Source organism: Rhodobacter maris, assembly GCF_900217815.1.
GTDB lineage: Bacteria > Pseudomonadota > Alphaproteobacteria > Rhodobacterales > Rhodobacteraceae > Rhodobacter > Rhodobacter maris.
Genome location: NZ_OBMT01000007.1, coordinates 56,332 through 112,515, shown reverse-complemented (window position 1 = coordinate 112,515; position 56,184 = coordinate 56,332). Strand labels below are relative to the sequence as shown.

52 protein-coding genes (1 of these 52 only partly in view) are annotated in these 56,184 nt (G+C 66.0%); 14 read left to right on the top strand and 38 right to left on the bottom strand.

The window, feature by feature from the left end; genetic code table 11:
- From CRO22_RS11205 to CRO22_RS11175, 7 genes are all read right to left on the bottom strand, one after another.
- Positions 1-718, bottom strand: the 5' portion of a protein-coding gene (locus CRO22_RS11205) for a dipeptidase (protein WP_097070242.1). 341 nt of this gene lie to the left of the window's left edge; the window shows 718 of its 1,059 coding nt (coding positions 1-718); its start codon is at positions 716-718; the stop codon falls past the left edge of the window.
- A 2-nt stretch (positions 719-720) separates the two neighbouring features.
- Entirely contained in the window at positions 721-1,509 is a 789-nt protein-coding gene (locus tag CRO22_RS11200) for an ABC transporter ATP-binding protein (protein ID WP_097070241.1), read from the bottom strand.
- Positions 1,502-2,335: an ABC transporter ATP-binding protein gene (locus CRO22_RS11195; protein WP_097070240.1), complete on the bottom strand. Its 834-nt coding sequence runs from the start codon at positions 2,333-2,335 to the stop codon at positions 1,502-1,504. The genes CRO22_RS11200 and CRO22_RS11195 overlap by 8 nt, the downstream gene beginning before the upstream one ends.
- Positions 2,332-3,240 carry a nickel transporter permease gene (gene nikC, locus CRO22_RS11190; RefSeq protein WP_097070239.1) on the bottom strand — a complete coding sequence of 303 codons (909 nt, stop codon included), beginning with the start codon at positions 3,238-3,240 and terminating at the stop codon, positions 2,332-2,334. Before nikC ends, CRO22_RS11195 begins: the two co-directional genes overlap by 4 nt.
- Positions 3,237-4,298: an ABC transporter permease gene (locus CRO22_RS11185; protein WP_097070238.1), complete on the bottom strand. Its 1,062-nt coding sequence runs from the start codon at positions 4,296-4,298 to the stop codon at positions 3,237-3,239. Before CRO22_RS11185 ends, nikC begins: the two co-directional genes overlap by 4 nt.
- Before the next feature lie 49 nt (positions 4,299-4,347).
- The gene (locus CRO22_RS11180) at positions 4,348-5,946 is read right to left on the bottom strand and encodes an ABC transporter substrate-binding protein (RefSeq protein WP_097070237.1); all 1,599 of its coding nucleotides are present in this window, start codon (positions 5,944-5,946) and stop codon (positions 4,348-4,350) included.
- Between the two features lie 161 nt (positions 5,947-6,107).
- On the bottom strand, positions 6,108-6,722 hold the full coding sequence (locus tag CRO22_RS11175) for a LysE/ArgO family amino acid transporter (RefSeq protein WP_097070236.1): 615 nt from the start codon (positions 6,720-6,722) through the stop codon (positions 6,108-6,110).
- A gap of 71 nt (positions 6,723-6,793) precedes the next feature.
- Between CRO22_RS11175 and CRO22_RS11170 the strand changes: the two genes are divergently transcribed.
- Complete coding sequence (locus CRO22_RS11170) at positions 6,794-7,693, top strand: LysR family transcriptional regulator ArgP (RefSeq protein ID WP_097070235.1); 900 nt, start codon at positions 6,794-6,796, stop codon at positions 7,691-7,693.
- A 355-nt stretch (positions 7,694-8,048) separates the two neighbouring features.
- Complete coding sequence (locus CRO22_RS11165) at positions 8,049-9,119, top strand: ABC transporter substrate-binding protein (protein WP_097070234.1); 1,071 nt, start codon at positions 8,049-8,051, stop codon at positions 9,117-9,119.
- Between the two features lie 111 nt (positions 9,120-9,230).
- Here CRO22_RS11165 and CRO22_RS11160 read toward each other — a convergent pair whose 3' ends face one another.
- Complete coding sequence (locus CRO22_RS11160; RefSeq protein WP_097070233.1) at positions 9,231-9,839, bottom strand: peptidoglycan-binding domain-containing protein; 609 nt, start codon at positions 9,837-9,839, stop codon at positions 9,231-9,233.
- 186 nt (positions 9,840-10,025) lie between these two features.
- On the opposite strand from CRO22_RS11160, the gene fdxE reads away from it, so the two are divergent.
- Positions 10,026-10,349 (top strand): ferredoxin FdxE, encoded by a 324-nt coding sequence (fdxE, locus tag CRO22_RS11155; protein WP_097070232.1) that lies wholly within the window; start codon positions 10,026-10,028, stop codon positions 10,347-10,349.
- 121 nt (positions 10,350-10,470) lie between these two features.
- On the opposite strand, the gene rpsI is transcribed toward fdxE, so the two are convergent.
- Together rpsI and rplM are read right to left on the bottom strand one after the other, a co-directional pair.
- Entirely contained in the window at positions 10,471-10,965 is a 495-nt protein-coding gene (gene rpsI / locus CRO22_RS11150; RefSeq protein WP_097070231.1) for a 30S ribosomal protein S9, read from the bottom strand.
- Between the two features lie 2 nt (positions 10,966-10,967).
- Positions 10,968-11,432 carry a 50S ribosomal protein L13 gene (gene rplM, locus CRO22_RS11145; RefSeq protein WP_097070230.1) on the bottom strand — a complete coding sequence of 155 codons (465 nt, stop codon included), beginning with the start codon at positions 11,430-11,432 and terminating at the stop codon, positions 10,968-10,970.
- A gap of 260 nt (positions 11,433-11,692) precedes the next feature.
- Between rplM and CRO22_RS11140 the strand changes: the two genes are divergently transcribed.
- Positions 11,693-13,156, top strand: a complete 1,464-nt coding sequence (locus CRO22_RS11140; protein ID WP_097070229.1) for an SLC13 family permease — start codon at positions 11,693-11,695, stop codon at positions 13,154-13,156.
- 99 nt (positions 13,157-13,255) lie between these two features.
- Here CRO22_RS11140 and CRO22_RS11135 read toward each other — a convergent pair whose 3' ends face one another.
- On the bottom strand, positions 13,256-14,200 hold the full coding sequence (locus tag CRO22_RS11135) for a collagen-binding domain-containing protein (protein ID WP_097070228.1): 945 nt from the start codon (positions 14,198-14,200) through the stop codon (positions 13,256-13,258).
- A 126-nt stretch (positions 14,201-14,326) separates the two neighbouring features.
- Complete coding sequence (locus CRO22_RS11130; protein ID WP_097070227.1) at positions 14,327-14,749, bottom strand: PaaI family thioesterase; 423 nt, start codon at positions 14,747-14,749, stop codon at positions 14,327-14,329.
- A 53-nt stretch (positions 14,750-14,802) separates the two neighbouring features.
- Between CRO22_RS11130 and CRO22_RS11125 the strand changes: the two genes are divergently transcribed.
- Positions 14,803-15,588 (top strand): enoyl-CoA hydratase, encoded by a 786-nt coding sequence (locus tag CRO22_RS11125; protein WP_097070226.1) that lies wholly within the window; start codon positions 14,803-14,805, stop codon positions 15,586-15,588.
- Between the two features lie 342 nt (positions 15,589-15,930).
- Here CRO22_RS11125 and CRO22_RS11120 read toward each other — a convergent pair whose 3' ends face one another.
- Genes CRO22_RS11120 through argS form a run of 6 tightly spaced genes read right to left on the bottom strand, consistent with a single transcriptional unit; the run spans position 15,931 to position 21,430 of the window.
- A complete protein-coding gene (locus CRO22_RS11120) occupies positions 15,931-16,158 on the bottom strand; it encodes a hypothetical protein (protein WP_245860953.1) in 228 nt (75 codons plus the stop codon).
- Entirely contained in the window at positions 16,155-16,796 is a 642-nt protein-coding gene (scpB, locus tag CRO22_RS11115; RefSeq protein WP_097070224.1) for an SMC-Scp complex subunit ScpB, read from the bottom strand. Before scpB ends, CRO22_RS11120 begins: the two co-directional genes overlap by 4 nt.
- Before the next feature lies 1 nt (position 16,797).
- A complete protein-coding gene (locus CRO22_RS11110) occupies positions 16,798-17,610 on the bottom strand; it encodes a segregation and condensation protein A (protein ID WP_097070223.1) in 813 nt (270 codons plus the stop codon).
- Positions 17,603-18,601 (bottom strand): glycoside hydrolase family 3 N-terminal domain-containing protein, encoded by a 999-nt coding sequence (locus CRO22_RS11105; protein ID WP_097070222.1) that lies wholly within the window; start codon positions 18,599-18,601, stop codon positions 17,603-17,605. The genes CRO22_RS11110 and CRO22_RS11105 overlap by 8 nt, the downstream gene beginning before the upstream one ends.
- Positions 18,598-19,638 carry an SPOR domain-containing protein gene (locus CRO22_RS11100; RefSeq protein WP_245860952.1) on the bottom strand — a complete coding sequence of 347 codons (1,041 nt, stop codon included), beginning with the start codon at positions 19,636-19,638 and terminating at the stop codon, positions 18,598-18,600. The genes CRO22_RS11105 and CRO22_RS11100 overlap by 4 nt, the downstream gene beginning before the upstream one ends.
- Positions 19,639-19,684: 46 nt before the next feature.
- Positions 19,685-21,430 carry an arginine--tRNA ligase gene (argS, locus tag CRO22_RS11095; RefSeq protein WP_097070220.1) on the bottom strand — a complete coding sequence of 582 codons (1,746 nt, stop codon included), beginning with the start codon at positions 21,428-21,430 and terminating at the stop codon, positions 19,685-19,687.
- 250 nt (positions 21,431-21,680) lie between these two features.
- Between argS and CRO22_RS11090 the strand changes: the two genes are divergently transcribed.
- Positions 21,681-23,255 carry a DEAD/DEAH box helicase gene (locus tag CRO22_RS11090; protein WP_097070219.1) on the top strand — a complete coding sequence of 525 codons (1,575 nt, stop codon included), beginning with the start codon at positions 21,681-21,683 and terminating at the stop codon, positions 23,253-23,255.
- A 117-nt stretch (positions 23,256-23,372) separates the two neighbouring features.
- Here the strand turns inward: CRO22_RS11090 and CRO22_RS11085 are convergent, their stop codons facing one another.
- The 5 genes from CRO22_RS11085 to mgtE all read right to left on the bottom strand — a co-directional run bounded on the left by CRO22_RS11085 (position 23,373) and on the right by mgtE (position 28,905).
- The gene (locus CRO22_RS11085; RefSeq protein ID WP_097070218.1) at positions 23,373-24,113 is read right to left on the bottom strand and encodes a YebC/PmpR family DNA-binding transcriptional regulator; all 741 of its coding nucleotides are present in this window, start codon (positions 24,111-24,113) and stop codon (positions 23,373-23,375) included.
- Between the two features lie 101 nt (positions 24,114-24,214).
- Positions 24,215-25,999, bottom strand: coding sequence for an SLC13 family permease (locus CRO22_RS11080; RefSeq protein WP_097070217.1), 1,785 nt, complete (start codon positions 25,997-25,999; stop codon positions 24,215-24,217).
- 82 nt (positions 26,000-26,081) lie between these two features.
- Positions 26,082-26,897 (bottom strand): TIGR00282 family metallophosphoesterase, encoded by an 816-nt coding sequence (locus tag CRO22_RS11075; RefSeq protein WP_097070216.1) that lies wholly within the window; start codon positions 26,895-26,897, stop codon positions 26,082-26,084.
- Positions 26,898-26,974: 77 nt separating this feature from the next.
- The gene (locus CRO22_RS11070; protein WP_097070215.1) at positions 26,975-27,529 is read right to left on the bottom strand and encodes a 5-formyltetrahydrofolate cyclo-ligase; all 555 of its coding nucleotides are present in this window, start codon (positions 27,527-27,529) and stop codon (positions 26,975-26,977) included.
- Complete coding sequence (gene mgtE / locus CRO22_RS11065) at positions 27,526-28,905, bottom strand: magnesium transporter (protein WP_097070214.1); 1,380 nt, start codon at positions 28,903-28,905, stop codon at positions 27,526-27,528. Before mgtE ends, CRO22_RS11070 begins: the two co-directional genes overlap by 4 nt.
- 126 nt (positions 28,906-29,031) lie before the next feature.
- Here mgtE and guaD point away from each other — a divergent pair, with 126 nt between their 5' ends.
- Positions 29,032-30,318 (top strand): guanine deaminase, encoded by a 1,287-nt coding sequence (guaD, locus tag CRO22_RS11060; RefSeq protein WP_097070213.1) that lies wholly within the window; start codon positions 29,032-29,034, stop codon positions 30,316-30,318.
- A gap of 68 nt (positions 30,319-30,386) precedes the next feature.
- Here guaD and CRO22_RS11055 read toward each other — a convergent pair whose 3' ends face one another.
- From CRO22_RS11055 to CRO22_RS11045, 3 genes are all read right to left on the bottom strand, one after another.
- Entirely contained in the window at positions 30,387-31,724 is a 1,338-nt protein-coding gene (locus CRO22_RS11055) for an 8-oxoguanine deaminase (RefSeq protein ID WP_097070212.1), read from the bottom strand.
- A 120-nt stretch (positions 31,725-31,844) separates the two neighbouring features.
- Positions 31,845-32,666 carry an inositol monophosphatase family protein gene (locus CRO22_RS11050; RefSeq protein WP_097070211.1) on the bottom strand — a complete coding sequence of 274 codons (822 nt, stop codon included), beginning with the start codon at positions 32,664-32,666 and terminating at the stop codon, positions 31,845-31,847.
- A gap of 77 nt (positions 32,667-32,743) precedes the next feature.
- Positions 32,744-33,106: a helix-turn-helix domain-containing protein gene (locus CRO22_RS11045; RefSeq protein WP_097070210.1), complete on the bottom strand. Its 363-nt coding sequence runs from the start codon at positions 33,104-33,106 to the stop codon at positions 32,744-32,746.
- A 408-nt stretch (positions 33,107-33,514) separates the two neighbouring features.
- On the opposite strand from CRO22_RS11045, the gene CRO22_RS11040 reads away from it, so the two are divergent.
- From CRO22_RS11040 to CRO22_RS11030, 3 genes are all read left to right on the top strand, one after another.
- On the top strand, positions 33,515-34,474 hold the full coding sequence (locus tag CRO22_RS11040) for an NADPH:quinone oxidoreductase family protein (protein ID WP_097070209.1): 960 nt from the start codon (positions 33,515-33,517) through the stop codon (positions 34,472-34,474).
- Positions 34,475-34,604: 130 nt separating this feature from the next.
- Positions 34,605-35,324, top strand: coding sequence for a Bax inhibitor-1/YccA family protein (locus CRO22_RS11035; protein ID WP_097070208.1), 720 nt, complete (start codon positions 34,605-34,607; stop codon positions 35,322-35,324).
- Between the two features lie 209 nt (positions 35,325-35,533).
- Complete coding sequence (locus CRO22_RS11030; RefSeq protein WP_097070207.1) at positions 35,534-37,630, top strand: sensor histidine kinase; 2,097 nt, start codon at positions 35,534-35,536, stop codon at positions 37,628-37,630.
- Here CRO22_RS11030 and CRO22_RS11025 read toward each other — a convergent pair.
- The 10 genes from CRO22_RS11025 to torC all read right to left on the bottom strand — a co-directional run bounded on the left by CRO22_RS11025 (position 37,624) and on the right by torC (position 47,461).
- Positions 37,624-38,793 carry an amidohydrolase gene (locus CRO22_RS11025; protein WP_097070206.1) on the bottom strand — a complete coding sequence of 390 codons (1,170 nt, stop codon included), beginning with the start codon at positions 38,791-38,793 and terminating at the stop codon, positions 37,624-37,626. The genes CRO22_RS11030 and CRO22_RS11025 overlap by 7 nt on opposite strands.
- A gap of 60 nt (positions 38,794-38,853) precedes the next feature.
- Positions 38,854-39,330, bottom strand: coding sequence for a cyclic pyranopterin monophosphate synthase MoaC (gene moaC, locus CRO22_RS11020; protein ID WP_097070205.1), 477 nt, complete (start codon positions 39,328-39,330; stop codon positions 38,854-38,856).
- Positions 39,324-40,100: a HesA/MoeB/ThiF family protein gene (locus CRO22_RS11015; protein ID WP_245860951.1), complete on the bottom strand. Its 777-nt coding sequence runs from the start codon at positions 40,098-40,100 to the stop codon at positions 39,324-39,326. Before CRO22_RS11015 ends, moaC begins: the two co-directional genes overlap by 7 nt.
- 1 nt (position 40,101) lies before the next feature.
- Positions 40,102-40,347 (bottom strand): molybdopterin converting factor subunit 1, encoded by a 246-nt coding sequence (moaD, locus tag CRO22_RS11010; protein ID WP_097070204.1) that lies wholly within the window; start codon positions 40,345-40,347, stop codon positions 40,102-40,104.
- Between the two features lie 3 nt (positions 40,348-40,350).
- Positions 40,351-41,367: a GTP 3',8-cyclase MoaA gene (gene moaA / locus CRO22_RS11005; RefSeq protein WP_097070203.1), complete on the bottom strand. Its 1,017-nt coding sequence runs from the start codon at positions 41,365-41,367 to the stop codon at positions 40,351-40,353.
- Positions 41,357-41,881 (bottom strand): DUF2478 domain-containing protein, encoded by a 525-nt coding sequence (locus CRO22_RS11000; RefSeq protein ID WP_097070202.1) that lies wholly within the window; start codon positions 41,879-41,881, stop codon positions 41,357-41,359. The genes moaA and CRO22_RS11000 overlap by 11 nt, the downstream gene beginning before the upstream one ends.
- Before the next feature lies 1 nt (position 41,882).
- Positions 41,883-43,109, bottom strand: a complete 1,227-nt coding sequence (locus tag CRO22_RS10995; RefSeq protein WP_097070201.1) for a molybdopterin molybdotransferase MoeA — start codon at positions 43,107-43,109, stop codon at positions 41,883-41,885.
- Positions 43,110-43,197: 88 nt separating this feature from the next.
- Positions 43,198-45,666 carry a trimethylamine-N-oxide reductase TorA gene (torA, locus tag CRO22_RS10990; RefSeq protein WP_097070200.1) on the bottom strand — a complete coding sequence of 823 codons (2,469 nt, stop codon included), beginning with the start codon at positions 45,664-45,666 and terminating at the stop codon, positions 43,198-43,200.
- The gene (locus tag CRO22_RS10985) at positions 45,666-46,289 is read right to left on the bottom strand and encodes a TorD/DmsD family molecular chaperone (RefSeq protein WP_097070199.1); all 624 of its coding nucleotides are present in this window, start codon (positions 46,287-46,289) and stop codon (positions 45,666-45,668) included. Before CRO22_RS10985 ends, torA begins: the two co-directional genes overlap by 1 nt.
- Positions 46,286-47,461: a pentaheme c-type cytochrome TorC gene (gene torC / locus CRO22_RS10980; RefSeq protein WP_097070198.1), complete on the bottom strand. Its 1,176-nt coding sequence runs from the start codon at positions 47,459-47,461 to the stop codon at positions 46,286-46,288. The genes CRO22_RS10985 and torC overlap by 4 nt, the downstream gene beginning before the upstream one ends.
- A gap of 261 nt (positions 47,462-47,722) precedes the next feature.
- On the opposite strand from torC, the gene dorR reads away from it, so the two are divergent.
- Entirely contained in the window at positions 47,723-48,421 is a 699-nt protein-coding gene (dorR, locus tag CRO22_RS10975; protein ID WP_097070197.1) for a two-component system response regulator DorR, read from the top strand.
- A gap of 1 nt (position 48,422) precedes the next feature.
- Here the strand turns inward: dorR and CRO22_RS10970 are convergent, their stop codons facing one another.
- Positions 48,423-50,867, bottom strand: coding sequence for a hybrid sensor histidine kinase/response regulator (locus tag CRO22_RS10970; RefSeq protein ID WP_097070301.1), 2,445 nt, complete (start codon positions 50,865-50,867; stop codon positions 48,423-48,425).
- Positions 50,868-51,143: 276 nt separating this feature from the next.
- On the opposite strand from CRO22_RS10970, the gene CRO22_RS10965 reads away from it, so the two are divergent.
- Positions 51,144-52,376, top strand: coding sequence for a PAS domain-containing protein (locus tag CRO22_RS10965; RefSeq protein WP_097070196.1), 1,233 nt, complete (start codon positions 51,144-51,146; stop codon positions 52,374-52,376).
- On the opposite strand, the gene CRO22_RS10960 is transcribed toward CRO22_RS10965, so the two are convergent.
- Positions 52,377-53,105: a type 1 glutamine amidotransferase gene (locus CRO22_RS10960; protein WP_097070195.1), complete on the bottom strand. Its 729-nt coding sequence runs from the start codon at positions 53,103-53,105 to the stop codon at positions 52,377-52,379.
- 325 nt (positions 53,106-53,430) lie between these two features.
- On the opposite strand from CRO22_RS10960, the gene CRO22_RS10955 reads away from it, so the two are divergent.
- Together CRO22_RS10955 and nifH are read left to right on the top strand one after the other, a co-directional pair.
- A complete protein-coding gene (locus CRO22_RS10955; protein ID WP_097070194.1) occupies positions 53,431-55,050 on the top strand; it encodes a sigma-54 interaction domain-containing protein in 1,620 nt (539 codons plus the stop codon).
- A gap of 303 nt (positions 55,051-55,353) precedes the next feature.
- Positions 55,354-56,181: a nitrogenase iron protein gene (gene nifH, locus CRO22_RS10950; RefSeq protein ID WP_097070193.1), complete on the top strand. Its 828-nt coding sequence runs from the start codon at positions 55,354-55,356 to the stop codon at positions 56,179-56,181.
- Positions 56,182-56,184 lie beyond the last annotated feature (3 nt).

Genomic DNA, 56,184 nt, shown 5'->3' with positions numbered 1-56,184 from the left:
TGCGCGACGATGCGCAAAGCGCATGCACGTTCGAATGCGTGGCCACGAGCGGCGCATCGGAGAGCGCGGCCACATCGTCAAAGCCCTTCTCGTTGAGATGGCTCAGGTCGATCATCACCTTGAGCGCGTTGCATTCCTTCACAAGCCGCTTGCCCGCATCGGTGAGCCCCGGCCCGGTATCGGGCGAGGACGGGTAGGCAAAGGGCACGCCATGGCCAAAGAGCGTCGGGCGCGACCAGACCGGCCCGAGCGAGCGCAGCCCCATCGCATGGAACACATGAAGCGTATCAAGGCTTTCATCGATCGCCTCGGCGCCCTCCATATGCATGATGCCCGCGATCACCCCCTCCTTGAGTGCCGCGCGCACCTCCGCCCCGGTGCGGCAAATGCGGAAAGCGCCCTTGGCTGCGCGCTCCATCCAGAGCATGTGACCCGCCGCGGCGATGGCGGGCGCGAGCGCATCAGAGAAGGGAATCGCGTCGGGCAGCGGCAGCGCATAGGGCGGGTTTTCCATCTGCGCCATCAGATCGGCATCGTCATGCGACGCCGGCGAGGGCAGATAGATCGCGAAGAAGCCCCCCGCAAAGCCGCCCGCCTGCATCCGCGGCAGATCAAGCTGGCCTTTCCCCTCACCGGTGAGCCAGATCGTTTCGCGCCGCTCGGGCGCCTCCAGAAGCCGCAACAGAAGGTCGTTGTGGCCGTCGAACACGGGGATCATTTTCAGTCCTTTGAAGTGGCGCCCAACATCCGGTCGGCGGAAGCCGCGAACAGGTTGCGGGCATACTCGGTCTTCATGCGCGCGGAGGCGAGGTCTTCGCGGGCCAGCTCTTCGACGGCGCGGCCGTGCTGCATGACAAGGATGCGGTCGCACATATGGTCGATAACCGCAAGATCATGGCTGACCATCAAAAATGTCAAACCATGCTCGGCGCGCAGCCGGTTGAGCAGGTTGAGCACCTCTGCCTGCACCGAGGCATCAAGCGCCGAGGTGGGCTCGTCCAGAAGCAGGATCTCGGGCTCAAGCATCAGCGCGCGGGCAATCGCCACGCGCTGGCGCTGCCCGCCCGAAAGCTGGTGCGGATAGCGGAAGCGGAAGGAGGCGGGCAGGCCCACATCCTCAAGCGCGCGCACAACGCGGGCATCGGTGCCCTTGATGCCATGGATCGCGAGCGGCTCGGAGAGCGTGCGGTCAATGGTGTGGCGCGGATGCAGGCTCGCATAGGGGTCCTGGAACACCATCTGCACCCGGCTCGCAAAGGCCTTGGCGTTGCGCGTATTCACGGGCTCTCCAGCGATGCGGATCGCGCCGCCGGACACAGGCGCCAGCCCGCAGATCGCACGCAGAATGGTGGATTTGCCCGAGCCGCTTTCGCCCACAAGGCCAAAGCTCTGCTTGGCGCCGACCGAAAGGCTGACATTCTGCACCGCATGCACGCGCCGCCCCTTCGCCTCGAAGGTGACGGAAAGGTTGTCGATCTCGATGAAATCAGATTCGATCACATCACGCATTGGCCCAGTCCCCCGTGCGGTCGAGCCCCGGCAGGGGTTTGCGCGGCCCCCCGATGCGCGGCAAGCAATTCAAAAGCCCCTGCGTATAGGGGTGTTTGGCCTCCATCAGATCGCCCGCGGCCAGTTCCTCGACGATCTTGCCGCGATACATCACCAGCACCCGGTCGCAAAACCGCGCCACAAGGCGCAGATCGTGACTGATGAAGATGAGCCCCATGCCGCGCTCGCGCACGAGCCCGTCGAGGATCGCCATCACCTCCGCCTGCACCGTCACATCGAGCGCCGAGGTGGGCTCGTCGGCAATCAGCAGATCGGGCTCAGGGATCAGCATCATCGCGATCATCACGCGCTGCCCCATCCCGCCGGAAAGCTCATGCGGCCAGGCCTCCATCACCCGCTCGGGGTCGCGGATCTGCACCGCTTCCAGCGCGGCAATCGCCTTTTTGCGCGCCTCCGCCCGGCCAAGCCGGTCGCGCCGCAAAAGGCCCTCCATGAGCTGCGCGCCCACCCGCATCACCGGGTTGAGCGAGTATTTCGGGTCTTGCATCACCATGGCAAGGCGCGGCCCGCGCAACGCGCGCATCTGCTTTTCCGAGGCCTTCGTGAGGTCGATGCCGTCAAAGCGCATCCGGTCCGCCTCGATCCGCCCCGGCGGGCGGATGAGGCGCAGAACCGAGCGCCCGGTGATGGTCTTGCCGGAGCCGCTTTCCCCCACAATTCCAAGACGTTCACGCCCGAGGCTGAAGCTTACGCCACGCACAGCATGAACCGGGCCCGTCTCCGTATCAAAGGTGACACGGAGGTTTTCGATTTCCAGCAAACTCATCGCGAGGCACTCCGCGGGTCAAGCACGTCGCGCAGACCATCGCCCAGAAGGTTGAAGCCGAGCGACACAAGGAAGATCGCGAGGCCCGGCATGGTGGCCACCCACCATTGCTCGAACAGGAACTTGCGCCCCGAAGAGATCATCAGACCCCATTCGGGAAGCGGCGGCTGCACGCCAAGGCCGAGAAAGCCAAGGCCCGCGGCGATCAGGATCACCCCCGCCATGTCGAGCGTGACGCGGATGATCACCGAGGGCAGGCACATCGGCATGACATGGCCCCAGATGATCCGCCCGGCTCCGGCGCCCTGCAGCCGCACCGCGGCGATATAGTCCGAATTGCGCACGGTGAGCGTTTCGGCGCGTGCCACACGGGCATAGGGCGGCCATGCGGTCAGCGCGATCGCAAGCACGGCATTGACGATCCCCGGCCCCAGCACGGCGACAAGCGCGAGCGCCAGAATGAGCCGCGGGAAGGCAAGGAAGATATCGGTGATGCGCATCAGCACGGTATCGACGATGCCGCCGAAATAGCCCGCCACGGTACCGATGGCGAGGCCGATCACCGGCGCGGTCACGGCCACAAGGGCGATGATATAAAGCGTGATGCGCGCGCCATAGACGATGCGAGACCAGATATCGCGGCCAAAATCATCGGTGCCGAGCCAATGCCCCGGCGTGCCCGGCGGCAAGAGCCGCTGGCCGAGGTTCTGGGTGAACGGGTCATGCGTGGCAAAAAGCGGCGCGAAGGCGGCCATCGCGCACAAAAGCACAATGATGGCGAGCCCGAGCATTGCAAGATGGTTGCGCCTGAGCCGGAGCCAGGCCAGCCAGGCCTGCCCGATGCGCGCCTGCGCCCGCGACGAGGGCGAGGGATCGGTGAGCCATTGCGAAAGGGTCTGGGTCATGTGCGCGCCCTCGGATCAACGAGGCGGTAGAGCAGGTCCGACGCCATGTTGAGCGTCACGAAGGCGACGCCCACCACCACCGTGCCGCCCAGCACCGCGGGCATATCTGCGGCAAAGAGCGCATCGGTGATATAGCTGCCGAGCCCCGGCCAGGCGAAAATCGTTTCGGTCAGCACCGAACCTTCGAGCAGATAGGCATAGGAAAGCGCCACAACGGTGATCAGCGGCACCGAGACGTTGCGCATCGCATGCACCCAGATCACCCGCCATTCCGGCATACCCTTGACGCGGGCGGTGGTGATATATTCCTGGCTCAACTCGCCCAGCATGAAACTGCGCGTCATCCGGCTGATGTAGGCCATTGAAACGTAACCCAGAAGCCCTGCCGGGAGCACGATATGGGTGAGCGCATTGGCAAATACGTCCCAGGCGCCGTTGAGCGCGGAATCGATCAAGATCGCGCCGGTGTAGCGCGTCATCGTGAATTCGAGCATCATGTCATAGGAGGGGTCGAGACGGCCCGGGCCGCCGACCCAGCCAAGCTCGCCGTAGAAGATAAGAAGGCCAATGAGACCGAGCCAGAATACCGGCATCGAATAGCCGACAAGGCCGACGAGGCGGACGATCTGGTCCGAGATCGAGCCCGGCCGGGTGGCGGCAAGCACGCCCGCGGGCACGCCCAGAATGACCCCGATGATCGTGCCGAGCGTGGCGAGTTCGAGCGTGGCGGGGAAGCGGCGGGTGATCTCGGTCAGGACCGGCTGTTGCGTGCGGATCGACCGGCCCAGATCGCCCTGCACCGCATCGCGGACATAGATCCAGAATTGTTGCCAAAGTGGCGTATCGAGGCCAAGCGCCTCGCGCGCGGCGTCATATTGCGCCTGGGTCGCGCGTTCGCCCACGATCGACAGAACCGGGTCGATCGGCACGACGCGGCCGATGATGAAGGTGACGAGCAACAGGCCCAGAAGGGTGATGGCAAGAGTGACGAGCCCGCCGGCGATGCGGCGGAAAAGCTCGGTCAGGCGAGCGGGGAGGGAGAGTTCGGAAACTGCCATGAGGGGATGGCCCCGCCGCGCAGCCCAAAGACCGCGCGGCGGGAGGATCTTACTTCGTCACGGTCCAGTAGGTGGCGGAATCGGTCGCGCCACCGGCATAGAAGCCCTTGACGTTCGCCCGCATCGCATCCTGCCGCGCCTGCTGGAACATCAGCACGAAAGCGGAAGTGTCGCGGTGGGTGCGCTGCATGTCCTCATACATCGCGGCACGCTTGGCGGTATCGACTTCGCGCACCGCGGCCTCCGCCATCGCGCCCATTGCACCCGGATCCCAGGCGGTACGCCAGGCGAGATAGCCCGTGGCCTTCGCCTCGTCCGAGTTGTCGGGGTTTTCCGCGAAGGTCGAGGCGTTGGTCTGCGGGTCGGGATAATCCGGGCCCCAGGTCTGCAGCGTGATCTGATGCTGACGCGCGCGATACTTTTCAAGCACTTGCTTGCCGTCGCCCACATCGAGCGTCACGTTGATGCCGATCTGGCCGAAGGTGTTCTGCACCGATTGCGCAATATCCATGCGTTCTTGGTTGTTGCGCACGGTGAGCGAGAGGTTGAGCGGCAGCGTCACGCCCGACTCGGCCAGAAGCGCCTTCGCCTTGTCGAGATCGAGGTGATAGGGCGTCTCGTCCAGCGCGCCCAAAAAGCCTTGCGGCAGGAAGGCCTGATGCACCACCCACTGACCCTTCAGGATCGTGTCGGTCATGCCCTTGTAATCCACCGCCCAGCGCATCGCCTCAAGCACTTTCGGGTTGGTCAGCTCCGGCACTTTCTGGTTCATCGCGAGGTAGTAGATCTGCCCGCCGACGTCCCCCTGCACGGTGACATCGGGGTTGCCCTCGACACCGGCGATGTCGATCGGCGTCATCTCACGGCCGATGTCGATATCGCCCTTCTCGATCAGCAGCCGCTCGGTCGCGCCCTCGGGAATATGGCGCATCATGACGTATTTCATCGGCGCATCGCCGCGCCAGTGGCCCTCGCGCCGCTCAAGCACATAGCCTTCGCTCGGCTTGAAGCTCTTCAGCACATAGGCGCCGGTGCCCGCCGAGTTCGACTGCAGCCAGGCATTGCCCATGTCGCCATCAACTTCATGCTCCATCACCGTCTTCACATCGACGATTTCGGCCACGCCCGCGGTGAGGCAGTTGTAAACGAAGCTCGGCGCATAGGGTTTGTCGGTCTTGAGGATGACCGTGTCGCCCTCGGCGCGGATCGTTTCCTCGATATTATCCTTCGAGAGCCCGAACTGGGTGAGGATGAAGGCGGGGGTCTTGTCCATCATGACCACCCGCTTGAGCGAGGCGGCCGCAGCCTCGGCAGTGACCGGGTTGCCCGAGGAGAAGGTCACGCCCGGGCGCATTTTGAACGTATAGGTCACGCCGTCATCGGCGAGCGACCAGCTCTCCGCGAGCCCCGGCACCATCTTGCCCGATTCCGCCGGATCGAGTTCCACCAGCGTGTCATAGAGGTTGTTATTGAGGTCGGTGCCCGAAAATTCGAAGGCCTCGGCCGGGTCGATGGAGACGATATCGTCGATCGCATCGGCCAGCACCAGCGTATCGGCCGGCGTTCCCGCAAACAGCGCCACGGGCGCGGTGCAGGCCATCAGCGCCGCCAGAGCGAAAGCCTTGGGAAGGGTGAGGGGTGAATTCATGAGGGGACTCCCTGTCCGTTTCTGCGGTCAGGCTCATGCCGGGTGGCGCGGCCTGACCTGCGGCAAAAGTGACGTTTTTGTGAGGGGAGCGCAAGGCGGATCGGATGCAAGGCTGCCTCCCGCCCGGACGGCCGCCTTGAAACGGTTCAGACCGGGGCGGATCAGAGCCCGCGCACAAGCCCCGCTGCGAGGACGAGCATCATCCCCCCGACCACAAGATCGAGCAGCCGCCAGGCGCGAGGCTTTGCGAAGAGAGGCGCAAGGAAGCGCGCACCATAACCGAGCGCGGCAAACCAGATCAGGCTTGCTGCGCCCGCACCCAGAACAAAGGCCGGTTGCGCCCCGGCGGGCTGGGCTGCCCCGACCGAGCCAACGAGCAATACCGTATCAAGATAGACATGCGGGTTGAGGAGCGTGAACCCGGCCACGCGGGCGAGCGCTCCGCTCCGCGTCAGCCCCGCGCCACCGGCCTGGGCAACAAGCCGCTCCGCCCCAAGCGCGCGGCGCAGCGCCGAGAGGCCATACCAGCCAAGAAACGCCGCCCCCCCAAGCGAGAGCCAGAACAGAAGCCGCGGCGCCGCCCCGAGGAGGCCGCCGAGCCCCGCCACCCCGGCGCCGATCAGCACCAGATCCGTGAGCGCACAGAAGGCAACAACGGGCCCCACATGCTCGCGCCGAAGCCCTTGGCGCAGCACGAAGGCATTTTGCGCGCCGATCGCAACGATCAGCCCGAGCGAGAGGGCGAAGCCCGTGAAAAAGGGGGAAAGCTGGGTCATGGCGCTTTTCTGACCGCGGCGAGTAATGTAGTCCAGTTCAGGATGCTAAAGTGGATGAAGTATGGCTTAAGATGTTTGATTATCCACACCTCGCCGCGCTGGCGGCAGTGCTGCGCGAAGGCAGTTTCGAGCGCGCCGCGCGCGGGCTCGGCATCACGCCCTCGGCGGTGTCGCAACGCATCCGCGCGCTCGAGGAACGGGTGGGGGCCACGCTCGTGGTCCGCAGCCAGCCGCCCGTGGCCACCGAGGCAGGCGCGCGGCTTTGTGCCCATCTGGAACGGGTGCGGCTTCTTGAGGGCGAGGTCGCGGCCGATCTGCCGGGGCTTGGCGGGCCGGAGGCGGGACCGGTCACCCTGAATGTCGCTGTGAATGCCGACTCGCTCGGGAGCTGGTTCCTGCCTGCGGTGGCGCGCTTTGCCGAAGCCACCGGAGCGCTTGTGCATCTGACGCGCGAAGACGAGGAACACACCGCAAGGCGGCTGCGCCGGGGTGAGGTGCTCGCCGCGCTCACCACCGAGCCGATCCCCCTGCCCGGCTGTCGCACCCGCCCGCTTGGCGCGCTGCGCTATGCCGCCTGCGCGAGCCCCGCCTTTCTGCGCCGCCATTTTGCGCAAGGCGTGACACCGCAGGCACTCGCGCGCGCGCCCGTTTTGCAGTTCGACGCCAATGACGGGCTGCAGGCGCGCTGGCTGCGCCAGCAGTTCGACCTGCCGCTCACCGCGCCCGCGCATCGCGTCCCCTCGACACAAGGTTTTCTGGACGCCTGCCAGGCCGGGCTTGGCTGGGCGCTTCAGCCCCTGCCGCTGGCCGCCGGGATGATCGAGAGCGGCGCGCTGGTGGAGCTTCTGCGCGGGCGATATCTCGATGTGCCGCTGCACTGGCAGCATGTGCGGCTCGGCAGCCCGCTTCTTGAGAGGCTGACGAAAGAAGTGGTGGCCGAGGCCCGCACCCGGCTCATTGCGCTGCGCTGAACCGCTCCCCTCCGGGCAAGACCCCGAATCAAGGCGCGGGCGTGTCTTCGTTCTGCCTGCCAGGCAGGCAAGGCGCCCATCTCCCGGGCACTTCGGCCTCTCGTCGCGCCGGATGTCCGCCGCCCGCCCGCGGCCCGGCAGGCCAACCGCGGCAATTTGCGCAGCCGTTCCGGGCGGGAGTTTCGGCAAACGGCGCAAACGGATGATTTCGCGTCGGTTTGCGCCCGCCCGTCGGCGCACCGCGGCGCCTAAGCCGGAAAGGCACGGGGCCAGACGTGGGCAGGCGCGCTGCCGCTGACCCAGCCCACACAAGCGGCCGGCCCCGGACCATCTGGCAGAACAAGGAACCGAACAGATGAAGACACTCCTCCTCACCACGGTCATCGCCTCCTCGATGGCGGTGGCGGCCCAAGCCGAAGTGGTGGTCCTGAGCTGGGGCGGCGCCTATGGCGCGGCCGAAGTCGAGGCCCATGTGAAACCCTTCATGGAAGCCACCGGCATCAAGACCACGATGACCGATGCCGACAACCCCGCCACGCCGCTGAAAGCACAGGCGGAATCGGGCAACGTTTCGGTCGATGTCGCGCTCGTCGAATATGCCGATGCGGTGCGGCTGTGCGACGAGGGCCTGCTCGAGGAGATCGACCCCGATCTGCTCCTGCCCGGCTCCGACGGCACCCCGGCGATGGAAGATTTCCTGCCCGGCGCGGTGATGGATTGTGGCATTTCGACCGACCTCTGGGCGAATGTGATCGCTTATGACGCCTCGCAATTCCCCGGCGAGAAACCGACGAAAATCGCCGATTTCTTCGATCTGCAAAAATTCCCCGGCAAGCGCGGCGTGAAAAAGGCGCCCAAGACCGTGCTCGAAATGGCGCTGATGGCCGATGGTGTGCCGGCGGCGGAGGTCTATGACGTGCTCTCCACCGACGAGGGGCTCGACCGCGCCTTCGCCAAGCTCGACACGATCAAGAGCGACGTGATCTGGTGGGAAGCGGGCGCGCAGCCGCCGCAGCTTCTGGCCGATGGCGAAGTGTCGATGTCCACCGCCTATAACGGACGGATCTTCAATGCCGCGATCGAAGAGGGCAAGCCGCTTGTCGTGCTCTGGGACGGGCAAGTCTACGAGCACGAGATGTATGTGATCCCGAAAGGGGCGCCGCATCTGGATGACGCGATGAAGTATATCCAGTTCACCACCTCGACCGAGGGGCTGCGCCGCCAGGCACAATACATCTCCTACGGCCCGACCCGGAAATCCTCGAACGCGGGCGAGATCCTCTACAAGGACGGCAAGACTGTGATGGGTCCGCACCTGCCGACCTATCCGGCGAACATGACGAACGCGCTTGAGACCAACCTCGACTTCTGGGTCGACAATGACTCGGAACTGAACGAGCGCTTCAACGCCTGGCTGGCGAACTGAGGCAAGAAACGGGGTGGTGCGGGGCCATGGCTCCGCGCCACGCTAGCGGCCCGGCCAGGCAAGCTCCCGTTCTGGCCGGGCGCGCGATCTGCGGCAGCCGCGCGCCTTGCGTCAGGGCACCGGGCGCTCTCGCCACAAGATCACGCCCATCTGCTCGGCCGCGCGCTGCGACAGCACCGGGCTGATCAGCCCGCGTTGCGATTGATAGGCCCGGATCGCCGCGGTGGTGGCCCGATCAATCCGGCCGGTCTCCGGGCCCGCATAAAGCCCCCGCGCCGCAAGCGCACGTTGCAGGGTCTGGATGTGTTCGGGCGTCAGATCCGCGTCGCAGACACGGCGGAACCACAGCCGCTCGCCGCCTTCAACGATCCGCGCCTCGGTGATCGTATTGTAACGCGCAGGCTCCAGCACCACCCCGCTCACCGGATCGCGTTTCTCGGGCGCGACAAGCGCGTGCTCGGTCACAGTCTCGACCACAGCGGGGCGACGTTCCACATGATAGCAGCCGGGTGCCTGTGCCCCGGGGGAGGTGTCGCGCCACTCCCCCGCCAGCGTCAGCCGCGCCACGGCAGCCCCTGTGGCGACAATCGGTGCGCCGTCGCGCGTCGCCGCGGCCACCGCAGACTGTGACGGGGGAGGCGCCGCCTCCTGCGCCGCCTGCTCGACACAGGCGCAAAGAAAGAACGGCAGGGCGAGAGCAGAGAGGGAGAGGCGCGGCATGGAACTCGTCGGAGTGAATGGCGCGACCTTATCCGCTTTGCCTGCCCGCGCCTAGGGTCAGACTGATACCGCACCTACCGCACCCGCCTGCGTGAGCAAGGATGCGGCCAAGCGAGCGCTTCCCAAACCCTCCGCCTTCGCCTAAACCGGGTCCATCCCGCAACGCGGCAACGCATGAGGTACCAGATGGCAAAGATCACTTACGTCGAACACAATGGCACCCGCCACGAGATCGAGGTGAAACCGGGGCTCACGGTGATGGAAGGCGCGCGCGACAATGGCGTGCCCGGCATCGACGCCGATTGCGGCGGCGCCTGCGCTTGCTCGACCTGCCATGTCTATATCGACGAGGCCTGGATCGACCGGCTGCCCAAACCGCTGCCGACCGAAACCGACATGCTCGATTTCGCCTGGGAACCCGATCCGGTGAAATCGCGCCTGACCTGTCAGATCCGGGTCACGCCCGATCTCGACGGACTCGTGGTGCATCTGCCCGAAAAACAGATCTGACCCCGGCCAGACCCGGGCCTTTCCGGAGCCGCCCTTCGGGGCGGCTTTTCTTTGTGCGCAGGCGCCAAAGAAAAACGCGGCCCCGAGAGGGACCGCGTTTTCCGAATCTCTGGCGAACCGATCAGCGTTTCGAGAACTGGAACGAGCGGCGGGCTTTCGCCTTGCCGTATTTCTTCCGTTCGACGACGCGCGAGTCACGGGTCAGGAAGCCCGCGGCCTTGAGCGCGGCGCGCAAGGACGGCTCGTGCAGTTGCAGCGCTTTCGAGATGCCGTGCTTGACCGCCCCGGCCTGACCCGAGAGGCCACCGCCGACAACCGTCGCCAGCACGTCATACTGGCCTTCGACACCGGCCACACCGAAGGGCTGGTTGACGATGAGCTGGAGCACCGGGCGGGCGAAGTATTCGTTCATCGCCTTGCCGTTCACGGTGATCTTGCCGGAGCCGGGCTTGACCCAGACGCGGGCAACCGCGTTCTTGCGCTTGCCGGTGGCATAGGCGCGGCCGAGCGCGTCACGCACCGGGGTGCGGGGGGCCGCTTCGGCGGTCGTGGTGACGGCCGCGGGCGTGCCCGAAACGGCCGACTTCAGATCGTCGAGGGATTTGATATCGGACATGATCAGGCGCTCCGGGTGTTCTTCTTGTTCAGGACCTTCACGTCCAGAACTTCGGGCTGCTGGGCTTCATGCGGATGCTCGGCACCGGCATAGACGCGCAGGTTCGACATCTGGGCGCGGCCCAGACGGTTGCGCGAGATCATCCGCTCGACCGCCTTGATCACCACGCGCTCGGGGTGGGCCCCTTCGAGCACCTGCCGCGCGGTGCGGAACTTGATCCCGCCCGGGTGGTTGGTGTGCCAGTAGTAACGTTTGTCTTCACGCTTCGTGCCGGTCATCTGCACCTTGTCGGCGTTGATGATGATCACGTTGTCGCCCATGTCCATATGGGGGGTGAAGGTCGGCTTGTGCTTGCCACGCAGGCGCATGGCAACGATCGTGGCGAGGCGGCCCAGAACGACGCCCTCGGCGTCAATCAGGATCCACTTCTTCTCGATCTCCGCCGGTTTCGCGGTATAGGTTTTCATTGTCGATCGCCCTTTGAAGGGTTGTGGAATTCGGATGCGGGCTTTTCGGGTATTTCCGCGTTCAAATCAAGGGCGATGATGCGAAATTACGTTATGCAATTCAATAGCTTGCAAAATAGGTATTTATTTACCCCACGCACAAGGTGCCCAATCCCGCTGATTCAGCCCGCCCTCTGACAATCTGCCCTCCCGCGCGCATCGGGTCGCGGCGCGAGGGCAGGAAGAGCATGCTAGGCTCAGGGCGGAGGAAGGGGAGAGAGATGACCAAAGAGACTGTGCAAGATCCCGCGCGCGCCGAGGGGCTCGCGCCGCTTCATGTCCTTGCGCTGATCGCGGGACCCTTGTGCCTGATCCCGGCCCTTGTGGTGCCCGCGCCATGGGGGCTTGCCCCGGAGGCGTGGCGGCTCGTCTGTGTGGCGCTCTGGATGGTGATCTGGTGGCTCGCCGAGGCGGTGCCGCTGCCGGCCACCGCGCTTTTGCCCATCGTCGCGATGCCGGTGCTGGATATCCTGCCCATCGCCAAGGTCACGGCGCAGTATGGCAACCATCTGATTTTCCTCTTTCTCGGCGGTTTCCTCCTCGCCGCGGCGATGCAGCGCTGGGGGCTGCACCGGCGCATTGCGCTGCATGTGGTTGCCGCGCTCGGAAGGTCTCCCGAAGGCATCATCGCGGGCTTCATGCTGGCCACGGCGTTTTTGTCGATGTGGATCTCCAACACCGCGACCGCGGTGATGATGGTGGCGGTGGGCGCCTCTGTCGTCGAGGTGGTCGAGAGCGAGAGCGTCGACAAGCCCCGCGCGCGCCGCTTTGGCGTGGCGCTGATGCTCTCGATCGCCTTTTCCGCCTCGATTGGCGGCGCGGGCACGCTGATCGGCACGCCCCCCAATGCGCTGATGGCGAGCCTGCTGGAAACCGGCCACGGCATCGAGATCGGCTTTTTCCGCTGGATGCTTCTGGGCGTGCCCATCGTTCTGGTGATGCTGCCGCTCACCCATCTCATCCTCACCCGCATCGCCTTTGACGTGCGCGGCCTCGACCTCGCCTCGGTACGCGGCGTGATCGGCGACGAAATCACTCGTCTCGGCCCGATGTCACGCGGCGAGATCACCGTTGCCATAGTCTTTGCGCTCACGGCCTTCGCGTGGATCTTCCGCGAGGCGCTTGGCCTGCCGATCTCCGACAGCGGCATCGCGATCCTCGCCGCGGTCGTGCTCTTTGCGCTGCCTGCCGGGCGCGGCAAGGGCTTCGTGCTCGACTGGAGCGTGGCGCCCGGCCTGCCCTGGGGCGTGCTGATCCTCTTTGGCGGCGGGCTCGCCCTCGCGGGCGCCTTTGACGCCACGGGCCTTGCGGGCTGGATCGGGGCCGAGGTGGCCGCGGTGGGGGCGGTGCCGCTTTCGGTGCTGGTGCTGATCGTGGCGGCGGTGATGGTGTTCCTCACCGGGATCACCTCCAACACCGCCTCGGCGGCGACCTTCCTGCCGGTGCTCGGCGCGGTCGCGGTCGGGCGCGGGCTCGATGTGGAATGGCTGATGGTGCCGGTGGCGCTTGCCGCCTCGATGGCCTTCATGCTGCCCGTCGCCACGCCCCCCAATGCGATCGTCTTCACCTACAAAGGCTTGAAACTCGCCGACATGGTGCGGGCAGGCTTTATGGTGAACCTTGTCAGCATCGGCGTGATCTGGGCCGCGGTGATGGGGCTTGCGCCTTACGTGTTCGGGCTTTGAAACAGGCAGGCCCGACCGTGCGGCCGGGCCTCAGGAACTGTTCAACACGTCAACCGGCGCAGCAGAACTGCACAGATCGATGTCTGGGAAGCCTGTCGGTCAGCAGGTCTTGCGATTGCGGCGCAGAAACGCCGTCAGCCCGATCCCGCCAAAAAGCAGCGGCAGGGAGGCGGGAAGCGGGACGGCGGGCGGCGTGTTATTCTCCACAATCGGCAGCGTGCCGGTGAACCCCTGATAATGGATCTCGCCGTTTGTAAGATTGACGGAGCTGGCAAAAAGCGAGCCCTCCATCGAGCCGCTGAACCCGGACACGGTCGCCGTCGGCGCCAGAACCGCACCGATCAGCTTGCTGTTCAGCTCCACCACCGTGGCATTGACGAAGTTCCAGATCACCTGCGAGGCAAGCGCATAGTCGGTGTTCACGAAATTCTTCGAGAAGCTCACCACATCGCCGATCACGTTGATGATCGCGGTCTCTCCCGCCGACAGCGCGAAGGTGATCTCATTCTTGGTCAGATCATTCAACGACACCGTGAAGATGCCCGCCCCGAAAATATAGCCTTGTTCGGTCTCGGTATAGGTTGCCGTCGGCGCAAGAGAGGCCAGCGCGGCCGAGGCGGCCGTCAGAGTGGCAAAAACCTCCGAGCTGTCCAGAACCGTCGCGGCGGGCAGCGAACCGACCGTCAGCGACCCCGCCCCGAGGTTGTTGACCCAATTGTTCGAGCTGCCCCCGATCACCACGGTCGAGGCGGCGTCACTGTCAAGGTTGAGAATGGCATTCTGGTCGCCGAGAATCACCACATCCGCCAGCGAAGGGTCGGGTTCGACCCCTTGCACGAAATCAGCCTGCATCGTCGAGCCGTTCAGGTCGCCACCAATGTAAACGTTGCCCTCAACCTCCTGATAGGCAACAACGTTGCCGATGCTTATCAGGTTGTATTGGTTGAGAAGCTGCGCCGCATCCAGCGTTGCGGCCTGCCCCGCCACGCCCGCGAAAGCCGCGCCCAGACCGGCGACCATCGCAAAAACGATCTTCAAATTCATTTGGCACCCCCTGCCAAGTTGCGGAGAAATGTTCACCCCGATCCAGCTATACGAGTCCGGATCTCATGAAACAAGCGCACGGGCAGGAGCCGGCAGGCCGCCCTAGCGTCAACGCTTTTCGGTGCGTCAACGCTTTTCGGGGGGAATCGCATAGGTCATGCTCGCCCGGGCAACCGGTTCCGGCGCGCCTTCGGAATAGATCAGCGCGTCGCCCACTGCGAGCGTGCGGCCAAGCTTGAGCACCCGCACCTTCGCGATCAGATCGCGCCCCGCCTCGGGCTTGCGCAAAAAATCGATCGTCGCATTCGTCGTCACCGCGAGCATCACCGGCCCGATCCGCGCGAGGATCGCGAGATAAATCCCCACATCGGCCAGCGCGAACATGCTCGGCCCCGAGACCGTGCCGCCCGGGCGCAGGTGGCTTTCGTCCACCTTGAGCCGGATCACGGTCTCCTCGCCCACCACCTCGACAGCAAACATCCCCGCCACCTGCGGAAAATGCGCCGCGAGAAAGGATGAAAGTGACGTAACGTCCATGAGCACTGGCATCTTCCCCGAAAGCCTCCTCGCGCCCAGACTTTCGTCCAAAGGGAGGAAGTTCAATGACCGATCTGGTGGAGATGGAAAAACGTGGCGTCATCGCGCATCTGACGCTGAACGCGCCGCAAAGCCTCAATGCGCTCTCCGACGCGATGCTGGCCGCGCTGAAGGCCAGGTTCGACGCGCTCGCCGAGGACCGCAACGTGAAAGTCGTGGTGCTCAAGGGCGCGGGAAAAGCGTTCTGCGCTGGCCATGACCTCAAGGAAATGCAGGCAGGGCGGGACAGCCCAGACGCGGGCCGGGCCTATTTCGCCGACCTTTTCGCCCGCTGCGCCGAGGTCATGCAGATGATCCCTGCCCTGCCGCAGCCGGTGATCGCCCAGGTGCATGGCATCGCCACTGCGGCAGGCTGCCAGCTCGTCGCCTCCTGCGATCTCGCCGTTGCCGCCGAGGGCACGCGCTTTGGTGTGAACGGCGTCAATATCGGGCTCTTCTGCTCGACACCGATGGTGGCGCTGTCCCGGGTCGTACCGCGCAAGGTGGCGTTTGAAATGCTCACCACCGGGGAGTTCATCGATGCCGCCAGTGCGCGCGAGGTGGGGCTCGTCAACCGCGTCGTTGCGCATGACGCGCTCGACACCGCCACGACCGCGCTTGCCGAAACCCTCGCGGCGAAACTCGGCGCGGCGGTGGCAATGGGCAAGCGCACCTTTTACGAACAGGCCGAAATGCACCTCGCTGCCGCCTATGCCCATGCGGGCGCGGTGATGGTGGAAAACATGCTGCTGCGCGACACGGCCGAGGGAGTGCAGGCCTTCCTTGAGAAGCGCAAACCCGACTGGAGTTGAGCCCGGCGGGTTTGCGCCAGCCGATCCCGCCCCCGGGAACCGGCGCACGGCAGCGTAGTTTTTCCTGCATCACGTCAAACCGGGAGGCGCCGGAATGACCCGTCACGCCCGTGCTGGAGGCTTCCGCGCCGCTCCCGGCCCTGCCTCCGGCCGTTTTGCGCCGCGGGGCAGGAGGCGGTCTTGCCGCAACCGGCTGCCGCCGGTCCGGGGCCATACTCGCGGAACGGTCGGCCGACCGCCTCTCGGCCGACTGCCCCTCCCCGGCGCGTCTCAGGGCGCGAGCCAAACCGCCGACTGGGCGCAGGGTGTCCCTGCGCCCTTTTTTCGCGCGGCACCGCGGGCTCAGCGCATCCGGCGGGTGATCTGCGCCGCCTGACGCGCGCGTTTCACGGCCTGCCGGGCCCGCGCCGCCGCCTGACGTTCGGCGGGCGTCAGGGTGTTGCCCTTTTGGGCGCCTCCGCTGCCGCCGCGGGCGAGGCCCTCCATCCCCTTGTTCACACCGATCCGCAACAGCCGTCGCAGTACCATGTTAACGATCCTCTGCAGGAGCTGCGCCAGATCCATGCTCATTCCTCTTCGAAAAGTTCGCTCTGGCCCACCATATCGCCTTCTTCCTCTTCGGCGCCCGGCATCGGCCGGTTGTCCAGCAGCCCTGCCGCGCGCAGCTCTTTCAGCCCCGGCAAGTCGCGCGCGGATTCAAGTCCGAAATGGTCCAGAAAGGTTGGCGTGACAATGAAGGTCACTGGCCGCCCCGGCGTCATGCGTCGCCGCCCGAGCCGCACCCATTCCATCTCCAAAAGCTGGTCGATGGTGCCACGGCTCACCGCAACGCCCCGGATTTCCTCGATTTCCGCCCGTGTCACCGGCTGGTGATAGGCGATGATCGCGAGCGTTTCGATCGCCGCGCGGGAGAGCTTGCGCAGCTCCACCACGTCCTTTTGCATCAAAAAGCCCAGATCGGGCGCGGTGCGGAAGGCCCAGGCATCGCCCACCTGCACCAGATGGACCCCGCGCCCCTCGTAGCGCCGGCGCAGGTAAGCCAGCGCCTCGGCGGCATCTGAGCCATGCGGCATGCGGTCGGCCATCTCGCGCAAGCTCACCGGCTCGGCGGAGGCAAACAGGATCGCCTCCACCATCCGTTCCTGTTCGGCCAAGGGGGGCGCGTCGAAAAGTGATTTTTCGTTCGGATCGTACCGGCTTTCACTCATCTCAGCTCTCCCTCGGCGCAGGCACGCGCGGCGTGGTGCGCGCGCGGATCGTGATCGGCGCGAAAGTCTCGCTCTGGCGGATCTCGATCTGGCCCTGTTTGGCCAGCTCGAGCGAGGCGGCGAACGTCGCGGCGGTGGCAGAGCGGCGGCGCGCGGGCTCCCGCCCCCAGCCCTCGGGCATGTAATGGGTGAGCGCAGTCCAGTCCCCGGCAAAGCCGATCATCCCGCGGATCCGCTCAAGCGCTTCTTCCATCGTGAAGATATCTTTGCGGTCAAAGGCATAGGGGCGGAACTCGTCGCGAGTGCGAATCCGTGCATAGGCCTGAATCAGCTCAAGCAGCGAGGCGGAATAGCGCACGCTGCGCACCTTTTCGACCTGCTCCTCAAGGCCGCGCGCAAAGAAGTTGCGCCCGAGCTGGTCGCGCGCCATCAGGCTTGCCGCCGCCTCGCGCATCGCCGCGAGCCGCTCAAGCTGGAAGGCGAGATGCGCGGCGAGGTCTTCGGCCGACGGCCCCTCTTCGCCCGGTTCGGGCGGCAGCAGCAGGCGTGATTTCAAGAATGCAAGCCAGGCCGCCATCACCAGATAGTCGGCGGCCAACTCGATGCGCAGGGCCTTTGCCTCTTCGACAAAGCGCAGATATTGCTCGGCCAAGGCCAGCACCGAGATCCGCCGCAGATCGACCTTTTGCATCCGCGAAAGCGTGAGCAGCAGATCGAGCGGGCCTTCAAACCCGTCGACATCGACAATCAGCGCCTCGGCCGCAAGCCGCTCGCTGACACTCGTGCTTTCAAAAAGGCTCGTTTCCTCAGCCATGGGCCTCCCCGCGCGAGAGAGTCTCAAACTCGGCAATGAGCCGGGCCAAGTCAACCTCTGCGGGAGGACGCCGCCAGCGCAGCGCCGCCGCGGCGCGCAGCTGTGCCGCCGGCACAAGGCGCCCCGCGGCTTCGACCGTCTGCTCGAATTCGGCGCGCGTACCGTTGCAATGGAGCACGAGATCACAGCCCGCCGCGATCGACGCCGTGGCGCGGGCGGCATAATCGCCCGAAAGCGCCTCCATGCCGATGTCATCGGTCATCAAGAGCCCGGCAAAGCCGATCTCTTCGCGGATGAGCCGGATCATCGCCGCGCTTTGCGTGGCGGGCGCCGTGTCAAAGGCCGGAAAGCGGATATGCGCAGTCATGCCCATCGGCAGATCTGCAAGCGCGGCAAAAGCGGCAAAATCACTCGCGCGCAGATCCTCGGCGGAGGCCTCGACGACAGGAAGGTTCTTGTGGCTGTCCACCTCGGCGCGGCCGTGTCCGGGCATGTGCTTGAGCACCGGCAGCACGCCCCCCGCCAGCAGGCCATCCGCCGTGGCGCGGGCGTTTTTCACCACCTCTTCAACGCTTTCGCCAAGGCAACGGTTGAAAAGAAACGGATGTGTCCGGGGCCCCGCAATATCGCAGGTGGGCGCGCAATTGGCGTCGATGCCCATCGCGCGCAGCTCCGCCGCCTGAAGTCGCGCGCGCAGCCACAGGCCCCGCGCGCCCGAAAGGCGCGCCTCGTCGCGCGGGGGCAGCCAGTCTCGCCACTGCGGCGCGCGCAGCCGCTGCACCCGCCCGCCCTCCTGGTCGATGAAGATCGGCGCCTCCCGGCCAAGCGCGGCGCGCAGATCCGCCGTGAGACGGGAAAGCTGCGCCGGCGCGTCGACGTTGCGGGCAAAAAGGATCAGCCCCCAGGGGTCGGCCGCGCGCAGAAAGGCCGCCTCGTCGGCGCCGAGGCGCAGCCCCTCGACGCCGAGGATCACCGCTCCGGGAACACTCATTTGATGACCGTGGGAATGCAGTTCGTGCCCTCGGCAACGAGCGCGGCGCAGAACTGGCGCGCCGCCTCCACGCTTTCGAAGCCTTCAACGCGCAACCGCCAGAAACTGCGCCCGCCGGAGGCCGCCTCCTGCACGATCCGCTTTTTGCCCGCCATCAGCGCTTCGAACCGGACGGCCACGCGATCCCATTCGGCCCGCGCGACCTCGGGGCTGTCGAAGGCGCCAAGCTGCACCACGCGCGTGCCCTTCGGTACATTTTTCGGGTCGAGTTCGACCACCGTGGCCTGCGCAGAGGGCGCAGCTCCGCCCCCGAGCGCCCGCGCGACAGCAAGCGCCGCCGCCTCTGCCTCAAGGTCGCGGTCGGGCCGCGCCGCCGGGCGCGGCGAGCGTGCAAGCCCCGGAATATCTGGAGAAATCGCCGTCCCTTCCGGGGCCGGCGCGGCCTCGGCGCCGACCTCGTCCTCCGCAGCGTCTTCTGCCGTCTCGGGCAGCGGCTCGGGAGGCAGGGCAGCCGTCGCGGCCTGCGGGCTTTCAGGCAATGCCGCCGCAGGCGCATCGGGACGGGGTGCGCGGGCGTTGTCGGGCACGGCAACCGCGGCGGGCGTTTCCCCCTCACCTTCAGGCGCCTCTCCGGGCGCCGCGAGATCGGGAAGCGGGCGCAGCGCCGCCATCGGCGTGTCTTCCTGGGCGAGCCCGGTCGGATCCGGGGCAAGCACCACCCGATCCGGCCCGGGCGCGGCAAGGCCCGAGCCTGCCACCTCGTTCACCGCAAGACCGACATGGGCGGCCAGATCACCGCCCGGGTTCTCGGGCGCGATACGCGCGGGCCCCTCGATCGCGCGGATCACCGGAACTCCCGAGACATCGCGCACCGCGAGCCGATAGCCCCAGATCACGACGCCAAGCACCAGCGCCACCGAGGTGGCCGCGCCAGCCCATTGCACCCAGCGCTGCACCGGCAGCACCGGGGCGGGGCTCTGCCGTCCCCTGCCCTGATCGTGATCGGCCCCGCCCATCCGGGGGTCGGGAGTATACATGCTCGCCTCTTCGGGTTCGGGCTTTTGCCCTCAGCCCGGCGGATGTTCAGCGCATCTCTTCAGCCGGGGTCACGCCAAGAATACCAAGACCGGCCGAAATCACAACGGCACAGGCCCGCGCGAGGGCGATTTTCGCCGATGTCAGGGCAAGATCGTCCTCCTGCACGAAGCGCAGGGCGGGCTCCTCGTTGCCACGGTGCCAGAGCGCGTGCAGATCCGAGGCGATCTCATAGAGGAAAAAGGCGACCCGGTGCGGCTCGTTCGCGCGCGCGGCAATCTCGACGAGCCGCGGCCATTCCGCGATTTTCTTGGCCAGCGCCGTCTCCGCCTCATGGCTGTTTTGCGCCAGATCCGCTCCCGCCAGCGCGGCATCACTCACGTCAAGGCCCAGCTCGGCGGCCTTGCGCAGCACCGAGGCGACGCGGGCATGGGCGTATTGCACGTAAAAGACCGGGTTGTCCTTCGACTGCTCAAGCACCTTGTCGAAGTCAAAGTCCAAAGGCGCATCGTTCTTGCGGGTGAGCATATGGAAGCGGGTGACATCGGCACCGGCCTGCTCGACCACATCGCGCAGGGTGACAAAAGTGCCCGCGCGCTTCGACATCTTGAAGGGCTCGCCGTTCTTGAAAAGCTTCACAAGCTGGATGAGCTTGATGTCGAGGCTCACCTTGTTCTCGCTCAGCGCCGCCACGGCGGCCTTCATGCGTTTGACGTAACCGCCGTGATCGGCGCCGAACACGTCGATCAGATGGTCGAAGCCGCGCGCGATCTTGGTCCAGTGATAGGCAATATCGGGGGCGAAATAGGTCCAGGCGCCATCCGATTTCTTCACCGGCCGGTCCACATCGTCGCCGTATTGGGTGGATTTGAACAGCGTTTGCTCGCGCTCTTCCCAGTCTTCGGGAAGCTTGCCCTTCGGCGGCTCCAGCACGCCCTCATAGATCAGGCCGAGGTCTTCGAGCCGCTTTAGCGCCGCCTCGATCTGCCCCGTGCCGTAGAGCGATTTTTCCGAATAGAAGACATCCATCTTCACATTGAGAAGCGCCAGATCCTCGCGGATCATCGCCATCATCGCCTCGGTCGCAAAGTCGCGCACCTCGGCAAGCCAGTCTTCCTCGGGCTTGTCGATCAGGTCCGCACCATATTTCGCTTTCAGCGCCTCGCCCACGGGAATGAGGTAATCGCCGGGGTAGAGCCCCTCGCGGATCTCCGGCTCAAGGCCATTGGCCTCGCGGTAACGCTCATAGGCCGAGCGCGCGAGCACATCGACCTGCGCGCCGCCGTCGTTGATGTAATATTCGCGCGTGACATCATAGCCCGCGAAATCGAGCAAGCTCGCCAGCGCATCGCCAAAAACCGCGCCACGGGTATGGCCCACATGCATCGGCCCGGTCGGGTTTGCGGAAACATATTCGACGTTGACCTTCACGCCCGCGCCAAGGTCAGAGCGGCCGAAATCGCGCCCCGCATCGAGCGCGGCACGCAGAACCTCGGTCCAGACGCCGGGCACGAGGCGCAGGTTGATGAAGCCCGGCCCGGCGACTGTGGCCTCGGCAATGCGCTGATCGGCGGCAAGCTTGGCCACCAGCGCCTCGGCCAGGGCGCGCGGGTTTTGCCCCGCGGGCTTGGCCAGCACCATCGCGGCATTGGTCGCCATGTCGCCATGCGCGGCATCGCGCGGCGGCTCCACCGCCACGTTCGACAGATCGAGCCCCGCAGGCAGCGCGCCCTCGGCCCCCATTTCCTCGAGCGCCGCGACGACAGCACGGCGGATATCGGCAAAAATGTTCATGATCGGCTTCCTTCGTTGCCTCTCCCCTGCCAGAGCGCCGCGGCTCCGTCAACACGGGCCGCGACACAGACCGGGCCGCGTTCCTGCGTCGCAGGCCGAATCAGCCGGTTTTTTGGCAGTTTGTTGACGTCTGCCCCGCTATGGAGTAGGGCAAAACCGTCGCAATCCGTGCGACCAATCGACCGGGACGCCCGGACATAGCGTCCCCCCACTCCGCGCGAGGCCTCTGCCCGTGCGCTCAAGGACGCTCATGACGAAGTTTACCGATCTCAAACTGTCCCCCGATGTTCTCAAGGCCGTCGCCGATGCGGGCTACGAGACGCCGACGCCGATCCAGGCGGGGGCCATCCCCCATGCGCTCGACGGCAAGGATGTGCTCGGCATCGCCCAGACCGGCACCGGCAAGACCGCCTCGTTCACGCTGCCGATGGTGACGATGCTCGCCAAAGGCCGCGCCCGGGCGCGGATGCCGCGCTCGCTCGTGCTCTGCCCGACCCGCGAGCTGGCCGCGCAGGTGGCCGAGAATTTCGATACCTATGCAAAATACACCAAGCTCACCAAGGCACTGCTGATTGGCGGCGTAAGCTTTGGCGAACAGGACAAGCTGATCGACCGCGGCGTCGATGTGCTGATCGCCACGCCGGGCCGGTTGCTTGACCATTTCGAGCGCGGCAAGCTTTTGCTCACCGGCGTGCAGATCATGGTGGTGGACGAGGCCGACCGGATGCTCGACATGGGCTTCATTCCGGATATCGAACGGATCTTCCAGCTCACCCCCTTCACCCGTCAGACGATGTTCTACTCGGCCACCATGGCGCCCGAGATCGAGCGGATCACCAACACCTTCCTGCATTCGCCCGCCCGGATCGAAGTGGCACGGCAGGCGACGACCTCGGAAACGATCACACAAAAGCTTGTCGAGATTGCGCCGCCCCGCCGCGACCAGACGGCAAAGGCGAAACGCGAACTGCTGCGCGCGCTGATCTCGGCCGAGGGCGAAAGCTGCACCAACGCGATCATCTTCTGCAACCGCAAGACCGACGTGGATATCGTCGCGAAATCGCTGAAAACGCATGGGTTCAACGCGGCACCGATTCATGGCGATCTCGACCAGAGCCAGCGCATGCGCACGCTTGACAGCTTCCGCGATGGCACGCTGCAATTGCTTGTCGCCTCCGATGTCGCCGCGCGCGGCCTCGACATTCCGGCCGTCAGCCATGTCTTCAACTACGACTTGCCGAGCCATGCCGAGGATTACGTCCACCGCATCGGCCGCACCGGTCGTGCCGGGCGTCTGGGCACCGCGATCTCGATCGGCACGCCCGCGGATGGCAAGTATCTCGCCGCGATCGAGGCCCTTGTGAAGATGGAAATCCCGCGCACCGAGGCGCCCGAGGGCTTTGCGCTCTCCGAGGCGGCACACCGCGAGCCGAAGAAATACGATGACGAGAAGGGCGGCCGTTCGGGCCGATCGCGCTCTGCGCGGGGCGGCCGGGATCGCGACCGCAATCGCGACGAGAAACGCACGCCTCGCCCCGAGCGCGAGAAACCGGCCGAGAAGGCCATTGTCGAGGAGGTGGCCTTGGAAGCGGAAGACAGCCTGATCGTCGAAGTGCCGGAAGCCCGACGCGAGCCTTCGCGGCGCGAGGAACGCCGGGAGCGGGGTGACCGCAGCGGACGCTACCGCGACACCGGCCCGGCAGTGGTCGGCATGGGCGATCATGTGCCCGACTTCCTGATGCGCTCCTTTCGTCCGAGCCCCAAGCCGGTGACCGAGGCGCCCGAAGTGGCCGAGGCCGAGATCGAGGAAACCTCGGAAGGCTGATCGAGCCGCCCCAAAACACGCAAAGCCCCGAAGCCTCTTCGGGGCTTTTTGCTTTGGCGCATGCCCCAAAATGAAAAAGGCGCCCCGGAGGGCGCCCTTTCAAACCCGCTGCCCGGCTCAGAGCTGGGCGGCGACATCCTCGGGGACGTCGAAGTTATGCGTCACCGTCTGCACGTCGTCATCTTCCTCGAGCGCGTCGATCAGCTTCATCAGTTTTTGCGCGGTCTCGAGATCAACCTCAGTCGTGGTTTGCGGCTTCCAGATCAGCTTCGATTCCGTCGACTCGCCCAACGCCGCTTCCAAGGCCTCGGAGACCTCGCTCAGCGCCTCGACCGAGCAATAGATCCAGTGCCCCTCTTCGTCGCTCTCGACATCATCGGCGCCCGCTTCGAGCGCCGCCATCATCACCGTATCGGCATCGCCCACGCTCGCCGGATAGGAGATCTCGCCGACCCGGTCAAAGCCGTGGCTCACCGAGCCGGTCTGGCCCATGTTGCCGCCCGATTTGGTGAAATAGCTGCGCACGTTCGAGGCGGTGCGGTTGAGGTTGTCAGTCAGCGCCTCGACGATGATCGCAATGCCGTTCGGCCCGTAGCCCTCATAGCGGATCTCGGTATAATCCGCCGCATCGCCCATCTGCGATTTCTTGATCGCGCGATCGATCACGTCTTTCGGCATCGACTGCGCCTTGGCCGCTTTCACCGCAAGCCGCAGGCGGGGGTTCTTGTCGGGGTCGGGATCGCCCATTTTCGCGGCGACGGTGATCTCCTTCGCCAGCTTCGAGAACATCTTCGAGCGGATCGCATCCTGCTTGCCCTTGCGGTGCTGGATGTTCGCCCATTTGGAATGGCCTGCCATGCCGGTCTCCGTCACATATCCGTGTCGGCGGTCTCTATAGCCAGAGCCTGCGCCCGCCGCAAGCATCCCGCGCGCAAGCGCCGCGGCGGGGCGGGTGGCGGTCAGGGCGTGAGCGGCCAGATCAGCGGAATGACAAGCGTGCCGACCACGGCCAGAAGCACGTTGAGCGGCACGCCGACCTTGAGATAATCCGAGAAGCGATAGCCGCCCGGGCCGTAGACGAGCGTATTGGTCTGATAGCCGATCGGCGTGGCGAAGGAGGCGGAGGCCGAGAACATCACCGCCACAACGAGCGGGCGCGGGTCGATGCCGAGCGTATGCCCCATCTGGATCGCGATCGGCGTCAGGATCACCGCAACCGCATTGTTCGAGACTGTCTCGGTCAGCACCGAGCCCAGCACATAGAGGGCAAGCAGCGTCATCTGCGGCGGCAGGCCCTGCAGGAAGGGCGCGACCGCGTTCACCAGAAGCTGCACCGCGCCGGACCGATCCAGCGCCACGCCAACCACGAGCATGGCAAAGATGAGCGCCATCAGCCGCCCCTCGATGAAGGAGAAGGCCTCGTCCGGGTCGATCGCGCGGGTGAGCAGGATCACCGCCACCGCGAGCGTTGCCAAGAGCAGGATCGGCGCCACGTCGAAGGCGGCAAGCCCCACCACCGCCGCCATCGCCCCCACCGCGATCGGCGCCTTGGAGCGGCGGAACGGCCGGATCCGCGGCTTCGTCACATCGACAAGGTCCATGTCGGCGGCGAGCCGGGCGATATCTTCGGGCGCCCCCTCCAGAAGCAGTGTATCGCCGACCACGACGACAAGGTCGTCGAGCTTGCGGCCGATGTTCTGGTTGCGGCGGTGCGCGGCCAGCACATAGACGCCGTAGCGGCGGCGCAGCCGCAGATCCCCGAGCGAGCGGCCAATCATCCGGCAGCCGGGCGAGATCAGCACCTCGACGGTTTCGGTCTGCACCGAGGAGAGCTTGTCGACCATGCGCAGGTCGGAATTCTGCTGCAGGCTCATCAGCTCGGCCATCTCGGTGCGCAAAACCACCCGGTCCCCCGCCTCGAGCACCGCGCCCGCGAGATCGCGGCGCAACGAGGCATCGCCGCGCAACACGTCGATCACCCGCATCCCCTCGCGCTTGAAGAGATCGACCTCGAGCACCGACTGGCCGATCAGCCCGGAGCCCTCGGGCAGCGCCACTTCGGTAAAGAATTTCATCTTCCGCTTGTCGCCCAGAAGCGCGCCCATCGAGGTGCGGTCAGGCAGCAGATGGCGGCCAATGAACAGCATGTAGAGCCCGCCCATCAGCACATGCACAAGCCCCATGCCGGAGATCTCGAACATGGTGAAGGGGGCCAGCCCCTTGTCGCGCGCCACCCCGTCGACAAGAAGGTTGGTGGAGGTGCCGATGAGCGTGATCGTGCCGCCAAGGATCGCCGCATAGCTGAGCGGAATCAGGAATTTGGAGGGAGAAACGCCGATCTTGCGGGCCAGCGCCATCATCACCGGCATCATCAGCACGACGACGGGGGTGTTGTTGAGAAAGGCCGAGGCGGCCGCGATCGCGGCAAAGATCGCGATCACCGCCACCACCGGGCGGTCGTCGACATGTTTCTCGGCGAGCTTGGTGAGCCAGTCGAGCGCGCCGGTGCGCACCAGCCCGCCCATCAGCAGGAACATCATCACGATGGTCCAGGGAGCGGAGTTCGACAGCACCGATGTCGCTTCCTGGTAAGGCACGATGCCGAGCGCGAGCAGCACCGCGGCGCCCGCGATCGCCACCACCTCGGTGGCGAAGGTTTCGCGCATGAAAAGCACGAGCATCGTGGCGACAAGGGCGAGGGTGAACCACGCCTCGGCGGTCTGGCTCAGTCCAAGGTCGATCATCGCGCACCTCTTTGCATCGGGCCGATACTACCCGCGCCGCGCGAGGCGGCAAGCCTCCATTGCTCCGGCCCGGGCAAGCGGTTCAAACTGGCGTGGATTCAGGCAGATGCCCGCCCAGCCGCACAGGCTGGATGCGGGTTGCGCGGCCGGTGCGGTCATCGGTCTCGAGATAGACCCCCGAAAGCGTCACCGCGCCGCTCGCGGGGGTGAATTTCTCCCGCGTCATGCCGGTGATGAAGCGGCGCATCGGCTCGGCCTTCTCCATGCCGATGACCGAATCGTAATCGCCGCACATGCCGGCATCGCTCAGATAGCCGGTGCCCTGGGAGAGGATCATCGCATCGGCGGTCGGCACATGGGTATGGGTGCCGACAACGAGGCTCGCCCGGCCATTGCAGAAATGCCCCATCGCCATCTTTTCCGAAGTCGCCTCGCAGTGCACATCGACCAGGATCGCCTGCGCCTGCCCGCCCAGCGGATGGGTGCGCAGCACCCCGTCGAGCGCCGAGAACGGATCGTCGAAGGCGCGCTTCATGAAGACTTGCCCGAGCACCTGCGTCACCAGCACCTTGCGCCCGCGCGCGTCTTCAAACAGCCGCGCCCCCTTGCCCGGCGCCTCCTTGGCAAAATTGACCGGGCGGATCACCCGCGGCTCGGTCTCGATGAAGCGCAGCATGTCCTTCTGGTCGAAGGCATGATCGCCGAGCGTCACCACATCGGCACCCGCGCCGAGCAGAAGCTTCGCATGATCGCCGGTGAGCCCCATGCCGCCCGAGGCGTTCTCGCCGTTCACCACGACGAAATCGAGCCGCCAGTCCGCGCGCAGCTTCGGCAGCCGTTCCACCACGGCCGCCCGCCCCGCGCGCCCCATCACATCGCCAAGAAAAAGCAGTTTCATGCGGTTCCATAGGCGCAAGCGGGCGCAAAAGGCAAGCCCGATGGCGCATGTCGCGCCCCCTGCCCGGACGAGGTGTTTCAGCGCGGCCAGATCGGGCCTTGCTCGGTGACGATGAGATCAAGCGGCTGATCGGTGGGCTCGACCGGCACCGCCTCCATTTCCTGCGCCGCAAAGGCATAGCCGATCGCCGTGGTCGGGCCCTTGGCGCGCAGGGCCTCGAGCGTGCGGTCGTAAAAGCCACCGCCATAGCCGAGCCGGTAGCCGCGCCGGTCGAAGGCGACGAGCGGCACGATCAGCACGCGGGGCGTGATCTCGGGCCCGCTTTGCGGGATCGGGGCACCATATTCGCCCTCCACCAGCGGCATCTCGGGCGTCCAGGCGCGGAAAATCAGCGCGCGCCCGGGGCCGAGGATCACCGGCACACCGACCGGCCCGGGATGGGCCGCCATCACCCGGCGCGGGTCGATCTCGGTGCGGATCGGCAGATACCCCGCCAGCGGCGCCGGGCCGAACCGCATCAGCGCCGAGGTCAGATGTTCGCAAGCTGCCCCCTGCCCCCCGGCAAAGGCCGCCTTGCGCCGCGCAAAGGCCTCCTTGCGCGCCTCGGCCTTGATCGCGGCCAGATCCGTCATAACAAAAGCACTCCCGCAAGCCCCAGAAAGGCAAAGAAACCAACCACATCTGTGACGGTCGTGACAAAGGTGCCTGAGGCGAGCGCGGGGTCTGCCCCAAGCCGCTCCAGCGCAAGCGGCACCGCAATCCCGGCGAGCGCGGCGACAAAGAGGTTGATCACCATGGCCGCGCCGATCACGAGGCCAAGCGCCGGCGTGCCAAACCAGAACCACGCCACGAGCCCCATCACCACGGCAAAGACCGCGCCATTAGTAAAGCCCACCATCGCCTCGCGGCGGATCACCCGCCAGACGTTGCTCTCGGTCAGGCTTTTCGTGGCAAGCGCGCGCACCGCGACAGTGAGCGTCTGCGTGCCCGCATTGCCCCCCATCGAGGCGACGATCGGCATCAGCACCGCGAGCGCCACCAGTCGCTCGATCGTGCCCTCGAAAAGCGCGATCACTGTCGAGGCAAGGATCGCAGTGAACAGGTTCACCATCAGCCACGGCAGGCGCTGGCGCACCGTCTCGGGCACGGTATCGGAAATGGCGCTCTCGTCGCCCACGCCCGCCAGGCGCAAAATGTCTTCCTCGTGCTCTTCGTCGAGCACATTCATCGCATCGTCAATGGTGATCACGCCAACGAGCCTGTCGTCGTCATCCACCACCGGGGCGGAAATCAGGTGATACTGATTGAAGGCATAGGCGACATCGCCCTCTTCCTGCCGCGCCCAGATGGTGCGGAAACTGTCTTCGGTGATCGTGTTGAGCGCGGTTTCACGGCGCGAGGACAGGATCTTGCCCAATGTCACATAGCCGACCGGATGGTGGAACGGATCCACCAGAACGACATGGTAGAACTGGTCGGGCAACCAGTCCTCGGCGCGCAGGAAGTCGATCGCCTCCCCCACCGTCCAGTGCTCGGGCGCCGTCACCACCTCGCGCTGCATCAGACGGCCTGCGGAATATTCGGGCCAGGTCAGCGATTGCTCGACGGCGGCGCGGTCGCTGTCATCAAGCGCATCGAGAATGGCTTCCTGCTGCGGCTCGCCCAGATCCTCGATCAGGTCGACCACATCATCGGAATCGAGTTCGCGCACGGCTTCGGCCAGCACCTCGGCGGGCAGTTGCTCGATCACCTCCTCGCGGATCGATTCGTCGATTTCGGTGAGGATCTCGCCGTCGAACTCATCGCCGTAAAGCTTGAGGATCTCCCGGCGCTCGCCGGTATCGACCTGTTCGAGCAGGTCGGCGATATCGGCGGGGTGAAGCGGTTCGAGAAGCGCCGTCAGTTCCGCGGCATCCTGCGCCTCGGTCGCGGCAAGCACCTGCTCGACCAGATCGCCCGAAAGCGCGTAATCCTCCTCGAAATCGTCCTCGACCCGCTCTTCCGTCATTCTGCCCCCGTTCTGCGCTGCCCGTTTTCGGCTTGCCGCACCTTAGCCCAGCCACAAGAGACACAAAAGCCGAGATTGGCAAAGCCCGGGCCGCGCCCTAGCATGGGGCAAAGGAAAGGGACGCAGATGATCGAGCTGATCCTGGGGCAGGTGCTGAGTTTCGGCGCCGATGCGATGGCCGAGGGGCCGGGCGCGGCGCGGCATGAGGCACGCGGCGCGGTGGCGCTTGAGGCGGGCAGGATCCTCGCCGTCGGCCCGGCCGGGGATCTGCGCGCGCGCTATCCGGCCGCGCCCGTGACCGACATGGGCGACAAGCTCCTCTCTGCCGGTTTCATCGACACCCATGTGCATTATCCCCAGACCGCGATCATCGCGAGCTGGGGCAAAAGGCTGATCGACTGGCTTGGCACCTATACTTTCCCCGAGGAGATGCGCTTTGCCGATCCCGCCCATGCGGAAAGGGTGGCGAAAACCTATTTCGATCTCGCGCTCGCCCATGGCACGACCTCAATGTGCAGCTATTGCACAATCCATCCCGCCTCGGTCGAGGCCTTCTTTCTTGAGGCGGAGGCGCGCGGCGTGCGCGCGCTGGCCGGGCGCACCTGCATGGACCGTGCGACCGCGCCCGAGGGGCTGCGCGACACCGCGCAGGCCGCTTACGACGAAAGCAAGGCGCTGCTGGAGCGCTGGCACGGACGGAACCGGCTTTCCTATGTGATCACGCCGCGGTTCTCGCCCACTTCGACACCGGATCAGTTGCTCGCGCTGGGCTCGCTCTGGGCCGAGCATCCCGATTGCCTGATGCAAACCCATCTGAGCGAGCAGGTGGACGAGATCGCCTGGGTAAAAAGCCTTTACCCGCAGGCGCGTGACTATCTCGACACTTACGAGACTTTCGGCTTGCTCGGCGCCAATGCCGTTTACGGCCATGCGATCCATCTCGCGCCGCGCGAAATGGCGCGGCTCGTGGAGGTGGGGGCGGGGCTCGCGCATTGCCCGACCTCGAACACGTTCATCGGCTCAGGGCTTTTTGACACGGCGGGCATGGCGGCTGCGGGGCTCCGGGTGGGGCTCGCCACCGATACCGGGGGCGGCTCCTCCTTCTCGATGCTGCGCACGATGGCGGCGGCTTACGAGGTGGCGCAGTTGCGCGGCGTGGCGTTGCATCCGGCGCAGCTATGGTATCTGGCCACCACAGGCGCGGCGCGGCTCTTGCGGCTCGAAGAGAAGGTGGGCAACCTCGCGCCGGGGATGGAGGCGGATCTGATCGCGCTCGATCTCGCCTCGACGCCGGCAATCGCGCAACGGGCGGCGCGTGCCGAGAACGTCTGGGAGGCGCTCTTCCCCACCATCATGATGGGCGATGACCGGGCGATTGCCGGGGTCTGGGTCGGGGGCAAGCGGCACAGGTAGCGGGGGCGCCACCCCCTCTTTGGCTGTGCCAAATTCACCCCCGGGATATTTGTGCCAAGTCGAAGGGATCAGAGCGCCAGCTTTCGCGCCAGGCGATTGTGGCGCTCGATCACGCGGGGCAGATCGAGCGTCGTAATCTGCCCGTCGGCAACCACTTGATTGCCCTCGACAAAGAGGTGTTTGACCCGCATCGGGCCGGAGAGGAGCAGCGCGGCAACCGGATCCCATGCCCCGGCCGCCTCAAGCCCCGTCACATCCCAGACCGCGATATCGGCGCGCTTGCCGGGCTCAAGGCTGCCAAGCTCGGGGCGGCCCAGCACCTGCGCGCCGCCAAGCGTCGCGATTTCCAGTGCTTCCCGCACCCCCATCGCCTCGGCGCCGTTTTGCACCCGCTGCAACAGCAGCGCCTGCCGCGCCTCGGCGATCAGGTTGCCCGCATCGTTGGAGGCCGAGCCATCAACGCCAAGCGCCACTTTCACCCCCGCATCGCGCATCGCCCGCACCGGCGCAATGCCGGAACCGAGCCGACAATTCGAACAGGGGCAATGGGCGACCCCGGTCAGCGTGCGGGCAAAGAGCGCGATCTCCTCGCCAGAAAGCTTGACGCAATGGGCATGCCAGACATCTGCGCCGGTCCAGCCCAGATCCTCGGCATATTGCCCGGGCCGACAGCCGAACTTTTCCAGCGAATAGGCGATATCCTCGGCGTTTTCGGCAAGATGCGTGTGCAGCATCACCCCCTTGTCACGGGCCAGATGCGCGGCATCGCGCATCAGCTCGCGGCTGACGGAAAAAGGCGAGCACGGCGCCACGCCGACCCGCACCATCGCGCCCGGCCGCGGATCGTGATGCGCGTCAATCACGCGGATGCAGTCGGTCAGGATCGCAGCTTCGCGTTCGACCAGGCTATCGGGCGGCAGCCCCCCCGCGCTCTCGCCAATCGACATCGCGCCGCGGGTGGGGTGGAAGCGCAGCCCGATCTCGTCAGCGGCGGCGATCGTGTCATCGAGCCGCGCGCCATTCGGGTAGAGATAAAGGTGGTCGGAGCTCAGCGTGCAGCCCGAAAGCGCAAGTTCGGCCAGCCCCGTGAGCGCCGAGACATGGATCTCCTCTGGCCCCATCCGCGCCCAGATCGGATAGAGCCGCTTCAACCAGCCAAACAAAAGCGCATCCTGCCCGCCCGGCACCGCGCGGGTGAGGGTCTGATAAAGGTGATGATGCGTGTTGATCAGCCCCGGCGTGACCACACAGCCTTTAGCCTCCACCACTTCGCCCGGGGTGGTCAGGCCCGGTCCCACGGCAGCAATCGCGCCGCCGCGAATGAGCAGATCGGCGCCCTCGAGTTCGCGCCGCGCCCCGTCCATCGTCACCACGACCTCGGCGCCCCGGATCAGCACTTCCCGCATCGTTCCGCTCCCTCGAACACTGGGCCGCCGGCCAAAGGCCGGGCGCCGGGGTGGTCCGGAGGGGCCCGAGGGCCCCTCCGGGCGGGGGGTGCGGGGGGCCGCGGCCCCCCGCCTGCCCCCTCAAGCGTTCAGCACCGCGAGCGCCGCGGCATGGATCTCGGCATTGGCGGCGGCCAGCACGCGGCCGCCCGCATGTGCAGGCCCGCCGGTCCAGTCGGTGACCACACCGCCCGCCGCCGCAATCACCGCGATCGGTGCGGCCACGTCATAGGGCTGCAGCCCCGCCTCGACCACAAGGTCGATCTGCCCCGCCGCGATCAGCGCATAGGCATAACAATCCATCCCGTAGCGCGTCAGCTTTACCTGGCCTGCGAGCCGCGCGAAAGCCGCGCCCTCTTCCGCCGTGCCCACCTCGGGAAAGGTCGAGAACAATACCGCCTCGGAAAGCGCGCGCGCCGGACGTGTGCTCAAGCCCATTTCCCCCAGCGGCCCGGTGACGCGCGCCACGCCAAAACCGCCCACGAACCGTTCACCGATATAGGGCTGGTCGATCACCCCCAAAAGCGGCGCGCCCGGCGTCGTTTCCCCTTCTTCCGAAAGTGCGATCAGCACTCCCCAGGTGGGCGTGCCCGACATGTAACCGCGCGTGCCGTCGATCGGGTCGAGCACCCAGGTCAGCCCCGAGCGGCCCCGCACCACGCCCTGTTCCTCGCCCCAGATCCCGTCCTCGGGCCGGCGCTCGGCCAGAAGCGCGCGCATCGCCGCCTCGGTGGCGCGATCGGCCACGGTCACCGGATCGAATCCGGCCGAAATCTTGTTCTCCGCACCGATCCCGCCTGCCGGGCGAAAATACGCGAGCGTGGTGGCCCGCGCCACCTCCGCAAGCGCCTCGGCAGTGGCAAGAAGCGCGGTCTTTTCGGCAGCGGCAAGCGAAACGGGCATCGGCGGTCTCCGGCAGGATCGGCAAAAAGGGGAGCGCCAGGCGCTCCCCTCTTTTAAATCGCCAGACCCCGAGCGGATCAAGCCACGTTCGAAAGCACTTTCGCCAATTCAAAAAGGCGACGGCGCTGCTCTTCCGGGATCGCATAGTAAGACCGGACGAGCGCCAGCGCTTCCTTGTCGGAAAAGAGATCCCCTTCCCGGTTCGGCAGCTCCGGCTCTTCCCCGGAAAGACCTTCAAAGAAAAACGACACCGGAACGTCCAGCGCGTCGGCAATATCCCAAAGACGGGAGGCCGAGACCCGGTTCATCCCGGTCTCGTATTTCTGGATCTGCTGAAACTTGATGCCGACCTTGTCGGCCAGTTGTTGCTGCGTGACTCCCACCATCCAACGACGGTGGCGGATTCGTTTGCCCACATGGACATCGACCGGATGTTTCATTCACTCTTCCCCGGAACATTTGTGCCCGAATACCCTAGCATGGGGCCAAACGGCGCTTCGGCAACAAACAGAACAACCTGACCAAAAAGATAGGCGTCTTGATACCAAAGTCTGAGAAACTGACAACTGTTTGTTTCGCGTTGCGCGACAACAGCCCTGAGGCGCAACCTGGAGGCCCCACACAAGCACAGGATGTTTTGCAAATTGCAGCGCAGATCGCAACTTCCCCAACGTCAACCGGCCAACACCCGCCAAGGTTGATTCGGCAATGCAGCGCATCCCACGCCGCACTGCGCCGATCTGCCCGGGCTCCGATCGCGCCGCAGCCACTGGCCGAAGCCGCGAGCGCCCGCTATCGTGCACCAATCCGGGCCGCCGCGCCCTTCCGCTTTCCCGAACGGAGCCCCGATGCGCGCTTTTGAACTCTCTGCCCCGAAAACCGCACCGCGGCTGGTCGAACGCGCCCTGCGCGCGCCTGCAGAAGGCGAGCTTGTCGTCGAAATCGCCGCTTGCGGTCTGAATTTCGCGGATCTGCTGATGGTCGAGGGCAGCTATCAGGACACTCCGCCCACGCCTTTCGTGCTCGGGCTCGAAGCGGCAGGGCGGGTCACTTCGGCCGGGCCGGGCACGACCATTGCCCCGGGCACACGGGTCGCGGTTTATGCCGGTCACGGCGGGCTCGCCGAGGCGGGCGTCTTTGCCGAGGCGCGCTGTACCCCGGTGCCCGAGAAAATGAAACTCGTCGAGGCGGCCGCTTTCCAGATCGCCTATGGCACCTCTTATATGGCTCTGCGCGCGCGGGCGCGCGTGAAGGCGGGCGAGACGCTCGTGGTTCTGGGCGCGGCAGGCGGCGTCGGGCTCACGGCGGTCGAGATCGGCGCGGCGCTTGGCGCGCGGGTGATCGCGGTGGCGCGCGGGGCTGAAAAACTCGCCGTGGCCCAGGCCGCCGGCGCGGCTGAACTCATTGATGCGGAAACGCCCGACCTCAAAGCCGCCCTCAAGGCGCTTGGCGGGGTTGATATCGTCTATGATGCGGTCGGCGGCCCGCTGGGCGAGGCCGCCTTCGGCGCGCTGAAGCCCGGCGGACGGTTCTTGCTGATCGGCTTTGCCGGCGGCACGCCCCCCGCGCTCAAGCTCAATCATGCGCTGGTGAAGAACCTCGAAATCCACGGGCTTTACTGGGGCGGTTATCTTGATCTCGACCCTAAAGCCTTCCGCGCCGCGATGCGTGAACTCTTCGCACTGGCCGCGAGCGGCAACCTCAAACCCCATATTTCCGCGACATTTCCGCTCGCCCGCGCCACCGAGGCGCTCGAGATGCTGCGCGCCCGCCGCGCCACCGGAAAGATCGTCGTCACAATGCGGTGACGGCACCCCGACCGGGCGACCCCCGGGGCAAAAACCGGTTTTCGGTTCTTGAAACGCCCCTTCGCCCTTCCCACATGACCCCGTGAAGCGGCGCCCCACAAGCGCCGCACGACATTCCAGGAGGCACTCAATGGCTGATTTCAACACGATGCGCGCCACTTCGGCGGCGGGCCGCGCGACCTATATCGACGAGGGTCTGCGCGCCCATATGAACAAGGTCTACGGGCTGATGTCCATCGCCATGCTGATCACCGGCGCGGTGGCTTTCGGCGTTGGCATGAACGACCAGCTCGTTGCCGCAATCTTCGGAACGCCGATTAAATGGGTGGTGATGTTCGCCCCCCTCGCCGTGGTCTTCGCCTTCTCGGCGATGCTGCACAAGATGTCCACCTCGACCGCACAGATGGTGTTTCTGGGCTATTCGGCGCTGATGGGGCTCTCGCTGAGCTTCATTTTCAAGGCCTATACCGGCATCTCGATCGCGCAGACTTTCCTCGTCACCGCGATCGCCTTCGCCTCGCTCTCGCTTTACGGCTACACCACGAAGCGCAACCTGACGGCGATGGGCTCGTTCCTGATGATGGGCGTGGTGGGGCTGATCATCGCCTCGATCGTGAATATCTTCGTCGCCTCTTCGGCGCTGCAATTCGCGATCTCGGTGCTTGGCGTGCTCATTTTCGCGGGGCTGACCGCCTATGACACGCAAAACATCAAGAACACCTATCTGCAACTCGCCAGCTCCGACTCCGATTTCCTCGGCAAGGCCGCGATCCTCGGCGCGCTGCAACTCTACATGGACTTCCTGAACCTGTTCATGTTCCTGCTCCAGTTCCTCGGCAACCGCGAGTGATCGCGCCCGCCCGGGGCTGACCCCTACACCCTCCGGAAAGCCCCGCGCCTCGGCGCGGGGCTTTTTTGCTGCCCGAAAGCCAGGACCGCGGCCCTTGCGACGATCTCCACACTTTGGCGACTCTTTTGTGCGCATGATCACCGGCAACTGAGCGAGCAGTTGAACAGGCGCGGCCCTCCCGGAGGCGCAACGCCCATGGAAAGGGCCGGATGATCGGCAAGCGTCGGAAAACCGCGGCTCCCGTGCCGCTGAAGACATGGCTGTGGCACGCCTATCTGCGCGCCGCGATGCTCCCGCTTCTTCTGATCGAACTCGGCTTTCTGGTGATCTATTGGGGCACGAGCCAACTCGTCTATGATCGCTCCGCCAGTGCGCTTTCGCAGATCTCGACCCAAACCCTGCACGAGGCGGCGATCCGCGAGGCCAATGTGATCGCGCATCGGCTCGACAGCGTCACCGCGCTGACCCGGGTGCTCGCCGCAGAGACCGGCCGGGCGCTCGCCACCCCCGCCAGGCCCTCGATGGCTGAACGCAGCCGATACGAGACCACGCCCGAAGGCGCGCTCGTCAGCCGCAGCGACGACGGCGGCGCGGCAGTTTTCTATTCCGCGATCACGAAAATCGGCCCGGCCGAGCGCGAGAAGCTCTGGCGCACCGCGACGCTCGACCCGCTCCTGCGCGCCGTGACCGAGGCGGAGCCGCTGATCACCCAGACCTATCTCAACACCGACGACAGCCTGAACCGGATCCATCCCTGGTTCGACGTGCGCGCGATCTATCCGCCGCGGATGGATATTCCGAGCTACAATTTCTATTACGAGGCCGATGCCGCGCATGACCCGTCCCGCGGTCCGGTCTGGACCGATGCCTATGTCGATCCGGCGGGCGGCGGCTGGATGGTGTCGTCGATCGCGCCCGTCTACGGGGCGCGCGACCGGCTCGCGGCCGTGGTCGGCGCCGATGTGACGGTGGCGACAATCATCGCCCGAGTGCTTGACATCACATTGCCCGGGGCGGGCTATGCGGTGCTTGTGGGACGTGATGGCACGGTGCTGGCCTTGCCGCCCGCGGCCGAGGCCGATCTGGGCATGACCGAACTCGTCGGGCATGATTACGAAAGCGCGATCCTCGCAGACACGTTCAAACCCGAGGAATTCAACATTTTCGCGCGGGCAGATCTTTCCGATCTCGCGCAACGCATGCAGGAAACCCCGGAGGGCGTGGGTCGGCTCACGCGCAACCGGCCGATGCTCGCGGCCTGGGCGACCGTCGCCGGGCCGAACTGGCAATTGCTCGTGCTGACGAGCGAAGCGGCGGTGTTGTCGGATTCTGCCGCGCTGAGCCACCGGCTTGCCTTCGTCGGCAAGGGGATGCTTGCGATCCTCGTGCTCTTTTATGCGGGGTTCTTCGCCCTCCTGTGGCGGCGCTCTTCACGGATGAGCGCGCGCGTGGCCCGCCCGCTCGACGATCTCGAGGGGCGGATGGCCGTGATTGCCGAAGGCGGCACGCTGAGCGCCCCGGCCCGCACCGAAATCCTCGAATTGCAACGCGTGAGCGAGCATCTCGTCACGATGGCAGACCGGCTCGATGCCGCCAACCGCGCCAAGGCGCAATTCCTGTCGGCGATGAGCCATGAGCTGCGCACCCCGCTCACCGCGATCATCGGCTATGCAGACCTGCTCGAGGGCTCGGCGGGCAAGGAACTCGACGGGGCGCGCATCGAGCAGGTGCGGGCCATTTCGCGCGCGGGCTGGACGCTGGTGCGGCTCGTCGACATGGTACTCGACCTGAGCCGGCTTGAGCGGCAGGACATGCGGATGGCACGCGAGCGCGTGGCGATCGTGCCGCTGATCGAGGACGCCTTCGAGAGCCTGCGCCCGGAGGCGGAACGGCTGGCGCTGGAGCTCTCGATCGAGCCCCGGGATGCCCCGCTCCCAACCGTTCTGTGCGATGGCGAGGCGCTGCGCCGAATCCTCGATCAGCTTTTGTCGAATGCGATCAAATACAATGTCGAAGGCGGCAGCGTCCGGATCAGCTTCCGTCAGGAGGATCCGGACGAGCTGGCGGTGCGGGTCACCGACAGCGGCCCCGGCATCGCGCCCGAGCATCACGCGACGATCTTCGAGGCGTTCGAGCGGCTCGGCCATGAGAACGGCACGATCGGCGGTGCCGGGATCGGGCTTTCGCTCGCCCGCCGCTTTGCCGAAATGGCGGGCTGCGGGCTCAGCTTCGAAAGCGCCCCGGGGAAAGGCGCGACCTTCGTGCTGCGGGTGCCGGTGGCGCGCCCGGAACGCCCCCTTCAGTAAAGCAGATCGCGCGCGGCGGCCGCAAAAAGCCGCACGCCCGGCGCGATAAGCGCATCGGGGAAATCGTAATCCGGGGCATGCAGGTTCGGGCAGGCCGTGCCCGCGCCGAGCCGCAGCATGGCTGCGGGACAGAGCGTCGAAAAACGGCCAAAATCCTCCGAGGCGCGCATCGGCGCGTCGAAGGCCAAACGCGACAGGCCCGCCGCGGCAATCGCGCGGTCAAAAAGCGCCACCGCCGCGGGCGCGTTTTCGCAATGGGCAAAGACGTCATGAAAGCTCAGCGTCAGGGTGAGCCCTGCCGCTGCGGCTGCGCGCGCCACCATCGCCTCCGTGGCCGCCACAAGCGCGGCCATCCCGGCATCGGTGCGGGTGCGCAGCGTCACCCAGAGCTCGGCCTGACCGGGCGCGATGCCAAAAGCCGCGGCGCCAAGCTCGGCATGGGTGACGGTGAGAAGCGCGAAATCCTGCTCGACGGGCCCATCCCCCTTGCTCAGGCCCGGCAGGTCCATGATCAACCGCGCGAGCGCCGGCCCGGGCGAGAGGCCGAGCGCGGGCTCGGCGGCATGGGCGGTGCGGCCCTCCAGCACGATCTTGAGGCCGCGCGAGGCGCAATGGGCGATGCCGGTTTCCACCACCGCCGCGCCGAGCGGCAAGCCCGGAAAGTTATGAAGCGCAAGCGCAAGATCGGGGCGCAACGGCGCAAAGGCCGGGTCCGCAATCACCCGAAGCGCGCCCGCGCCATCCTCCTCGGCAGGCTGAAAAAGCACCACCGCCCTGCCCCGCCGTGGCCGGTCCCGGCCCAAAAGCCGCGCAAGGCCCAGCACGATCGCCATATGCCCGTCATGGCCGCACAGATGCCCCTGCCCCGGATTTTCCGAGCGGTAAGCGGGGGTTCCGGTCTCGGCAATCGGCAGCCCGTCGAGCTCGCAGCGGATCATCAGCGTGGGCCCCGGTGCGGTGCCCTGATAGACAGCCGCAACACCGGTGCCGCCCAGCCCGGTCACAAGGCGCTCCGGCGCGGTCGCGGCAAGATCTTGCGCGACCTGCCGCGCGGTCTCGTGCTCGGCGCCAGACAGCTCGGGGCGGCGATGGCGCGCCTGCCGCCAGCGGGTCAGATCCGCGATCAGATCCGCATCCGGTTGCAACACATGATCCGCGCCCATCAGGCCCTCCGTCGCTTGGCTGCCCCCGCTCTAGCACCGCGTAAGGGCAACGGACAGCCCTCACGCCCCTTCGGCGCGGAACGCACCCGACTTGCCGCCGTCTTTCGCCAGAAGCCGGATCCCCTCGATCCGCATCGCCTTTTCGGCGGCTTTCAGCATGTCATAGACCGTCAGCGCAGCGACCGAGACGGCGGTGAGCGCCTCCATTTCCACCCCGGTCTGCCCGGTGGTGGCGACGGTGGCGCGGATCAGAACGGCGCTCGCCACCGGGTCCGCCTCCAGCTCAAGCGCAACGCGGGTGAGCGCGAGCGGATGGCAGAGCGGAATAAGATCCGAGGTGCGTTTGGCGGCCATGATCCCCGCCACGCGGGCGATGCCGAGCACATCGCCCTTCCCCGCCGTGCCCGCCATCACAAGCGCAAGGGTCTCGGGGCGCATGATCACGCGGCCCTCGGCCAGCGCGGTGCGCTTCGTGTCCTGTTTTTCCGACACATCAACCATATGCGCCTGACCGGCGGCGTCAAAATGGGTCAGCATGATCCCCCCTTCCCCCCGCAAACAGGGCAATTGGCGCGGGGGCGCGTGACCATCAGCCGCTCCGCGTTCCACAGCGTGTCGACCATCCAGAGCTTGCCCTTGAGGCGCGCCCCCGCCCCGGTGGGAAACTTGATCGCCTCCAGCGCCATGCGCGCGCCGACTACCCCGGGAAGCGCCCCCACGACGCCCTTGGATTGCACCGGCGGCGGCGCCTCGGGTTCGGGGAAGACGCAGGCATAACAGGGCCCGCCGCTTGCCGGGTGATAAAGGCCGATCTGGCCCTCCCATTGCGCGATCGCCCCGGAAAGCAGCGGCACGCCCGCCGCCACGCAGGCGCGGTTGATCAGGTGGCGCGCGGGCAACGTATCGGTGCAGTCGATCACCAGATCATGCCCTTCGAGAAGCGCCCCGATGTTTTCAGCGCTCACCCGGAGCGCATGGGGCTCAAGCCGGATCTCGGGATTGAGGTCGGCGAGCCGATCACGGGCCGAATGGGTTTTGAGATCGCCCACACGCGGGGTGGAATGCAGCACCTGCCGTTGCAGGTTCGAAAGCGAGACCACATCGTCATCGGCAAAGCCGAGCCGCCCCACCCCGGCGGCGGCAAGGTAAAGGAGCACCGGCGCGCCAAGCCCGCCGGTGCCGATCACCAGCACCGAGGCGCGCCCGAGCCGCGTCTGCCCCTCCGGACCGATCTCGGGCAGGATCAGATGGCGGCCATAGCGGCCCTCGGGGTCGAAATTCGGCAAGCCGTCCATTTCAGCCCCCATCTCAGCCTCCCGTCATCGGCGGGAAAAAGGCCACTTCGCGCACGCCCGCAAGCGGCGCATCAAAGCCTGCAAGCTCCTGATCGAGCGCGACGCGCAGCACGGATGGGTCGGAAAAGGCTGTGGCATAGCGCGGCTCCCGCGCGACGAGTTCCGCCACCAGTTCGGCCACCGTCGCGGCCTGCGTCTCCAGCTCTTCGCGGGGCACGCCCACGCGCTCGCGCAACCAGGCGAAATAGAGAATATCCATGGCTCAGCCTCCGGTATGGTTCATGCCGCGCGCCACCGCGCCCGAAACCGCGCAGGCGCCATAGTCAAACGCATGGCCTGCGGGTTTGAGCGCAATTGCATCGCGGATCGCGCGGTGCAGCGCCAGCCCCTCCACGCCTGCCCGCAAAACCGGGCGCAGGTCGGTTGCGCCCTCGCGACCAAGGCAGGTGAACAACTCACCCTTGCAGGTGATCCGCACGCGGTTGCAATTGGAGCAAAAGTTGTGGCTCAGGGGCGAGATGAAGCCGATCTTTTGCCCGGTTTCTGCCAGCGTCACATAGCGCGCCGGGCCGCCCGAGCTTTCTGCGGTGTCGATCAGCCGGTAGCGCGTTTCGAGCCGTTCGCGCAGCGCATCAAGCGGCCAGAACTGGCCGAGCCGCTCCGCCTCCGCAATATCGCCCATCGGCATCAACTCGATGAAGGTCAGGTCACAATCGTTCCGCGCGGCAAAGCCGGTCAGATCAAACAGCTCGTCATCATTGAGCCCGGCAAGGGCAATGGTGTTGAGCTTCACCCTGAGCCCCGCCGCCCGCGCCGCCGCGATGCCCGAAAGCACGTTTTCGATTTTGCCGCGCCGGGTGAGGCGCGCGTATTTGCCCGCATCGAGCGTGTCGAGCGACACATTCACCCGCTTCACACCGCAAGCCGCAAGCTCTTCGGCATGACGGGCGAGCAGCGTGCCGTTTGTGGTGAGCGTCAGCTCTTTCAGCCGCCCGGCCTCCAGATGCCGCCCCATCGCGGCAAAAAAGGTCATGATGCCGCGCCGCACCAAGGGCTCGCCGCCGGTGACGCGCAGCTTGGTGACGCCCATCTCGACAAAGGCGCTCACCAGCCGGTCAAGCTCTTCGAGGCTCAACACCTCGCGGCGCGGCAGGAACTGCATGTGTTCGTTCATGCAATAGGCGCAGCGCAGATCACAGCGATCCGTGACGGAGACGCGCAGATAGCGCACGGCACGGTCGAACCCGTCGCAAAGGGGCGCGCGCGGATCAAGCGGCATGGGAAACCTCCGTCAGTTCAGAAAACCAGCGCGCAAGCGCGGCGGGATCGGGGGCGAGGCAGAGGCCAAAGCCCTCGGTGTAGGTGGCCCAGTCCGCCACATGGCGGCCGCGCACGGCGGTGAGCACCGGCACCTCGCGCGCCATCGCCTCGGCGATCACATCGCGAAAGCCGCGCCCCTCGCCCTCGGCCTTGCCGAAGCGGTTCAGGATCAGCAGGTCTGGCGCGCGGGCAAGCTCGGAAAGGAGGAACTGCGCGGCGCCGGCCAGCGCGCCAAGATCGAGCCGGCAGCCATGCGCACCGGGGCCAAGCGGTTGCGAGACAGGAAAGATCTCTGGCCCGGCGAGCGAGAGCAAGTCCATATCGGCGCAGTGGCAGCGGCCGGAGCCCGCCTCGCGGCGCTGGATCAGGCCGCGCACCTGCCGCCCTTCGGCGGCAAGGCGGCGCGCAAAGGTGCTCAAAAGGGCATCGGGCGGGGTTTCGTCAAAAAGCACGGCGGCGAGCGGCAGGGTCATCTCAAAACACCCTCTGCCCAAGCGGCATGAAGCGCAGCGCCGCGCCAAAGCTCACTTTTGTCGTCTCGGCGGGGACGAAACCAAGCCCGTCGGCTTCTGCAAGCGGAAAGAGCGTGGCCGAACTCCCCTCCCCCATCCGCTGCACGATCGGCACGCCGTCGATCTCGCCATGGCTGAGCCGGATCGGGAAGACTTCGGCGCGGCCCGGCTTGCGGACCCAGTCGAAGCCCGCACGTGCGGGCTGCGCGAACAGGGGCGCGAGGGGCTGGCCCGTGAGTGTGGCAAGCTGGGCCGCGACGAAGAGGTGAAAGCCGGTGAAGGCAGAAAACGGATTGCCCGGCAGGCCGGTGACAACCGAGGCGCCGAGCGTGCCAAACATCACCGGCTTGCCGGGTTTGAGCGCAACGCGCCAGCCCGCAATCTGCCCGCCCGCCGCCTCAAGCGCGGGGCGCAGATGGTCGCGCCCGCCCATCGAGACGGCACCGGAGGTGAGGATGATATCGGCCCGGCCCGCGAGCGCCGTGAGCCGCGCGGTGATCGCGGGGAGGTCATCGGGGAGGATGCCGAGGTCATCGACTTCGGCGCCTGCGGCCAGCGCCAGCGCCATCAGCATCGGGCGGTTGCTGTCCGGGATCGCCGCGGGGCCTTTGCCGCCGAGCTCGTCCCCGCTGGAAAAAAGCGCGATCCGCGGCACGCGCAGCACACGGACGCGGGCGATGCCATTGGCGGCCAGAAGGCCGATGTGCTGGGGCGCGATGCGCGTGCCTTGCCGCAGGAGCACACCGCCCAGCGGCTGCTCGGAGCCCACTTTGCGGATGTGCTGGCCCGGTTTCGGGCGGGCAGAAAGGCGGATCGTCTCGCCCTCTTCGGTGCAATCCTCGACCGGCACCACGCAATCTGCACCCGCAGGCACGAGCGCGCCGGTAAAAATGCGCAAGGCCGCGCCCGTGGGCAAATCGCCCGCAGGCGCGCCCGCGGCGATGGTCCCCGCAACGGGGAGCGAGAGGGTGTTTGAAAGGTCGGCCAGACGCAGCGCAAAGCCGTCCATGGCGGAGCGTTCGCGCATTGGCAGGGCCCGCCCGGAGGTCACGGTTTCGGCGGCGATCCGGCCAAGGCTGCGCGCAAGCGCAAGTGTCTCGGTGACGGTGAGCGGTTTGATCAGGTCACAGGCCAGACGGCGGGCGGCGGGGATGTCGAGCATCGGGGCGGAAGTGTCATGCACGGTCATCGCGCGAAGTCCTCGGGTCTTGGGGGCACCGCGCCCCGGAGGGCGCGGTGCGGTGTTGCGGAGGGGCCAAAGCCCCTCCGGGGGAGGCTCATTCCGCCGCCGCAGGCGCCGTGAAGGCGGTCACGGTCACCTCGGGGCCGGTGTATTTTTCCACCTCGGCAATCACGGTCTGGCCGCAGTTGCCTTGACCGAGTTTGGAGGTGGGAATGTCAGCGGTAAGCACGTTCGCATCACCGTATTTGTCGAGCGTGCCCTTCTCGGCGGGGTCGAGCGGGTCATACCAGCCGCCCTCATAGATCTGGATCACCCCTTTCATCACCGCATCGGTGACCTTCACCCCGGTGAGGATCTGGCCGCGGTCGTTATAGACGCGCACCACATCGCCATCGGCAATGCCGCGTGCGGCGGCATCTTCGGGGTTCATCAGGCAGGGCTCATGGCCCACGATCGCATAGCCCTCGCGCAGCACCGTGCCGTTGAGCTGCGAGTGCAGCCGGTTGAACGGGTGCGAGGCGGCGACATGGAGCGGGAATTTCGCCCCCGGCCCATCGAGCCGTTCGAGCGGTTCCATCCAGGTCGGATGCGCCGGGCAATCGTCATAGCCCATCTTCTCGATGTTCTTCGAGTAGATCTCGATCAGCCCGGTCGGCGTGCCGAGCGGGTTGAGGAGCGGATCTTCCCGGAACTCGGCGTAGCGCACGTAGCTCGCCCCCGTGGTAACCGGAAACTCGACGATGCCATCGGCCCAGAAGGTCTCGAAATCGGGCATCTCGACGCCCTTCGCCTTGCCTTGTTTCGCCGCGGCCTCGTAGAAGGACTGGATCCAGCCCATCTCGTCCTTGCCCTCGTTGAAGGCGGCCTTCTTGCCGAGCTTGTCGCTGAGCGCTTCGAAGATATCGTAGTCGTTCTTCGCCTCGTAGAGCGGCGCGACCACCTGTTTCATCGCGAGGATACCGAGGTTCGAATAATCCCCGATCGTCTCGATGTCGTTGCGCTCATAGCTCGTCGTGGCCGGCAAGATGATGTCGGCGTGGCGGGCGGTGGCAGTCCACTGGAAGTCGTGCACGATGAAGGTGTCGAGTTTTTCCCAGGCCTTCAGCATCCGGTTGCGGTCTTGATGGTGAGTGAAGGGGTTGCCGCCCACCCAATAGGCCAGCTTGATATCCGGGTAGGTCGAGCGGGTGCCGTTGAAGTCGAACTCGACACCGGGGTTTTCCAGCATCTCGACCACACGTGCGACCGGGATCGAAGCCGCGCCCGAAGCCGCCAGCCATTCCGGCCCGCCTGCCGCCGCGCCGCCATCGGTGATGCCCGAAAGCGCGGGGCCATCAGTCGAGGGGGTGCCGCCGTTCGAATAGTGGTAGGAAAGCCCGAAGCCGCCGCCCGGAAGACCGATCTGGCCGATCATCGAGGCGAGCGTGACAAGCATCCAATGCGCCTGTTCGCCGTGATGCATGCGCTGCATCGACCAGCCCGCGGCGAGCATCGACCGCGACCCCGTGAGCCGGCGCGCCAGATCCTTGATCGTTTCGGCCGGAACGCCGCAGATTTCCGCGGCCCATTCGGCCGATTTCGGCGTGCCGTCGGCGTCGCCCGTCAGATAGGGCAGGAACTTGTCGAAGCCCGAGGTGTTGTTGTCGAGGAACTCGGTGTCATGCAGGTTTTCGCTCACCAGCGTATGCGCCATCCCCAGCATCAGCGCCACATCGGTTTGCGGCTTGGGCTGGATATGTTCGGCATCGAAGTAATCAACCGTCGCGGTGCGCACCGGGTCGATGACAATCACCTTGGTGCCCTTGGCCTTCAGTGCCGCAAGCCCGGTGTAGCCACCATGTTCGGGGATCACCCAGCCGATCTGGTTGGTCTTGATCGGGTCGGCAGCCCAGAACACCATCAGCTCGGTGTTTTCCGCCACCACCGGCCAGGCGGTTTGCTGTTCGTAAACTTCGAGCGTGCCCATCACATGGGGCATGATCACCTGCGCGGCGGCGGTCGAATAATCGCCCGTGCCGTTCACGAAACCGCCCGCAAGGTTGAGCATGCGGCGCAGGAGCGTGGTGCAATTGTGCAGCCGCCCCGGGCTCTTCCAGCCATAGGAGCCCCCAAACACCGCTTGCGGCCCGTAGGTGGTTTCGACACGCTGGATTTCCTTGGCGATGAGATCGAGCGCCTGATCCCAGCTCACGCGCACAAAATCACCGTTGCCGCGGGTGGAGCGATCCGCCTCGATGCCTTTTTCAAGGTATTCGCGGCGCACCATCGGGTATTTGATCCGGCTCGGCGAATAGATCGAGTCGAGCACGCCTTCGAGCATCGGTGTCGGATGCGGGTCTTTTTCCCAGGGCGTGAAGGCGGTCGCGCGCCCCTCCTCGACCTTGGCGGTAAAAATACCCCAGTGGCTGCCCGACATCACCGCGCCATTGGCCTCAGCCGCGTGCGCACCCTTGGCGAGGAGCGAGGGGCCAAAGAGGCCCAAGGCCCCGGCGGCGACCGAGTAGCTCAAAAAGGCGCGGCGCGAGAGCTCTGCGCGCAGGTCGTTTCCGGAAATCTTCGTCATCAGACTGTCCTTTCTTCCGGTTTGCGGTGGAGGGAGCGGGCGAGTGCGGCAGACAAGAGATCCGCCGCCCCAGCCCAAAAGCCGGTGGGATCAACCGCCTTGACGGCGGTCAAAAAGTCGGGCGTCCAGCCTGCCAGCCGGGCGGCCATGTCCTCGGCGCGCGGATCGGCCGACGCCTCAAGATGCGCGAGCAGCATCAGCTCGACGGCGAGGTGATCGGCGGGCTCGCAGCAGTCCTCGGCGAGGGTAAGATCGCTCGCCCGCAACAGCGCCGCGATCTCGCTCACCGGCGCCTGATAGAGCCGCCGCGTGCCGACCCAGGCGGATTCACAGGGCGAGAGCGTGCGCTTGCCGCCAAGGCCGAGGAACATCCGGTTGAAGGCGATGGTGAGCGCGGAGGCGAGACCCGCCGCATCCCCCACCTCAAGAACCGCATCGATCCGACTGATTGCATTCGCGAAATCAGGTTCAGCAGCAAGGGCGGTGCGCCATTCCACCCCGGCGCGGCCCTGCAGCGCTCCAAGCTGCGCGGGCGTGGGCGGGGCAAGGAACAGATCGGCGAGCCAGTGCCAAAGGAGCGCGCGGTCGATCACCGCCGCGGGGATGGGAGAGAGCGCAGTCATTCGTGCTCCTCCCCGCCCATGTCCTTGGCATGCATCTGCACGTATTTCTGCACCAGCCGGAATTGCTCTTCATCAAGCGGCGCCTTCGGCTTCATCGCATTGAGGGTGCCGATCCATTGGTTGGCGAGGAAGTGCCCGGTTTGCGGCAGCACATGGCAGGTGCCACAGGCGGCGTTGAACATCGAGCCGGCGTAAGACCAGACCTTGTCCAGACTGTCGGTCAGATCGGCATTCTTGACCCAGACGGAGATCGTCGCGTCGGTCCAGGTCTGCTCGGTGTCCGGGTCGACCATGCTCGTGCCCGGCACCACGGCCCCCAGCGCCGCCGGTGTCAGCGCGAGGTTGAAGATGCGCTGGCCCTGCGCGGCATAAAGCATGCGCTCGGCGCCCTCTTGCTGCCAGCCCTCAACCGAGACCCGCAGCCAGTCGCCCTTCGCCGCCTCCACCTTCATCGGCGTGGCCGCAAGCACCTTGCCGGAGGCTTTTCCGCCGTCGCCCGAGGGCTGCTCCAGATAAACCTCAAGCGTTTTCAGCGGATAGACCATATCGCCCGGTTTCGGGCGCAGCGCGCCCGCCGCCGCCTCGAGATCCTCGAACAGTTTCTTGTAGCCCGAGGACATGTCGGGCAGATGGTGCGCAATGCCCTTGTGGCAGTCGATACAGGTGCCGCCCTCCTGCATTGCCTTTTGCATCTGGGTCGCGGCATCGGGCTTGGTTTGATGCGCGAAATCCATCGCCTCGAAGCTGTGGCAAGAGCGGCAGCCGATCGAGTCATTGGCCTTCATGTCGGCCCAGACCGTCTCGGCCATCTCCAGCCGGTGCGCCTCGAATTTCTCGGGCGTGTCGATCGATCCGGTGATCTCGCCCCAGAGATCTTTCGCCGCCAGAACCTTGGCGCGATAGAGCCGCCAGCCCGATTTCGGCACATGGCAATCGGCGCATTCGGCGCGCACGCCCATCGGGTTCGAATAATGGACGGTGGTCTTGTATTCCTCGAAATTGCCCTGCATCGAATGGCACGAGAGGCAGAATTCCGTCGTTGTCGTGGCCTCCACCGCATAGTGGAAGCCGTTCCAGCCGACCGCGCCCACAAGCGCGCCGCCGAGCACGAGCGTTCCCAGCCCCCAGCGGGTGCTGGGGCGGCGCATCACGGCCCATAATTTCCTGATCACTTGTCCCTCCGGTCATGCCGTTCGGGAGGTCTTTCGCCGCGGCACATCCGGGCGATTCGCTTGGGGTCCGCGGGGAGATGCGGTCCGACCTCGTTCGCGAACGGGTTTAGGCCCACGATATGAACCGCGTTGCAGCCGGTTGTTAATGCGAAGAAAAATTATGTGAACAGGATGTTAAATACCGGAAGAAATTACCGAAATACCGTTTTTTCGTTGCCAGTGTAGCGCCGGGGCGCGATGAGGGGCAAAAGGATGCCTGCCATGAAGACCGCCTATCACATTCTCATCGTCGAAGATGATCCGGTCGGGCGGCAGACGCTGGCGGCCTATCTGGCCAAAGAGAACCACCGCGTCAGCGAGGCCGAGGATGGCGAGGCGATGCGGCAGATCTTCGCGGGTGGCGATGTCGACGTGATCTTGCTCGATATCAACCTGCCGGGCGAGGACGGGCTTTCGCTCCTGCGCGAATTGCGCCGCCAGTCCGAGGTGGGCGTGATCATGGTCACCTCGCGGCGCGAGGAGGTGGACCGGATCGTGGCGCTGGAGCTTGGCGCAGACGATTACGTGACCAAGCCCTACAACATGCGCGAGATCCTGCCGCGCACCAAGAACCTCGCGCGGCGGGTGGCCGCGGCGCGCAGCGTGAAGGCCGACGAGTCGAAAAAACAGTTCGAGGGCTGGACGCTCGACATTGCGCATTGGACGCTGACCGACCCGAAAGGCGCGCCGGTGAAAATGACGCGCGCGGAGTTCGAGCTGCTCGCCACCTTCGTCACCCATCCCGGCCAGGTGCTGACGCGCGATCTGTTGATGACCCATGTGAGCCGGCGCGGGCATGAAACTTTCGATCGTACCATCGACGTGCTGGTGCGGCGCGTGCGGCGCAAGATCGAGCCCGACCCGGCAAAGCCGCGGTTGATCGTGACGGTGCACGGGCTCGGCTACGTCTTCTCTGCCTGACTCAGGCTTCCGCCTCGATCTGTTTCCAGAGCGCGGCCACAAGCCCCGCGGCGGCTCGGCACGAGAGCGCGAGATCGGCGATCGGGGCATAGGCCTTGGCGCCCTGCACGGCCCGGCGCTCGACCCGCTCGGCTTCCTCGGCGAGCGCATTGAGCCCGACATGACGCGCCGAGCTTTTCAGCCGATGCGCGATCATCCCCGCCTGTTGCCATTCGCCGGTCTGCGCCGCGAGTTCAAGCTCATGCGCGGTGCCCTGCACCGAATGCACGAAGGTGGAAACGATCCGCTCGGTCGGCCCGGCGCCGAGCGCGCTGCGGTGATCGCGCAGCACGCCCAGATCGACGAGCCCGCCCGGATCGGGGCGCGCCTGCGGTGCGGGTGGCCCGCCCAGCGGGCGCGGCGCGGCCACGCCGGTCACGCGCTGCAACACCGCCTCGAGCCGGGCAAACTGGAAGGGCTTGGCAAGGAAGCCGCCGATCCCCGCCGCGTCAAGCGCCGCCGGGTCGACCGCGGGCCCATGCGCCGACATCGCGATGATCGGCAGCTTCGCCACCGCCGGATCGGCATGGGCGCGAATGGCCCGCGCCAGCTCGAAGCCCGAAAGATCGGGCAGGTTGAGGTCAGTCAGCACCAAATCGAATTCCTGACCAGTCAGCGCCTGCAGCGCCGCCTCGCCCGAGGGCATGATCTGCACCCGATGCCCCGCCTGCCGCAAGAGCCCGCCCGCGACGAGCCGATTGACCGGATCGTCTTCGACGATCAGCAACTGCAGCGCACGGCGCGGCAGTTCTGTCGCTTCCACCGCACCGCAGGCCTGCCCGGTATCGGCGGCCCGCCCCAGCGTGACATCGAGCGTGAAGCAGCTTCCCACGCCCGGCGTGCTCTCGACGCCCAGTTCCGCCCCCATCAGCGCGGCCAATCGGCGCGAGATCGCAAGGCCGAGCCCGGTGCCGCCGTGCTTGCGCTCGATCGAGCCATCCGATTGCGTGAAGGGCTTGAAGATCTCCTCCAACCGCTCCGGCACGATTCCCGGCCCGGTGTCGCGCACGGAGAACCGCAGCCGCAGCCCGGCCTCGGTTTCCGCCAGTTGCTCGATCCCCACCATCACCACCCCGGCCTCGGTGAACTTGACCGCATTGCCGAGAAGGTTGATCAGGATCTGGCGCAGCTTGCCCGGATCGCCGACGAGGCAGGGCATGCGTGCGTAGGGCGCCCGCATCAGCCGCACCGCGGGCTTACGCTCCACGAGCGGCTCGATCACCTGCCGCATGTCGTCGAGAAGCTGCTCAAGCGAGAACGGCACCGCCTCAAGCGCCAGCCCCCCCGCCTCGATGCGCGAGTAATCGAGGATTTCCGAGACGATCGAGCTCATCACCCGCGCCGAGCGCGCGATCGCTTCCAGATAATCGGCCTGCACCGGGTCAAGCGCACCCTGCCGCATCAGCTCGACCACCCCGCCGATGGAATGGATCGGAGTGCGGATCTCATGGCTCATCGTGGCGAGAAAATCGGTCTTCGCCTGCGCCAGCGCTTCCGCCTCCTGCCGGGCCCGGTGCTGCTCGGTCACATCGGTCAGGCTCACCACCGTGCCCAGGAACTTGCGGCTCACATCCAGCATTTCCTGGGTGGAAATGGCAAAGCGGCGGCGCCCGCCACAGGTGGCAATCTCGCGCTCTGGCACTTCTCCTTCCAGATCAGCCAGCGCAAAGCCGAAAAGCTCGACAAAGGGCGGCGGCGCGACGGCGCCGTAATAGGTCGCGCCCGGGATCACATCTTCGGAAAAGAGCCGTGCAGCGGCGAAATTCATGTTTTCGACCCGCCCTTCGGCATCGATCAGCACCACCGGATTGTGAATGCTCTCGAAGATCGTCAGATATTTGTTCTTCTCGTTCATCAGCCGCTGGTTTTCGGCAAAGAGTCGGCCGCGATCGACATCGACCACCTCCTTGCCCCAGCCGGTCGAGAGTGCGATCTCGGCGCGGTCAAAGAAGCCGCGCAGCACTTCGCCCCAGAGATCACGCAGCCCTGCCGGAACCTTCTGCTCGCCCGCCCATTTCAGATAGGTGTCGCGGTACGTCTTGAAATTGCCCAGAAACATGCCGAGCGTAACGCCGCGCAACCCATGCCGGCGCGCCACATCGAGCCCGTAAAGCGCCGCCGGATCCGCGCCGATCTCGTCTTCATGATCATAAAACCGCGCCCCCTGTGCCGCCACCGTCGCCGCGATTGCCCCATTCAATTCAACGATCGAGGCGCGCCAGGCCTCGGGCAAAGTCGAGACATGCGGGTTGAACGGACGCTGGCGGGCGAAATCGAGCCGCATTTCGGTGAGCCGGTTCACCTGCCCCTCCAGCCGGGTGCAGAGATCGGCAAGCCCTGCCGCCGCCGCAGGGTCGGACATCGCCGCGGCGCGACGGGAGAACTGGATCTGGCTTTCGGAGATCATGCGGGGCATCCCAAGTCTGTGACGGAGCGCCTGCCCCCGCCTGCGAGGCACAACCGCCCGGCCTGCGCACCCCGCCGGTCTTCCTGCGCCGGACTCCGGTTTTCGCGCGCGGCCGCGGCGGCGTCCTTGATCGACATCAACCCCGCACCACTCCGCGCCGAGGCAATCTTGCCTGCGGCAGCCGGTCACAGGAATAAAACATCGCCCCCTCAGCGCAGTCAATATCCTGGTAACGGACTCGGCCTAGGCTTTGCAAAACACCCTTTGAGAGGCATCATGACAGCAGTGGCAGGATCGGCGCCCGGCGCCGAGCGCGAGGCGGATTTCAGTTTGCAGGATCTGTTTTTCTCGCGCACGGACGGGCGCGGAGTGATCCAGTCCGGCAATGATGTCTTTTGCCGCGTATCGGGATTCGACTGGAGCGAACTTCTCGGCGCCCCGCACCGGATCGTGCGCCATCCAGATACCCCGCGCGGCGTTTTCTGGCTGATGTGGCAAGCGCTTGGCCGGGGCGAGCCGATCGGCGCCTATGTCAAGAACCGCACCCGTTCAGGCGCATTCTACTGGGTCTTCGCGGTCGTGCTGCCGATCGAAGGCGGCTTCCTCTCGATCCGCCTCAAACCGAGCACCCCGATATTGGCGCAGGTGCGCGAGGTGTACGGCAAGGTCTGCGCGCAGGAGACTGCGGGCACGCTCGATCCGAAGGGGGGAGCCGCGGCGCTGGAAGCGGCGCTCGCGAGCCTCGGCTTTGCAAATTACACGCGCTTCATGGCCCATGCGCTCGGGCAGGAGCTCTCGGCACGCGACACCCGGCTCGGGCGTATCGCCGATGCCGACACGGCGCGGCTGCTTGAGATCTCGACCGCGCTCGACCGGGTTGCCATCGAGCAGCGCCGCCTGCTGGGCAGCTTCGAGGCTCTGCAATCGGTGCCCAACAACATGCGCCTCGTCGCCTCGCGGCTCGAACCTTCAGGGGGGCCGGTCTCGGCGATCTCGGAAAACTACCGCGCCTCTGCCAATGGCATTTCCGAGAAGTTGCGCCGCTTCGTGACCGGGCGCGACAACCTTTGCGATCTGGTGGCGCGCGAGGCCTCGCGCGCGCTTTTTCTGATGGGCGCGAGCCGGGTCGTGGCGGAGATGCGCGAACAGTTCAAGGGCATCCCGCCGGTGCCGGGGCTCGATTATGCCGCAGAGAGTGTACGGCTGTGCGAGCTCGCCGAAAGCGGCGAGAAAGCGTTGCGTGCGGCGATGGCTCAGGCGCTCGACCATGCCACCGTGCTCAGCCGCTCAAGCCACGAGATCCGTCGCCAGATGCTCGGGCTGGAGACGATCCGCGTTCTGGGGCGGGTCGAAAGCGGGCGGCTGCGCGATGCCGGCGGGCTGGGCGCAACGATCGACCAGCTCGACATGTTCCATAGCGAGATCCGCACGCGACTTGAGGCCATCCTGAAGCTCTCCGAGGAGATCGGCACCGCGATGGCGAGCAATCTCGCCCGCCCCGCCGCCTGATCAACGTGCAGGGGCGGCGCGGAGGGCCGCGTTGAGCGCCGCGTCGAGGCGCGCCACGGTGGCACGGAACGCGGGCAGATGGGGCGCCACCTCGGCCGAGAGCGTTGCCGCCCGCGCCGAGCCGAGCGCCGCGCGCAGGCTCGCCGCATAGGCCGGGATCGCCTGCCAATCCGTCACCGTGGTCTCGGTGATTTCGACATGGAACTGAAAGCCCCAAGCGTGGCGCCCGCAACGGATCGCCTGAGTGGCGCAGGCGGCATTTTCGGCAAGAACCACCGCGCCCGACGGCAGATCGACGATTTCGGCGCCGTGCCATTGAAAGGTCTGCAACCGCTCGGGCAGCGCGTTCAAAAGCAGATCCTCCGCCCCCGCCAAGGTGCGGCGCACCTCGCAGAGCCCCACCTCGGGCGCAGCCATCGGCGCAACTCGCCCGCCCAGCGCCTCGGCCAGAAGCTGATGGCCAAGGCAGATGCCGAGATAGGGCCGACCAAGATCGCGCACCCAGGTCCCGATCGCCGCAAGCTCGGCGCGCATCCAGGGCAACTCATCCTTCAGCCACAGATCCTGCGGCCCTCCCATCGCCACCATCAGATCGAATCCCTCAAGCGGCGGGATCGCTGCGCCCTCATCAAGCTCGACCGTGGTCAGACGATGCCCTGCCGCGCGCCACAGCTCACCAAGGCTGCCCGGATGCTCGACATCGAGATGTTGAAAAACAAGGATTTCCATTTTATCTCCGTGGCTTCTGGCTTTTTCCGGGGCATCGGGCGGGGCGTTGACCCCGTGTGGGGCATACGTTATCCGCCCGAACTACATAACGAAAGCACCCGCCTGTCCAGAGCCCGGTCGACATGCTGCCGCCCTCGACGCAAGAACCTTGCCAGCCCGGTGCACGCTGGTTTGCAAAGCGCTCCTGGGTGACGCTTTTGCGCATCGATCTGCCCGGTTTCTGCGCATCCGTGCCGCCATCGTCCCGCCTTGCCCCCCTGCTCTTTACACGGCCGACGTCTGCCCTAGGGTTCGATATATAGACTCACTACATAGCGGAGGCGTGATGTTTGGCGACGACGAGGCGCCGGCTCTGGAACTGGGCCGGTCGGGCCCGCAGGATGAATTCGGCCAGTGCTTCACCGGCGAATGCCGGGTGACGCTTCTGCCCACGCTGTACCGGCTCAATGCGGTGATTTCGAACGCGAGCGACCTCGCCGCGCCGCTCGGCATGATCCTCGAAACGATGCGCAGCGAGATGCATATGGAGCGCGGCGTGGTGACGCTGATGGACCGCCGCCGCGGCGAGGTGTTCATTCACGACAGCTTCGGCCTCTCCGCCGAGGAGGAGAGCCGCGGCATCTACGGACTTGGCGAAGGCATCACCGGCAAGGTGGCCGAGCGCGGCGAGGTGATCGTTGCGCCGCGGCTGCACGAAAACCCCGATTTTCTCGACCGCACCGGCGCGCATGCGAAGGACGGGCGCAATCGCGCCGCCTTCGTCTGCGTGCCGATCATGCTCGGCCAGAAGGTGCTCGGCACGATCGGCGGCGAGCGGTTCTACATCTCCAGGCGGCTGCTCAAACAGGACGCTGAATTCCTGGCCGCGCTCGCATTGATGATCGCGCCCGCGGTCGAGCTTTACCTGATCGCCAATGTCGAGAAGCTGGAGCTCGAACGCGAGAACCGAGAACTGCGCGACGCGCTCAAGGAGCGGTTCCGGCCGGAAAACATCATCGGCACCTCGAAAGCGATGATGGCCGAAGTTTACGAGCTGATCGGCAAGGTGGCGAAGACCCGCGCCACGGTGCTCATTCTGGGCGAAAGCGGGGTCGGCAAGGAACTCGTCGCTTCGGCGATCCATTATTCCTCCGACCGCGCGGCGAAACCCTTCATCCGCTTCAACTGCGCCGCCATCCCCGAGGCGCTCGCGGAGAGCCAGCTCTTCGGCCATGAAAAAGGCGCCTTCACCGGGGCCACGGCGCTGCGCAAGGGGCTCTTCGAACAGGCCGACGGCGGCACGATCTTTCTGGACGAGTTGGGCGAGATGAGCCTTGCGGTGCAGGCGAAACTCCTGCGCGTTCTGCAGGAGCGCGTGCTGGAGCGCGTGGGCGGCGCGAAGCCCTTCAAGGTCGATGTGCGGGTGATTGCGGCAACAAACGGCAATCTGGCGCGGATGGTGGCGGAGGGGCGGTTTCGCGAGGATCTCTATTACCGCCTCGCGGTGGTGCCGATCACCGTGCCGCCCCTGCGCGAGCGCGGCTCGGACATCATCCTGCTCGCCGATCATTTCGTCGCCAAGGCCTGCGCGGCGATGGGAAAAAGCGTCAAGCGCATCTCCACCCCCGCGCTCGACATGCTGATGGCCTATCACTGGCCCGGCAATGTGCGCGAACTTGAAAACGTCATCGAGCGGGCGGTGATCCTCTCCGATGACGCGGTGATCCACGCCTGGAACCTGCCGCCCTCGCTGCAGACCGCGCGCGAGAGCGGTACAGCGCCGGGCGTCGGGCTCGAGGAGCGGGTGCGGGTGGTCGAATACGAGATGATCGTCGAGGCGCTGAAAACCAGCGGCGGCAATATCGGCGCGGCCGCAGAGATCTTGCGGGTGAGCCGCCGCGTGCTCGGGCTGCGGATGAACCGCCTTGCGATCGAGCCCGCGCGGTTTCGCACCAGCGCATCCTGACCGCACGCGCCCCGAGCGCGCGAGACGGAGAGAAGGCCCCGCCCCCCGCGCGGGGCCTTCGTTTTTCTGGTTATGCAAACCGTTTACCGAACGGTAATTCAGCTACCGAACGGTAAACGGCACCGCGCCGCGCGCAGGCCTTGAATGGACGGTAAGCATAAATTATTTTTATTTATTTTCAATGATTTGCATCGGAAACCTCACGGGCCGCCGCCATCTTTTCCGCCTTGGCACAGCCCCTGCTCTTCAGGAGAAGACGGCCCGAAACGGTCGCCGCGAAACACCCTTCCCACGGAGAGACCCATGACCCGCAAGATCGCCATTTACGGCAAAGGTGGTATCGGCAAATCGACCACCACCCAGAACACTGCCGCAGCCCTTGCCTATTTCCACGACCAGCAAGTGTTCATCCACGGCTGCGACCCGAAGGCCGACAGCACGCGGCTGATCCTCGGCGGCCTGCCGCAAGCCACGGTGATGGACACCTTGCGCATCGAAGGCGCCGAGCGGGTCACGCTCGACAAGGTGGTGAAGACCGGCTTCAAGGACATCCGCTGCGTCGAATCCGGCGGCCCGGAGCCGGGGGTGGGCTGCGCCGGGCGCGGCGTGATCACCGCCATCGACCTGATGGAAGAGAACGAAGCCTATAGCGAGGAGCTCGACTTCCTCTTTTTCGACGTGCTGGGCGACGTGGTCTGCGGCGGCTTCGCCATGCCCATTCGCGATGGCAAGGCCGAAGAGGTCTATATCGTCGCCTCGGGCGAGATGATGGCGATCTATGCCGCCAACAACATCTGCAAGGGCCTTGCCAAATATGCCCGCCAATCGGGCGTGCGCCTTGGCGGCATCATCTGCAACAGCCGCAATGTGGATGGCGAAAAGGAATTCCTCAACGAATTCACCGCCGCCATCGGCACCAAGATGATCCACTATGTGCCGCGCGACAACATCGTGCAGAAGGCCGAGTTCAACAAGCAGACCGTGACCGAATTCCAGCCCGAAGCCAATCAGGCGCAGGAATACCGCGAGCTTGGCCGCAAGATCCTCGAAAACGAGGATTTCGTGATCCCGAAACCGCTCGCGATGGACGAGCTCGAAGCCATGGTCGTCAAATACGGCCTGATGGACTGACGC

Coding starts and splice junctions, on each gene's coding strand:
- CRO22_RS11200 (WP_097070241.1), bottom strand. CDS start 1,509: ATGCGTGATGTGATCGAATCTGATTTCATCGAGATCGACAACCTTTCC.
- CRO22_RS11195 (WP_097070240.1), bottom strand. CDS start 2,335: ATGAGTTTGCTGGAAATCGAAAACCTCCGTGTCACCTTTGATACGGAG.
- nikC (WP_097070239.1), bottom strand. CDS start 3,240: ATGACCCAGACCCTTTCGCAATGGCTCACCGATCCCTCGCCCTCGTCG.
- CRO22_RS11185 (WP_097070238.1), bottom strand. CDS start 4,298: ATGGCAGTTTCCGAACTCTCCCTCCCCGCTCGCCTGACCGAGCTTTTC.
- CRO22_RS11180 (WP_097070237.1), bottom strand. CDS start 5,946: ATGAATTCACCCCTCACCCTTCCCAAGGCTTTCGCTCTGGCGGCGCTG.
- CRO22_RS11175 (WP_097070236.1), bottom strand. CDS start 6,722: ATGACCCAGCTTTCCCCCTTTTTCACGGGCTTCGCCCTCTCGCTCGGG.
- CRO22_RS11170 (WP_097070235.1), top strand. CDS start 6,794: ATGTTTGATTATCCACACCTCGCCGCGCTGGCGGCAGTGCTGCGCGAA.
- CRO22_RS11165 (WP_097070234.1), top strand. CDS start 8,049: ATGAAGACACTCCTCCTCACCACGGTCATCGCCTCCTCGATGGCGGTG.
- CRO22_RS11160 (WP_097070233.1), bottom strand. CDS start 9,839: ATGCCGCGCCTCTCCCTCTCTGCTCTCGCCCTGCCGTTCTTTCTTTGC.
- fdxE (WP_097070232.1), top strand. CDS start 10,026: ATGGCAAAGATCACTTACGTCGAACACAATGGCACCCGCCACGAGATC.
- rpsI (WP_097070231.1), bottom strand. CDS start 10,965: ATGTCCGATATCAAATCCCTCGACGATCTGAAGTCGGCCGTTTCGGGC.
- rplM (WP_097070230.1), bottom strand. CDS start 11,432: ATGAAAACCTATACCGCGAAACCGGCGGAGATCGAGAAGAAGTGGATC.
- CRO22_RS11140 (WP_097070229.1), top strand. CDS start 11,693: ATGACCAAAGAGACTGTGCAAGATCCCGCGCGCGCCGAGGGGCTCGCG.
- CRO22_RS11135 (WP_097070228.1), bottom strand. CDS start 14,200: ATGAATTTGAAGATCGTTTTTGCGATGGTCGCCGGTCTGGGCGCGGCT.
- CRO22_RS11130 (WP_097070227.1), bottom strand. CDS start 14,749: ATGCCAGTGCTCATGGACGTTACGTCACTTTCATCCTTTCTCGCGGCG.
- CRO22_RS11125 (WP_097070226.1), top strand. CDS start 14,803: ATGACCGATCTGGTGGAGATGGAAAAACGTGGCGTCATCGCGCATCTG.
- CRO22_RS11120 (WP_245860953.1), bottom strand. CDS start 16,158: ATGAGCATGGATCTGGCGCAGCTCCTGCAGAGGATCGTTAACATGGTA.
- scpB (WP_097070224.1), bottom strand. CDS start 16,796: ATGAGTGAAAGCCGGTACGATCCGAACGAAAAATCACTTTTCGACGCG.
- CRO22_RS11110 (WP_097070223.1), bottom strand. CDS start 17,610: ATGGCTGAGGAAACGAGCCTTTTTGAAAGCACGAGTGTCAGCGAGCGG.
- CRO22_RS11105 (WP_097070222.1), bottom strand. CDS start 18,601: ATGAGTGTTCCCGGAGCGGTGATCCTCGGCGTCGAGGGGCTGCGCCTC.
- CRO22_RS11100 (WP_245860952.1), bottom strand. CDS start 19,638: ATGTATACTCCCGACCCCCGGATGGGCGGGGCCGATCACGATCAGGGC.
- argS (WP_097070220.1), bottom strand. CDS start 21,430: ATGAACATTTTTGCCGATATCCGCCGTGCTGTCGTCGCGGCGCTCGAG.
- CRO22_RS11090 (WP_097070219.1), top strand. CDS start 21,681: ATGACGAAGTTTACCGATCTCAAACTGTCCCCCGATGTTCTCAAGGCC.
- CRO22_RS11085 (WP_097070218.1), bottom strand. CDS start 24,113: ATGGCAGGCCATTCCAAATGGGCGAACATCCAGCACCGCAAGGGCAAG.
- CRO22_RS11080 (WP_097070217.1), bottom strand. CDS start 25,999: ATGATCGACCTTGGACTGAGCCAGACCGCCGAGGCGTGGTTCACCCTC.
- CRO22_RS11075 (WP_097070216.1), bottom strand. CDS start 26,897: ATGAAACTGCTTTTTCTTGGCGATGTGATGGGGCGCGCGGGGCGGGCG.
- CRO22_RS11070 (WP_097070215.1), bottom strand. CDS start 27,529: ATGACGGATCTGGCCGCGATCAAGGCCGAGGCGCGCAAGGAGGCCTTT.
- mgtE (WP_097070214.1), bottom strand. CDS start 28,905: ATGACGGAAGAGCGGGTCGAGGACGATTTCGAGGAGGATTACGCGCTT.
- guaD (WP_097070213.1), top strand. CDS start 29,032: ATGATCGAGCTGATCCTGGGGCAGGTGCTGAGTTTCGGCGCCGATGCG.
- CRO22_RS11055 (WP_097070212.1), bottom strand. CDS start 31,724: ATGCGGGAAGTGCTGATCCGGGGCGCCGAGGTCGTGGTGACGATGGAC.
- CRO22_RS11050 (WP_097070211.1), bottom strand. CDS start 32,666: ATGCCCGTTTCGCTTGCCGCTGCCGAAAAGACCGCGCTTCTTGCCACT.
- CRO22_RS11045 (WP_097070210.1), bottom strand. CDS start 33,106: ATGAAACATCCGGTCGATGTCCATGTGGGCAAACGAATCCGCCACCGT.
- CRO22_RS11040 (WP_097070209.1), top strand. CDS start 33,515: ATGCGCGCTTTTGAACTCTCTGCCCCGAAAACCGCACCGCGGCTGGTC.
- CRO22_RS11035 (WP_097070208.1), top strand. CDS start 34,605: ATGGCTGATTTCAACACGATGCGCGCCACTTCGGCGGCGGGCCGCGCG.
- CRO22_RS11030 (WP_097070207.1), top strand. CDS start 35,534: ATGATCGGCAAGCGTCGGAAAACCGCGGCTCCCGTGCCGCTGAAGACA.
- CRO22_RS11025 (WP_097070206.1), bottom strand. CDS start 38,793: ATGGGCGCGGATCATGTGTTGCAACCGGATGCGGATCTGATCGCGGAT.
- moaC (WP_097070205.1), bottom strand. CDS start 39,330: ATGCTGACCCATTTTGACGCCGCCGGTCAGGCGCATATGGTTGATGTG.
- CRO22_RS11015 (WP_245860951.1), bottom strand. CDS start 40,100: ATGGGGGCTGAAATGGACGGCTTGCCGAATTTCGACCCCGAGGGCCGC.
- moaD (WP_097070204.1), bottom strand. CDS start 40,347: ATGGATATTCTCTATTTCGCCTGGTTGCGCGAGCGCGTGGGCGTGCCC.
- moaA (WP_097070203.1), bottom strand. CDS start 41,367: ATGCCGCTTGATCCGCGCGCGCCCCTTTGCGACGGGTTCGACCGTGCC.
- CRO22_RS11000 (WP_097070202.1), bottom strand. CDS start 41,881: ATGACCCTGCCGCTCGCCGCCGTGCTTTTTGACGAAACCCCGCCCGAT.
- CRO22_RS10995 (WP_097070201.1), bottom strand. CDS start 43,109: ATGACCGTGCATGACACTTCCGCCCCGATGCTCGACATCCCCGCCGCC.
- torA (WP_097070200.1), bottom strand. CDS start 45,666: ATGACGAAGATTTCCGGAAACGACCTGCGCGCAGAGCTCTCGCGCCGC.
- CRO22_RS10985 (WP_097070199.1), bottom strand. CDS start 46,289: ATGACTGCGCTCTCTCCCATCCCCGCGGCGGTGATCGACCGCGCGCTC.
- dorR (WP_097070197.1), top strand. CDS start 47,723: ATGAAGACCGCCTATCACATTCTCATCGTCGAAGATGATCCGGTCGGG.
- CRO22_RS10970 (WP_097070301.1), bottom strand. CDS start 50,867: ATGATCTCCGAAAGCCAGATCCAGTTCTCCCGTCGCGCCGCGGCGATG.
- CRO22_RS10965 (WP_097070196.1), top strand. CDS start 51,144: ATGACAGCAGTGGCAGGATCGGCGCCCGGCGCCGAGCGCGAGGCGGAT.
- CRO22_RS10960 (WP_097070195.1), bottom strand. CDS start 53,105: ATGGAAATCCTTGTTTTTCAACATCTCGATGTCGAGCATCCGGGCAGC.
- CRO22_RS10955 (WP_097070194.1), top strand. CDS start 53,431: ATGTTTGGCGACGACGAGGCGCCGGCTCTGGAACTGGGCCGGTCGGGC.
- nifH (WP_097070193.1), top strand. CDS start 55,354: ATGACCCGCAAGATCGCCATTTACGGCAAAGGTGGTATCGGCAAATCG.